At 71.2% G+C, this 57671-nt stretch carries 44 protein-coding genes and 1 pseudogene; 20 read left to right on the plus strand and 25 right to left on the minus strand.

The window, feature by feature from the left end; all coding sequences use genetic code 11:
- Nucleotides 1–195 precede the first annotated feature (195 nt).
- The 3 genes from ACZ3I3_RS13175 to ngcE are packed head-to-tail and all read right to left on the minus strand — an operon-like array spanning nucleotide 196 to nucleotide 3542.
- Nucleotides 196–1119 carry a carbohydrate ABC transporter permease gene (locus ACZ3I3_RS13175; RefSeq protein WP_467364560.1) on the minus strand — a complete coding sequence of 308 codons (924 nt, stop codon included), beginning with the start codon at nucleotides 1117–1119 and terminating at the stop codon, nucleotides 196–198.
- The gene (locus tag ACZ3I3_RS13180) at nucleotides 1119–2045 is read right to left on the minus strand and encodes a carbohydrate ABC transporter permease (protein WP_467364561.1); all 927 of its coding nucleotides are present in this window, start codon (nucleotides 2043–2045) and stop codon (nucleotides 1119–1121) included. The genes ACZ3I3_RS13175 and ACZ3I3_RS13180 overlap by 1 nt, the downstream gene beginning before the upstream one ends.
- Nucleotides 2046–2087: 42 nt before the next feature.
- Nucleotides 2088–3542 (minus strand): N-acetylglucosamine/diacetylchitobiose ABC transporter substrate-binding protein, encoded by a 1455-nt coding sequence (gene ngcE, locus ACZ3I3_RS13185; protein ID WP_467364562.1) that lies wholly within the window; start codon nucleotides 3540–3542, stop codon nucleotides 2088–2090.
- A 367-nt stretch (nucleotides 3543–3909) separates the two neighbouring features.
- On the opposite strand from ngcE, the gene ACZ3I3_RS13190 reads away from it, so the two are divergent.
- Both ACZ3I3_RS13190 and ACZ3I3_RS13195 read left to right on the plus strand, forming a co-directional pair.
- Nucleotides 3910–7707, plus strand: coding sequence for a GH92 family glycosyl hydrolase (locus ACZ3I3_RS13190; protein WP_467364563.1), 3798 nt, complete (start codon nucleotides 3910–3912; stop codon nucleotides 7705–7707).
- Nucleotides 7708–7727: 20 nt separating this feature from the next.
- The gene (locus ACZ3I3_RS13195) at nucleotides 7728–9728 is read left to right on the plus strand and encodes an alpha-glucuronidase (protein WP_467364564.1); all 2001 of its coding nucleotides are present in this window, start codon (nucleotides 7728–7730) and stop codon (nucleotides 9726–9728) included.
- Nucleotides 9729–9747: 19 nt separating this feature from the next.
- Here ACZ3I3_RS13195 and ACZ3I3_RS13200 read toward each other — a convergent pair whose 3' ends face one another.
- The 6 genes from ACZ3I3_RS13200 to ACZ3I3_RS13225 are packed head-to-tail and all read right to left on the minus strand — an operon-like array spanning nucleotide 9748 to nucleotide 16107.
- Nucleotides 9748–11754, minus strand: a complete 2007-nt coding sequence (locus ACZ3I3_RS13200) for a beta-galactosidase (protein WP_467364565.1) — start codon at nucleotides 11752–11754, stop codon at nucleotides 9748–9750.
- Nucleotides 11751–12434, minus strand: a complete 684-nt coding sequence (locus ACZ3I3_RS13205) for a hypothetical protein (RefSeq protein ID WP_467364566.1) — start codon at nucleotides 12432–12434, stop codon at nucleotides 11751–11753. Before ACZ3I3_RS13205 ends, ACZ3I3_RS13200 begins: the two co-directional genes overlap by 4 nt.
- Complete coding sequence (locus ACZ3I3_RS13210) at nucleotides 12431–12574, minus strand: hypothetical protein (protein WP_467364567.1); 144 nt, start codon at nucleotides 12572–12574, stop codon at nucleotides 12431–12433. The genes ACZ3I3_RS13205 and ACZ3I3_RS13210 overlap by 4 nt, the downstream gene beginning before the upstream one ends.
- Nucleotides 12571–14226 (minus strand): ABC transporter substrate-binding protein, encoded by a 1656-nt coding sequence (locus ACZ3I3_RS13215; RefSeq protein ID WP_467364568.1) that lies wholly within the window; start codon nucleotides 14224–14226, stop codon nucleotides 12571–12573. Before ACZ3I3_RS13215 ends, ACZ3I3_RS13210 begins: the two co-directional genes overlap by 4 nt.
- A 22-nt stretch (nucleotides 14227–14248) precedes the next feature.
- On the minus strand, nucleotides 14249–15121 hold the full coding sequence (locus tag ACZ3I3_RS13220) for a carbohydrate ABC transporter permease (protein WP_467364569.1): 873 nt from the start codon (nucleotides 15119–15121) through the stop codon (nucleotides 14249–14251).
- Nucleotides 15115–16107: an ABC transporter permease gene (locus ACZ3I3_RS13225; protein ID WP_467364570.1), complete on the minus strand. Its 993-nt coding sequence runs from the start codon at nucleotides 16105–16107 to the stop codon at nucleotides 15115–15117. Before ACZ3I3_RS13225 ends, ACZ3I3_RS13220 begins: the two co-directional genes overlap by 7 nt.
- Nucleotides 16108–16339: 232 nt before the next feature.
- On the opposite strand from ACZ3I3_RS13225, the gene ACZ3I3_RS13230 reads away from it, so the two are divergent.
- The gene (locus ACZ3I3_RS13230) at nucleotides 16340–17341 is read left to right on the plus strand and encodes an acetylxylan esterase (protein ID WP_467364571.1); all 1002 of its coding nucleotides are present in this window, start codon (nucleotides 16340–16342) and stop codon (nucleotides 17339–17341) included.
- Nucleotides 17342–17593: 252 nt separating this feature from the next.
- Here the strand turns inward: ACZ3I3_RS13230 and ACZ3I3_RS13235 are convergent, their stop codons facing one another.
- Complete coding sequence (locus tag ACZ3I3_RS13235) at nucleotides 17594–18040, minus strand: MmpS family transport accessory protein (protein ID WP_467364572.1); 447 nt, start codon at nucleotides 18038–18040, stop codon at nucleotides 17594–17596.
- A 298-nt stretch (nucleotides 18041–18338) separates the two neighbouring features.
- Between ACZ3I3_RS13235 and ACZ3I3_RS13240 the strand changes: the two genes are divergently transcribed.
- Nucleotides 18339–19430 carry a lytic polysaccharide monooxygenase auxiliary activity family 9 protein gene (locus tag ACZ3I3_RS13240; RefSeq protein ID WP_467364573.1) on the plus strand — a complete coding sequence of 364 codons (1092 nt, stop codon included), beginning with the start codon at nucleotides 18339–18341 and terminating at the stop codon, nucleotides 19428–19430.
- 63 nt (nucleotides 19431–19493) lie between these two features.
- On the opposite strand, the gene ACZ3I3_RS13245 is transcribed toward ACZ3I3_RS13240, so the two are convergent.
- Nucleotides 19494–19637 carry a hypothetical protein gene (locus tag ACZ3I3_RS13245; RefSeq protein WP_467364574.1) on the minus strand — a complete coding sequence of 48 codons (144 nt, stop codon included), beginning with the start codon at nucleotides 19635–19637 and terminating at the stop codon, nucleotides 19494–19496.
- Nucleotides 19638–19885: 248 nt separating this feature from the next.
- Between ACZ3I3_RS13245 and ACZ3I3_RS13250 the strand changes: the two are divergent.
- The 5 genes and pseudogenes from ACZ3I3_RS13250 to ACZ3I3_RS13270 form a co-directional block, all read left to right on the plus strand.
- Nucleotides 19886–22411, plus strand: a pseudogene (locus ACZ3I3_RS13250) (SpoIIE family protein phosphatase); the annotation flags it as partial.
- A 580-nt stretch (nucleotides 22412–22991) separates the two neighbouring features.
- Nucleotides 22992–24074 (plus strand): substrate-binding domain-containing protein, encoded by a 1083-nt coding sequence (locus ACZ3I3_RS13255; protein WP_467364575.1) that lies wholly within the window; start codon nucleotides 22992–22994, stop codon nucleotides 24072–24074.
- Nucleotides 24075–24088: 14 nt separating this feature from the next.
- Nucleotides 24089–24868 (plus strand): ATP-binding cassette domain-containing protein, encoded by a 780-nt coding sequence (locus ACZ3I3_RS13260; protein WP_467364576.1) that lies wholly within the window; start codon nucleotides 24089–24091, stop codon nucleotides 24866–24868.
- Nucleotides 24859–26166, plus strand: a complete 1308-nt coding sequence (locus ACZ3I3_RS13265) for a sugar ABC transporter permease (protein ID WP_467364577.1) — start codon at nucleotides 24859–24861, stop codon at nucleotides 26164–26166. Before ACZ3I3_RS13260 ends, ACZ3I3_RS13265 begins: the two co-directional genes overlap by 10 nt.
- Nucleotides 26167–26226: 60 nt before the next feature.
- Nucleotides 26227–27585 carry an ABC transporter substrate-binding protein gene (locus tag ACZ3I3_RS13270; RefSeq protein WP_467364578.1) on the plus strand — a complete coding sequence of 453 codons (1359 nt, stop codon included), beginning with the start codon at nucleotides 26227–26229 and terminating at the stop codon, nucleotides 27583–27585.
- Nucleotides 27586–27681: 96 nt separating this feature from the next.
- Here the strand turns inward: ACZ3I3_RS13270 and ACZ3I3_RS13275 are convergent, their stop codons facing one another.
- The gene (locus ACZ3I3_RS13275; protein ID WP_467364579.1) at nucleotides 27682–30480 is read right to left on the minus strand and encodes an aconitate hydratase; all 2799 of its coding nucleotides are present in this window, start codon (nucleotides 30478–30480) and stop codon (nucleotides 27682–27684) included.
- Nucleotides 30481–30743: 263 nt separating this feature from the next.
- Between ACZ3I3_RS13275 and ACZ3I3_RS13280 the strand changes: the two genes are divergently transcribed.
- Nucleotides 30744–30944, plus strand: coding sequence for a DUF4236 domain-containing protein (locus tag ACZ3I3_RS13280; protein WP_086559773.1), 201 nt, complete (start codon nucleotides 30744–30746; stop codon nucleotides 30942–30944).
- A gap of 84 nt (nucleotides 30945–31028) precedes the next feature.
- Nucleotides 31029–32558, plus strand: a complete 1530-nt coding sequence (locus tag ACZ3I3_RS13285) for a helix-turn-helix domain-containing protein (protein WP_467364580.1) — start codon at nucleotides 31029–31031, stop codon at nucleotides 32556–32558.
- Between the two features lie 37 nt (nucleotides 32559–32595).
- Here the strand turns inward: ACZ3I3_RS13285 and ACZ3I3_RS13290 are convergent, their stop codons facing one another.
- Entirely contained in the window at nucleotides 32596–33021 is a 426-nt protein-coding gene (locus tag ACZ3I3_RS13290) for a hypothetical protein (protein WP_467364581.1), read from the minus strand.
- 41 nt (nucleotides 33022–33062) lie between these two features.
- The gene (locus ACZ3I3_RS13295) at nucleotides 33063–33845 is read right to left on the minus strand and encodes a hypothetical protein (protein WP_467364582.1); all 783 of its coding nucleotides are present in this window, start codon (nucleotides 33843–33845) and stop codon (nucleotides 33063–33065) included.
- A 1007-nt stretch (nucleotides 33846–34852) separates the two neighbouring features.
- On the opposite strand from ACZ3I3_RS13295, the gene ACZ3I3_RS13300 reads away from it, so the two are divergent.
- Nucleotides 34853–35383 (plus strand): DUF488 domain-containing protein, encoded by a 531-nt coding sequence (locus ACZ3I3_RS13300; protein ID WP_467364583.1) that lies wholly within the window; start codon nucleotides 34853–34855, stop codon nucleotides 35381–35383.
- 32 nt (nucleotides 35384–35415) lie between these two features.
- On the opposite strand, the gene ACZ3I3_RS13305 is transcribed toward ACZ3I3_RS13300, so the two are convergent.
- On the minus strand, nucleotides 35416–36036 hold the full coding sequence (locus ACZ3I3_RS13305) for a hypothetical protein (protein ID WP_467364584.1): 621 nt from the start codon (nucleotides 36034–36036) through the stop codon (nucleotides 35416–35418).
- 280 nt (nucleotides 36037–36316) lie between these two features.
- Between ACZ3I3_RS13305 and ACZ3I3_RS13310 the strand changes: the two genes are divergently transcribed.
- Complete coding sequence (locus ACZ3I3_RS13310; protein WP_467364585.1) at nucleotides 36317–38320, plus strand: serine/threonine-protein kinase; 2004 nt, start codon at nucleotides 36317–36319, stop codon at nucleotides 38318–38320.
- Between the two features lie 97 nt (nucleotides 38321–38417).
- Nucleotides 38418–39230: an FHA domain-containing protein gene (locus ACZ3I3_RS13315; protein WP_467364586.1), complete on the plus strand. Its 813-nt coding sequence runs from the start codon at nucleotides 38418–38420 to the stop codon at nucleotides 39228–39230.
- A 20-nt stretch (nucleotides 39231–39250) separates the two neighbouring features.
- Here ACZ3I3_RS13315 and ACZ3I3_RS13320 read toward each other — a convergent pair whose 3' ends face one another.
- Genes ACZ3I3_RS13320 through ACZ3I3_RS13340 form a run of 5 tightly spaced genes read right to left on the minus strand, consistent with a single transcriptional unit; the run spans nucleotide 39251 to nucleotide 45610 of the window.
- Nucleotides 39251–40174 (minus strand): tetratricopeptide repeat protein, encoded by a 924-nt coding sequence (locus ACZ3I3_RS13320; RefSeq protein WP_467364980.1) that lies wholly within the window; start codon nucleotides 40172–40174, stop codon nucleotides 39251–39253.
- Nucleotides 40175–40179: 5 nt separating this feature from the next.
- Nucleotides 40180–42684, minus strand: coding sequence for an Hsp70 family protein (locus ACZ3I3_RS13325; RefSeq protein WP_467364587.1), 2505 nt, complete (start codon nucleotides 42682–42684; stop codon nucleotides 40180–40182).
- Nucleotides 42685–42705: 21 nt separating this feature from the next.
- Nucleotides 42706–43245, minus strand: a complete 540-nt coding sequence (locus ACZ3I3_RS13330) for a hypothetical protein (RefSeq protein ID WP_467364588.1) — start codon at nucleotides 43243–43245, stop codon at nucleotides 42706–42708.
- Nucleotides 43242–44513, minus strand: coding sequence for a hypothetical protein (locus tag ACZ3I3_RS13335; RefSeq protein WP_467364589.1), 1272 nt, complete (start codon nucleotides 44511–44513; stop codon nucleotides 43242–43244). Before ACZ3I3_RS13335 ends, ACZ3I3_RS13330 begins: the two co-directional genes overlap by 4 nt.
- Nucleotides 44510–45610 carry a serine/threonine-protein kinase gene (locus ACZ3I3_RS13340; RefSeq protein WP_467364590.1) on the minus strand — a complete coding sequence of 367 codons (1101 nt, stop codon included), beginning with the start codon at nucleotides 45608–45610 and terminating at the stop codon, nucleotides 44510–44512. Before ACZ3I3_RS13340 ends, ACZ3I3_RS13335 begins: the two co-directional genes overlap by 4 nt.
- A gap of 498 nt (nucleotides 45611–46108) precedes the next feature.
- Between ACZ3I3_RS13340 and ACZ3I3_RS13345 the strand changes: the two genes are divergently transcribed.
- From ACZ3I3_RS13345 to ACZ3I3_RS13370, 6 genes are all read left to right on the plus strand, one after another.
- Complete coding sequence (locus ACZ3I3_RS13345; RefSeq protein ID WP_467364592.1) at nucleotides 46109–47575, plus strand: Y4yA family PLP-dependent enzyme; 1467 nt, start codon at nucleotides 46109–46111, stop codon at nucleotides 47573–47575.
- Nucleotides 47572–48891: a pyridoxal-phosphate dependent enzyme gene (locus tag ACZ3I3_RS13350; protein ID WP_467364594.1), complete on the plus strand. Its 1320-nt coding sequence runs from the start codon at nucleotides 47572–47574 to the stop codon at nucleotides 48889–48891. Before ACZ3I3_RS13345 ends, ACZ3I3_RS13350 begins: the two co-directional genes overlap by 4 nt.
- Nucleotides 48892–48896: 5 nt before the next feature.
- Nucleotides 48897–50093 (plus strand): aminotransferase class V-fold PLP-dependent enzyme, encoded by a 1197-nt coding sequence (locus ACZ3I3_RS13355; protein WP_467364596.1) that lies wholly within the window; start codon nucleotides 48897–48899, stop codon nucleotides 50091–50093.
- Nucleotides 50094–50227: 134 nt separating this feature from the next.
- Complete coding sequence (locus ACZ3I3_RS13360; protein WP_467364598.1) at nucleotides 50228–50992, plus strand: class I SAM-dependent methyltransferase; 765 nt, start codon at nucleotides 50228–50230, stop codon at nucleotides 50990–50992.
- Nucleotides 50993–51140: 148 nt separating this feature from the next.
- Nucleotides 51141–51440 carry a hypothetical protein gene (locus ACZ3I3_RS13365; protein ID WP_467364599.1) on the plus strand — a complete coding sequence of 100 codons (300 nt, stop codon included), beginning with the start codon at nucleotides 51141–51143 and terminating at the stop codon, nucleotides 51438–51440.
- 72 nt (nucleotides 51441–51512) lie between these two features.
- Nucleotides 51513–51824, plus strand: coding sequence for an ArsR/SmtB family transcription factor (locus tag ACZ3I3_RS13370; protein ID WP_467364601.1), 312 nt, complete (start codon nucleotides 51513–51515; stop codon nucleotides 51822–51824).
- 6 nt (nucleotides 51825–51830) lie between these two features.
- Here the strand turns inward: ACZ3I3_RS13370 and ACZ3I3_RS13375 are convergent, their stop codons facing one another.
- From ACZ3I3_RS13375 to ACZ3I3_RS13395, 5 genes are all read right to left on the minus strand, one after another.
- Nucleotides 51831–52484, minus strand: coding sequence for an ABC transporter ATP-binding protein (locus ACZ3I3_RS13375; protein WP_467364603.1), 654 nt, complete (start codon nucleotides 52482–52484; stop codon nucleotides 51831–51833).
- Complete coding sequence (locus tag ACZ3I3_RS13380; RefSeq protein ID WP_467364605.1) at nucleotides 52477–53481, minus strand: ABC transporter ATP-binding protein; 1005 nt, start codon at nucleotides 53479–53481, stop codon at nucleotides 52477–52479. Before ACZ3I3_RS13380 ends, ACZ3I3_RS13375 begins: the two co-directional genes overlap by 8 nt.
- Before the next feature lie 635 nt (nucleotides 53482–54116).
- The gene (locus tag ACZ3I3_RS13385) at nucleotides 54117–55016 is read right to left on the minus strand and encodes an ABC transporter permease (protein ID WP_467364607.1); all 900 of its coding nucleotides are present in this window, start codon (nucleotides 55014–55016) and stop codon (nucleotides 54117–54119) included.
- Nucleotides 55006–55974 carry an ABC transporter permease gene (locus ACZ3I3_RS13390; RefSeq protein WP_467364982.1) on the minus strand — a complete coding sequence of 323 codons (969 nt, stop codon included), beginning with the start codon at nucleotides 55972–55974 and terminating at the stop codon, nucleotides 55006–55008. The genes ACZ3I3_RS13385 and ACZ3I3_RS13390 overlap by 11 nt, the downstream gene beginning before the upstream one ends.
- Before the next feature lie 20 nt (nucleotides 55975–55994).
- On the minus strand, nucleotides 55995–57587 hold the full coding sequence (locus tag ACZ3I3_RS13395) for an ABC transporter substrate-binding protein (protein ID WP_467364609.1): 1593 nt from the start codon (nucleotides 57585–57587) through the stop codon (nucleotides 55995–55997).
- Nucleotides 57588–57671: the final 84 nt, after the last annotated feature.

Below are 57671 nucleotides of genomic sequence, written 5' to 3' on the forward strand. Positions count from 1 at the left end.
CGCGCCAACCGCTGCGGGCGGACACCCCCCGACACGTCCCCTTCCGTGCGTCGGCGGCTGCGGGCGCGTGGTGGCTCAGCTGCCGCAGGCCGCCGCTGCGGGCAGTCGTGCCGCTGGGGCGGCACGGGTGGGCGCAGCGGCACCTCGTCGCGCCGAGCTGCGCAACGCCCTGCCCCGGGCAGCCGCCGGCGGTGGTTACTTCAGTGCCCCCGCCGTCAGGCCCTGTACCACCTGGCGCTGGAAGATGATGTACGCCGCGAGGACCGGGAGCATGGCCATCACAAGGCCCGCGAAGAGGCCCGACCAGTCGCCCTTGTAGCCCTGGCTGACCGCCAGCTGGACCAGGCCCTGGGTGAGCACGCGCTTGTCGGGGTCGGTGTTCAGGACCGTGGGCAGCATGTACTGGTTCCACTGGCCCAGGAAGTTGAAGATGCCGACGCTGACCAGGCCGGGCTTGGCCATCGGCAGCATGATCTGGAAGAACGTACGGCTGTGCGAGGCGCCGTCGACGAAGGCCGCCTCGGCGATCGAGGTCGGCAGGGTGCGGAAGAACGCCGTCAGGAAGAAGACCGTGAACGGGAGCGAGTAGGCGATGTAGACGAGGATCAGGCCGTGGATGGTGTTCAGCAGGCCCATGTTGTTCACGACGTAGAACAGCGGGACCAGCGCCAGCATGATCGGGAAGCTCATGCCGCCGATGAACAGGTAGTAGATGAAGCGGTTGCCCGGGAAGTCGAACCGGGCCAGGACGTAGGCCGCCATCGAGCCGAGGACGAGCGTGCCGATGAGCGAACCGCCGACCACGAGGACCGTGTTGAGGAAGTAGTCGCTCATGTTGGCCTCGGTCCACGCCCGCGACCAGTTGTCGAAGTGCAGCGTGTCCGGCAGCGACCAGGGCGAGGAGAAGATCGAGCGGTCGTCCTTGAAGGACGTCATGACCGCCCAGAGCAGGGGCATCACCACCATGAACGCCCAGAGGACGAGGATGCCGTGGGAGAAGGCGTTGAGGACCGTGCCTTCTTTCTTCTCCTTCGGCGGTGGGCCCGGCGGGAGATCGGCCTTGGTGACGGGCACGCCGGACTCGGCCGGCACGGGCGCGGGGGACTCCGTCGTCTTCATCAGTACTCCAGCCGCTCGCGACGGCCCAGCCGCATCACCACGGCGGCGAAGGCCAGCGTGACGACGAGCAGGGCGACACCGATGGTCGTGGCGTAGGCGGCCTGCCCGTCACGGAACGCCTTCTGGTACACGTACAGGACCATGACGGTGGTCGAGTAGTCGGGACCGCCCGGCCCGGTCGTCATGATCTGCACGACCGCGAACGACTCGGCGCCCAGGGCGAGGATGCCCATGTAGACCCAGCCCGACTGCACGGTGTCCCAGAGCAGGGGCAGGGTGATGCGGAAGAACGTGGTGAACCGGTTCGCGCCGTCCAGGAGCGCCGCCTCGTACATGTCTGCCGGGATGGATGCCATGCCGGCGGAGAAGAGGACCACGAAGAAGCCGACCGTGGACCAGACGAGGACCGCCATCACGGCCCACAGGGCCAGGTCGGGGTCGCCGAGCCACAGGGGCTGGACGTCGTCGAGGCCGATGCCGCGCAGGATCGAGTTGATCGCGCCGCTGTCCGGGTTGTACGCGAACGCGAACAGCAGCGCGACGATGGCGATCGAGAGGACCTGGGGGAAGAAGTAGACGATTTTGTAGAAGGAGGAGCCGCGGACGCCGGAGATGACCGGGCCGTTCTTTCTCTTTCTGCCGCCCACGTTGATCATGAAGGCGAAGAACAGCGCGAGGCTGATCGTCACCAACGGCACCAGGAGGGCGAACAGCAGGCTGTGCTGCAACGACTTCCAGAAGATCTCGTCGTCGAGCATGCGGCTGTAGTTGTCGAAACCGACCATCTTGAATTCGGGACTCAGGCCGGTCCAGTCCGTGAACGAGTAGTAGATGGACTGGATGAACGGCCAGATCACGAAGAGCGCGTACAGTCCCAGGGGCAGCGCGAGGAAGCCCACGATGAACCGGTACTTGCCGTGCTGCATCGCCACTCCGGTGCCGTTGCGGAAATTGGGTTTCCGGTGCCGTTACTGGTGCTTGTAGTGCTTGACCGAGTCGTCCTTGGCGGTCTCGTCGGCGAAGTTCTGGATCTTTTTGATGGCCTCGGCCGGGGTGAGGCGGCCGGCCATCATCTCGCCGAGACCGGAGACACCGATCTTCTCCTTCTGCAACTGCACGTACCAGTCCTGAAGGCGGGGGTTCACCACGTTCTCGCCGGCCTTCTCCAGCGCCGCGACACCCGACTTGAGGCCGGGGGTGAGGGCGATGCCGTCGGTGCCGCCGTTGTACGCGGTCAGCGACTTCACCTTGCTGGTGAAGTTCTTCGAGGAGGCCTCGCTGAGCATGATGCGCAGCTGCTCCATGCCGCCCTCGGCGTTCTTCGCCTTCGCCGGGACGATGAAGGGCTCGCCGCCCGAGGCCCAGATGGTGCCGAAGGGCATCTTGTCGGAGGAGTCGATGCCGGTGGGCGCGGAGACGGCCAGGTCGAAGTCCTTCGGGATGACCTTCGCCGACTCGTTCTCCACCCAGGAGCCGTTCGGGATGAACAGCGCCTTGCCCTGGGCCCAGGCGGTCTGCGACTGGATGTGGTCCAGGCCCGGGGTGCCCTTGAGGACGTAGCCCTTCTTGTAGAGCTCGTAGTACGCGTCGAAGCAGGCCTTGACGGCCGGGTGCTTCCAGGCGTTCGGCTCCAGGTTGTCGATGGCGTCGAGGACTTCGCGGCCGCCGACCTTGCCGATCATCGGGTAGAGCGAGAAGGGGAGGTAGTACGGGTATTTGCCCGCGTACGTCCAGCCCGCCATGCCCTTCTTCTTGGCCTTTTCGCAGACCGCGAGCATCTGGTCCCAGGTCTCGGGGTACTGCTCGTCGAGCGAGTCCAGGGCCTTCTGCGAGTACCAGACGCCGTAGACCGTGTAGGCGTAGTAGAGGATCCAGACCTTCTCGCCGTCGAACTGACCCATCTCGACGATGCCGGGGCGCAGCGTGTCGCGGACCTTCTTGTTCGGGTCGTCGTAGGAGGGCGCGTCCAGCAGCGGGGTGAGGTCGGTGAGCTGGTTCTTGCCGACCAGGACGCCCATGTCCATCTGCTCGGCGCCGGAGTTGTCGATGAGGTCCGGCGGGGTGCCCTGGTTGAAGCGGGGCTGGAGGGTGGACTGGATCTTCTGGGTGGCGGAGAACTTCACCTTCGCCTTGGGGAAGTTCTTCTCGTAGATCTTCACGGCGTCCTCGGCGTACTCCTTGCCGAAACCGCCGTCGAACAGGACGAATTCCATGCCCGCGGTGTCGTTGACGCCGAGCGGGTTCTTCGCGGTCTTCTTGCCGGCCTTGGCCTTGTCCCCGCTGTCATCGCCGCCGCTGCTGGCGCAGGCGGACAGGAAGCTCATCGTGGGGACGGAGATCAGCCCGAGCGCGGCGGACCTTTTGATCAGATCACGGCGGCCGACACCCTCGGTGCCGCGGCTCTCGGCGGAAGTGGATCCCATGCTCAAGTCCTCGCCTTCTCCAGGACTCAGGCGGTGAACCGGATCCTTCCGGCACCGCGTTCGGGTCAAGCTGGGTCGTGCAGGAAAGTGCGGGTGATGACGTGCGGATCGTGTGAAGCGTGCGACAGGTATAGTCCACTTCCCGTCAGCGGATCAAGATCGAACACAGGGTTGGCCATGGGTCTTATCCGAGTTGAGACCTGGCGGAAAGTCAGGCGCTCCGTCTGTTTCTCGGCGGAAATATCCCGGTCATCACCCCCGAATGCCACAAGCAACACCCTTGACACTCTCCGGCACTTGGGCAACTACTGGTCCTTGCGCATCGAAGTTGACAACGTTGTCCACTGCGCAGGGAGGGTACCCGTTGATGCAACGGAAAGCTCGGCACAGATGGGGTACGGCGGTCGTGTCGGCGACCGCCTTCGCTGTGATCCTGGGATCCCAGGGCGTTGCGGTCGCACTGCCCGAAGCCCCCGAGGAGACCGACCGGAGTTTCGCCTCCTCGTTCGAGGCGGACGACCCGGTTCCGGACTGGTTGAACACCGTCGACACGGGCCCCGACGGCGGCAAACGCGCCTCGGGTGTCGACGGCGGCTACAGCAGCGGCATACCGGGCAATGTGACCGACCACGTCACCGACGTCCGGGCCGGCGCCGAGAACACGGGCGGGGGTGAGGTGAAGGAGAACCTCGCCGACGGGGAGCCGAGCACCAAGTGGCTCACCTTCGAGCCCACCGGCTGGGTGGAGTTCGACCTGGACAAGCCGGTCAAACTGGTGCGATACGCACTGACATCGGCCAACGACCACGATGAGCGCGACCCGAAGGACTGGACCCTGAAGGGCTCCGCCGACGGCAAGGAGTGGAAGACGCTCGACTCCCGCTCCGGGGAGTCCTTCTCCGAACGGTTCCAGACGAAGACGTACGACGTCGCGGAGCCGGCGGAGTACCGGCACTTCCGGCTCGACGTCACCGGCAACAACGGCGGCGACATCCTCCAGCTCGCCGACGTCCAGTTCTCCACGGGCGGCGGTGACGGTCCCGTCCCGCAGGACATGCTCTCCCTCGTCGACCGCGGCCCGAGCGGCTCCCCCACCGCCAAGGCGGGCGCCGGGTTCACCGGAAAGCGCGCCCTGCGGTACGCCGGTCGGCACACCGCCGACGGGCGGGCCTACTCGTACAACAAGGTCTTCGACGTGAACGTGGCCGTCGACCGGAACACGCGGCTGGCCTATCGCGTCTTCCCGTCGATGGCGGACGGCGACCTCGACTACGACGCGACGAACGTCTCCGTCGACCTCGCCTTCACCGACGGCACCCACCTGAGCGACCTGAGGGCGACGGACCAGCACGGCTTCCCGCTCACCCCGCGCGGGCAGGGCGCGGCGAAGATCCTCTACGTCAACCAGTGGAACAACGTGGCCGCGCGGATCGGGTCGGTGGCGGCCGGGAAGACCGTGGACCGGATCCTGGTGGCGTACGACTCCCCCAAGGGCCCGGCGAAGTTCCGGGGCTGGCTGGACGACGTGACCATCGAGTCCGTCGCCCCCGAGCGGCCGAAGGCGCATCTGTCCGACTACGCGGTGACGACGCGCGGTACCAACTCCAGCGGCGGCTTCTCGCGGGGCAACAACTTCCCGGCGACGGCGGTGCCGCACGGCTTCAACTTCTGGACGCCGGTGACCAACGCGGGCTCGCTCAGCTGGCTGTACGACTACGCACGCGCGAACAACGCGGACAACCTGCCGACGATCCAGGCGTTCAGCGCGAGCCACGAGCCGAGCCCCTGGATGGGTGACCGGCAGACCTTCCAGGTGATGCCGTCGGCCGCCTCCGGCACCCCGGACACCGGCCGCGAGGCCCGGGAGCTGGCCTTCCGCCACGAGAACGAGACCGCGCGGCCGTACTACTACGGGGTGCGGTTCGAGAACGGGCTGAAGGCCGAGATGGCGCCGACCGACCACGCGGCGGCCCTGCGCTTCACCTACCCGGGCGATGACGCGAGTGTCCTCTTCGACAACGTGACGGATCAGGCGGGGCTGACTCTCGACAAGGAGAACGGGATCGTCACCGGCTACTCGGACGTGAAGTCCGGCCTGTCGACGGGCGCGACCCGGCTGTTCGTCTACGGCGCGTTCGACAAGCCGGTGACCGAGGGCTCGTCGTCCGGCGTCAAGGGCCACCTCCGCTTCGAGGCCGACGACCGGACCGTCACCCTGCGCCTGGCGACCTCGCTCATCAGCGTCGACCAGGCGAAGGACAACCTCCGCCAGGAGATCCCGGACGGCACCTCCTTCGAGGCGGTGAAGCGGAGCGCCCAGCGGCAGTGGGACCGGCTGCTCGGCAAGGTGGAGGTCGAGGGCGCCACCCCCGACCAGCTGACGACGCTGTACTCCAGCCTGTACCGCCTGTATCTGTACCCGAACTCCGGTTTTGAGAGGGTCGGCGGTAAGTACAAGTACGCCTCGCCCTTCTCCCCCATGCCGAACCCGGACACGCCGACGCACACCGGCGCGAAGATCGTCGACGGCAAGGTGTACGTCAACAACGGCTTCTGGGACACCTACCGGACGACCTGGCCGGCGTACTCGTTCCTCACGCCGAGCAGGGCGGGCGAGCTGGTCGACGGGTTCGTGCAGCAGTACAAGGACGGCGGCTGGACCTCACGCTGGTCCTCCCCCGGCTACGCCGACCTCATGACCGGCACCTCCTCGGACGTGGCGTTCGCGGACGCCTACGTCAAGGGCGTCGGCTTCGACGCGAAGGCGGCGTACGACGCGGCCGTGAAGAACGCGACGGTCGTGCCCCCGAACTCGGGCGTCGGCCGCAAGGGCATGGCCACCTCACCCTTCCTCGGCTACACGAGCACCGAGACCCACGAGGGCCTGTCCTGGGCGCTGGAGGGCTACCTCAACGACTACGGCATCTCCCGCATGGGACGGAAGCTCTACGAGGAGACCGGCGAGCGGCGCTACAAGGAGGAGTCGGAGTACTTCCTGGACCGGGCCCGCGACTATGTGAACCTCTTCGATCCGAAGGCCGGTTTCTTCCAGGGCCGCGACGCCAAGGGCGACTGGCGGGTCGAGTCCTCGAAGTACGACCCGAGGGTGTGGGGTCACGACTACACCGAGACCAACGGGTGGGGATACGCGTTCACCGCCCCGCAGGACGGTCGCGGCCTGGCCAATCTGTACGGCGGCCGGAAGGGTCTCGCCGACAAGCTCGACGCGTACTTCTCCACGCCGGAGACCGCCTCCCCCGAGTTCGTCGGCTCGTACGGCGGCGTCATCCACGAGATGACCGAGGCGCGGGACGTGCGGATGGGCATGTACGGGCACTCCAACCAGGTCGCCCACCACGCCATCTACATGTACGACGCGGCCGGGCAGCCCTGGAAGGCGCAGGAGAAGGTCCGCGAGGTGCTGTCCCGGCTCTACACCGGCAGCGAGATCGGGCAGGGGTACCACGGCGACGAGGACAACGGCGAGCAGTCGGCCTGGTACCTGTTCTCCGCGCTCGGCTTCTACCCGCTGGTGATGGGCAGCGGCGAGTACGCGATCGGCTCCCCGCTGTTCAGGAAGGCGACCGTCCATCTGGAGAACGGGCGCGAGCTGGTGGTGAAGGCGCCGGAGAACAGCGCGCGGAACGTGTACGTGCAGGGGCTGAAGGTCAACGGCCGGACGTGGACGAAGACCTCGCTGCCCCACTCGCTGGTCGCCAAGGGCGGTGTCCTGGAGTTCGACATGGGTCCGCGGCCGTCGTCCTGGGGCACGGGCAAGCACGCGGCGCCGGTGTCGATCACCCAGGACGACGAGGTGCCGACGCCCCGCGCGGATGTGCTCGACGGTGAGGGCGCCCTGTTCGACGACACCTCGGCGACGGACACGGCGGTGACGTCCGTGGACCTGCCGGTCCCCGAGCGCGCCGAGGCCGTCCAGTACACGCTGACGTCGTCGGCGGACCGGGCGAAGGCACCGAGTGGCTGGACGCTCCAGGGGTCCTCCGACGGCACGACCTGGCGGACGCTGGACCGGCGCTCCGGAGAGTCCTTCGCCTGGGACAGACAGACACGCGCGTTCAGCGTGAGGTCGCCGGGTACGTACGAGAAGTACCGCCTGGTCCTCGACGGCGAGGGCACGCTGGCGGAGGTCGAACTGCTCGCCTGAGCAGCCGAGTTGGGGGTCCCATGCCGCTTCCCGTGCCCGTCCTGCCCGAGGGTGTCGACCCGGCCTGGCTGCCGCCCGCCGCCTTCCGTGCGGTCGGCAGCCGGCGGACGCTGATCCGTGGATCGGGGCCGCTGGCGGAGACGGTGCACGGGGAGGTGGCGGAGGCCTGCCGGCGGTTCGGGGGCCGGGTCGTACGTGACGCCCAGCCGGGCGAGGCCGCGTACGACCTGGTCTTCGACCTCGGCGACGAGAGCCTCGGTGAAGAGAGCCTCGGTGAAGAGGGCTTCGCCTGCGCGCGTGACGGCGGCACGACGGCCGTCACCGCCTCCGGCGGGCGGGGGCTGCTGTACGGGCTGTTCCACGTCGTACGGCTCGGGGAGGCGGCGTTCGCCGGTGCGTGGGCGCGGGAGACGCATCGCCCCGCGCTCGCCCTGCGCATGCTCGACCACTGGGACAACGTCGCCGTGCACCCGGTCATGGGCCAGGTGGAGCGCGGGTACGCGGGCGGCTCGCTGTTCTGGGAGGACGGGCGGGCGCGCGGCGAGCTGGAACGGGTGCGGGCGTACGGCAGGCTGCTCGCGGCGTGCGGGATCAACGCGGTCGCCGTCAACAACGTCAACGTGCACGAGACCGAGGCGCACCTGCTGACCGACCGGATCGGCGAAGTGGCCGCGATCGCTGACGCGTTGCGACCCTACGGGGTCCGCACCCACCTGTCCGTGTCCTTCGCCGCGCCGGTGGTGCTCGGCGGGCTGCCCACGGCCGATCCGCTGGACGAGGCGGTGCGGAGTTGGTGGGCCACGGCGACACGAGGGGTGTACGGGGCGATCCCGGACTTCGGCGGGTACGTGGTGAAGGCCGACTCGGAGGGTCAGCCGGGCCCGTTCGCGTACGGCCGCACGCACGCGGACGGAGCGAACATGCTGGCCGCCGCCGTGGAGCAGTACGGCGGCACCGTCCACTGGCGGGCCTTCGTCTACGACCACCGTCAGGACTGGCGGGACCGTACGACGGACCGGGCCCGGGCCGCCTACGACCACTTCGTGCCGCTGGACGGCGAGTTCGCGTCGAACGCCGTGCTCCAGGTGAAGCACGGGCCGATGGACTTCCAGGTGCGCGAGCCGGTCTCGCCGCTGATCGGCGCGATGCCGCGCACCCGGCTGGCGGTGGAGTTGCAGGTCACCCAGGAGTACACCGGGCAGCAGCGGCACGTCTGCTGGCTGGGACCGATGTGGAGCGAGGTGCTGCGGTTCCGGCACGAGCCGGAGTCGTCCGTGGGGGAACGGGCGCGGGGCGGGCTGGTCGCGGTGTCCAACGCCGGTGACGATCCGTTCTGGACGGGGCACCCCCTCGCCCAGGCAAACCTGTACACCTTCGGACGGCTGGCCTGGCGGCCGGACGCCGAGCCGCGTGAGGTGCTCGACGAGTGGATCGGGCTGACCTTCCCCGAGGCCCCGGAGCGCCTGTCGGACGGGCTGCACGCGGTGCTCGACGGCTCGTGGCGGACGTACGAGAAGTACACCGCTCCGCTCGGCGTGGGATGGATGGTGCAGCCGGGCCACCACTACGGGCCGAGCGTCGACGGGTACGAGTACAGCCCCTGGGGCACCTACCACTTCGCCGACCGGGACGGCATCGGCGTCGACCGCAGCGTGGCGAGCGGGACCGGGTACGCCGGGCAGTACGCCGAGCCGTGGGCCGGGCTGTACGAGTCGCCGGACACCTGCCCCGACGAGCTGCTGCTGTTCTTCCACCACGTGCCGTACGGGCATCCGCTGAAGAGCGGGAAGACCGTGATCCAGCACATCTACGACACGCACTTCGAGGGGGTGGAGGAGGCCGAGGAGGCCCGTCGCGTGTGGGCGGGCCTGGCGGACCTGGTCGAGCCGGCGCGGCACGCGCGGGTGGCGGAGCGGTACGAGGAGCAGCTCCGCAGTGCCCGTGAGTGGCGCGACCAGATCAACAGCTACTTCTTCCGCAAGTCGGGGGTGCGGGACGAGCGGGGGCGGCAGATCCACTGAAGGACTTCATTGAGGGACTTCATTGAAGGATCGCGACGCCCAAGGGGTCGAGGACCAGGGGGTCGCCCTGGTCCACCCGTTTGCCGGTGAGCAGGTCGGTGGCCGTGGTGTGGGCCGTCAGACGGGCCGGTTCGAGGGCGTGGTTGAGGAGGAAGAGGAGCGGGGTGCCGTCGGGGGTGACACGGGTGGCGGTCTCCACCGCGGGGTGGCCGGCGTAGGGGCCGAGCAGGTCGTGGCGGGCCAGGATGCGGCGGACGATCCGGTCGACACCCGGTTGGTCGAGGGCGGTGGCGACGTACCAGGCCTCGCCGTCGCCGAAGCGGTGGCGGGTGACGGCGGGGGTGCCCGCGTAGAAGTCGGTGCCGTAGGTGGCGACCGTTTCGGCGCCGCGGGGCAGCACGAGCTCGAAGACGAGGCGTGCCTCGGCCTGCAGTTCGGGGATGGGCTGGGTGAAATCCGGTGGGCGGGCGTCCCATTCGTCCACGCGGACGCCCATCAGTGGCGCGAGCGGGCCGGGGACGTCGGTGAGGAAGGCGCGGTCGTGCTCGTCGACGCGACCGGAGAGGAAGGTGGTCAGGACCGTGCCGCCGCGTGCGGCGACGTCTTCCAGTCGGGTGGCGAGGTCGCCCTTGATCATGTGGAGGGCGGGGGCGAGCACCACGTCGTACGGCGTGAGGTCGGCGGTCTGCGGGATCACGTCCACGTCGGCTCCGGCCTCGCGGGCGGCGCGGTAGTAGGCGTGGACCACGTCCGGGTACTTGACCAGCCGGGACGGGCCGTCGGAGATCTCCAGGGCCCACCAGCTGTCCCAGTCGAAGAGGAGGGCGGTGCGGGCCGGGGTGCGGGCGCCGAGGGTCCGGTCGCCCAGGGACTCCAACTCGCGTCCCAGCTCGGCGACTTCGCGGAAGACGCGGGTGTCGTCGCGGCCCGCGTGGCCGATGACGGCTCCGTGGTACTTCTCGCAGGCGCCCCGTGAGGCGCGCATCTGGAAGTAGAGGGCGGCGTCCGCGCCGTGGGCGATGGCCTGGAAGGTGGCGAGGCGGAGTTCGCCGGGCCGCCGGAGCGGGTTGACGTCCCGGCAGGCGGTGGTGGACGGCGTCTGCTCCATCAGCCAGAAGGGGGCACCGTCCTTCAGGCCGCGCATCAGGTCGTGGGCGAGGGCGGGCCGGGTCGGCGGGGCGTCCAGGGGCGGGTAGTTGTCCCAGGAGGCGAAGTCGAGGTGGGGCGCCCAGCGGTGGTAGTCGAGGGGGCGAAAGGTGCCCATGAAGTTGGTGGTGACCGGGGTGTCCTGGTCATGGGCGCGGATCACCTCCTTCTCGGCCAGGAAGCAGCCGAGGAGGGCGTCGGTGGTGAAGCGGAACCAGTCGAGGGTGATGCCCTGGAAGGCGGTGTGGTCGGGGCCGCGCCAGTGTTCGGTGAGGGCGCTGGGCGGCTCGATCTGGTCCCAGTCGGTGTAGCGATGCGACCAGAAAGTGGTCCACCAGGCGTCGTTGAGGGCGTCGAGGGTGCCGTGCCGGTCGCGGAGCCACTCCCGGAACGCCTCGGCGCACAGCTCGCAGTAACAGGATCCGCCGTACTCGTTGTTGATGTGCCAGGCGAGCAGGGCGGGGTGGTCGGCGTACCGCTGGGCGAGGCGGGAGGCCAGCGCGGTGGCGTGCTCGCGGTACGCCGGTGAGCTGGGGCAGAAGTTGTGGCGCTGGCCGTAGCGGTGGCGGCGGCCCTCGAAGTCGGTGCGGTTGACCTCGGGGTGCCGCTTGGCGAGCCAGGGCGGGAGGGCGGCGGTGCCGGTGGCCAGGCAGACCTGGCGTCCCTCGGCGGCTGCCCGGTCCAGGGTGCGGTCCAGGACCGTGAAGTCGTAGGTGTCCGGAGCCGGTTGGGTGAGGGACCAGGTGAACACGCCGACGGTGAGGGTGTCGATGCCGGCCCGGGTGAACAGGCGGTGGTCGTCGTCCCGGACGGTCTCCGGCCACTGCTCGGGGTTGTAGTCACCGCCGTAGGGGATCTTCGGCGTGCGCGGCGCGGTCATGCAGTGAACTCCTCCTGGGTCTCGGTGATCACCGTGCGGCTGCCGTGCAGCAGGGACAGCAGCAGCGGGGCTGCCAGCAGGGCGGGCAGGGCCTCGGTCAGCAGGGCGGTCATCGCCGCCGCCAGGACCAGCAGGGAGGCGGCGGCGAGGGTGGCGCGGCCGTGCCGGAACAGGAAGTACCCGGCGAGGCGGGCGGTGTCCCGGGCGCGGAAGGCGAACAGCGAGGTGAGGACGAGGGCGTGCGCGCCCCACAGGAGGGAGCAGGCGCCGATCGCCGCGAGCAGCAGCGCCCACCAGGCGGGCAGGCCGGTGGCGGAGAAGTGGGTCAGGGTGAAGGCGATGACCGTCAGCCAGGCCAGCAGCGGTGCCCACAGCTTCAGCGCCGGTACGGCGTTGAGCCGCCAGCCGCGCAGGAAGGCGCGGGCCGGACGCAGCTCGGTGAGGTCGCGGCTGCGGTGGTGGAGGGCGTAGAGCGCGGCGGACAGGGCCGGGCCGAGGGGCAGCAGGCACAGGGCCGCGAGGGGGAGGTTGGCCGGGTCGGGGCCGAGCAGGAGCAGTCCGGCCAGGCCCGGGGAGGCGGCGAGGAGCAGCAGCGCCTCGACGGTGAGGAGAGTGTGGATCAGGGCGGAGGCGCGGGAGAGGGTTCCGGTGCCGAAGTCTGAGGAGCGTACGGTGCTCATGCCGCCTTCCGGCCGGGCAGGCGCCGCTCGTCCCACCAGGGCGGGATCTCGTCGGCGAGCGGGGTGACCTCTGGTCGGCCCGGGGCCAGGGGCAGGTGGACGTGGTCGGTGTCGGCGGCCGGCCACCGACAGGTGCTCACCCGTTCTCCTTCTTGAACCGCTCGTAGGCCTTGTTGTGCAGGTCGACGAACTGCTGCATGTTCTTCGCCTTCAGCTCGCTGACGTACGCGTCCCAGTCGGACAGCGGGCGCTCACCGAGCGCGAACTTGAGGGTGTTCTGGGTGACGTGGTCCCTCAGGGGCGTCTCCCACAGGGAGGCCTGCTCCTGCTCGAAGGACTGCAACGGGTGGGCCGGGGCGATGGGCGTCTGCTTGCGCTGTGCCATGACGTCCTGGAACTTCTTCTCGTCCGGGCCGAACATGGAGGAGACGAGCTCCCAGCTGCCGCCGTAGGCGAAGACGCCGTTGTAGAAGCCGTAGTCCTTCTGCAGGTCCTTCGGGGCGTCCGGGTCGGAACCCATGAGGCTGATGCCGTCCTTGGTCCTGTACTGGCCACCGGAGCGGGTGTAGGTGACGCCCTCGACGCCCCACCGGGCGAACCGCTGGCCCTCGTCCGAGTACCAGAGCCAGTCCACGAACTGCATCATCGCGACGAAGCTGTCGCTCTTCAGCGCCTTGCTCGAGATCATGACGCCGTTCTCCAGCCGGGCGCCGCCCATCACGACCGGGCCGGCGGGTCCCAGCGGCACCGGGATCATCTCGATCTTCGCGCCCTTGACCTGCTTCTGCAGGTTGTACCGGTATTCCTGCACCAGTACCTGCGGGTTGGCGCTGATCGCGAACGACTTCTCGGCCAGCAGCTTCTGTGCGGCCTCGTCGTCGGTCTGGGTGAAGCTCTCCGGGTCCACCAGCTTCTCGGCGACCAGCTTCCGCACGTACTCGATCATCTGCCGGAAGGCGTCCGTCGCTCCGGTGAAAGCGAACGTCTGCGCCTTCGCGTCCCAGCTGATGTTGTCGTACGTCCATCCGGCCCGGACGCCGTACGCCTGGCCGAGGTAGCTGAAGAGGGCGGCGGCCGGGTAGGGCGTGTTCTTGCTCCAGCGGTCCGAGAAGGGGTAGCGGTCCGGGTACTCCTCCTTGATGGCCTTGAAGACCTCGTGCACCTCCTCCCAGGTGCCGGGCCGGCTCAGCCCGAGCCGGTCGAGAACATCCGTGCGCAGCGCCAGCGAGTAGCCGGACCTGACCCGTTCGTGCAGGCCGGGCAGCAGGTAGAACTTGCCGTCGGACTGGCGGATGGAGTCGAGCTCGGGCTCCAGCTTCCACTTCTTGACCTTGTCCCGGAAGTTGGGCATCAGGTGCACGTAGTCGCTGACCGGGAGGACCGCGCCCGACGACACGAACGCGACCTCCGAGGGGTGGTACGTCTTGGGGATCAGGAACGGGGCGTCGCCCGAGCCGATCAGGACGCTTCTCTTCTTCTCGTAGTCGACCAGGGGGACGGCCACGGGCTCCAGGGTGATGCCGGTGCGCTTGGTCAGCTCCTTCCAGAACAGCCAGCCGTTCTTCATCGGATAGACCGGGTTGTTGTTGTGCAGCACGGAGAAGGACAACGGCTTCGCCGCCTTGAACTGCTGGCCGGCCCGATACTCCTTCATCGCGCCGTCTCTCTTCTTCGACAGGTCCTTGGAGTCCCCGCCGTCGTCACCGCTGCCACAGCCGGTGACGGTAGCGAGGCCGATGAAACCGGCGGCGGCGAGGATCTGGCGCCGCGACAGCTGTCCTGCGTTCTTCACGGATGACACGGAAACTCCCTTGTTAACCCTTGACCGCGCCGAGCATCACGCCCGAGACGAAGTAGCGCTGGACGAACGGGTACACGCAGAGAATGGGCAGCGAGGTCAGCACGATGGTGACCGCCTGGATGTTGGCCCCGACCTGGCTGAGCTGTGCGTCGGCGGCACCGGCGTTGCCGCCCGTGGTGGCGCCGGAGATGAGGTTGCGCAGGTAGACGGTGACCGGCATCAGGTCGGAACTGTCCAGGTAGAGGAAGGCGCTGAACCACGAGTTCCAGAAGGACACCGAATAGAACAGCACCATCGTGGCGACGACCGCCTTCGACAGCGGCAGCACGATCCGCCGCAGGATTCCGTAGGTGCTCAGCCCGTCGATCTGCGCGGCCTCCTCCAGTTCGCCCGGCAGGCTCTCGAAGAAGGCCTTCATCACCAGCAGGTTGAAGACGCTTATGGCGTTCGGGAGGGCGATGGCCCAGATGGTGTTCTTCAGTCCGAGGTTGCTGACCAGGACGTAGTTCGGGATCAGACCGCCGGTGAAGAACATGGTGAACACGGCGATGCCGACGAGCAGGCCGCGGCCCTTGAGCTGCTTCTTCGACAGCACGTAGGCGTAACAGGTCGTCAGCACCATGGCCACGGCCGTCGCCACGACCGTGTACAGCACGGTGTTGCCGTAGTTCCGCCAGAACATCGAGTCCTTGAACACGATCTCGTACGTGGTGAGGTTGAACCCCTTGGGCAGCAGGGTCACCTCACCGGCCCGGATCTGCCGCTCCCCGCTGAAGGACCGCGCGAGGATGTTGACGAAGGGGTACAGGGTCACCAGCACGACGAGGGTGAGCACCACCCCGTTGACGCCCTGGAAGACCCGGTAGGAACGACTCGGCTTCACCACAGGCTCGTCCCCACTGTGCGGCGCGAGAGCTGGTTGGCGGACGTGATGAGGACCAGGCCGATGATCGCCTCGAACAGTCCGATGGCGGCGGCGTAGCTGAAGCTGTTGGACTCCACACCGGCCCGGTAGACGTACGTCGAGATCACGTCGGCGGTCGGGTACGTCAGCGGGTTGTACAGCAGCAGGACCTTCTCGAAGCCGACCGCCATGAACGTGCCGATGTTGAGGATCAGCAGCGTGACCATGGTGGGCCGGATGCCGGGCAGGGTGACGTGCCAGATCTGCTGCCAGCGGTTGGCGCCGTCGATGCGCGCGGCCTCGTACAGGTCCTCGTCGATCGTGGTGAGCGCGGCGAGGTAGAGGATCGTGCCCCAGCCGGCGGTCTGCCAGATCTCCGAGCCGACGTAGATCGTGCGGAACCACTCGGGTTCCTGGATGAAGCGGATCGGTTCGTGCCCGAACCAGCCGAGGGCGTGGTTGACGGGGCCGTCACTGGCCAGCATCTGCATCGTGATGCCCGCGACGATCACGATCGACAGGAAGTGCGGGAGGTACGACACCGACTGCACGAACCGCTTCAGGGAGCGCCGGCGCACCTCGTTGAGCAGCAGCGCCAGCACGATGGGGACCGGGAAGCAGAACAGCAGCGTGAGCCCGCCGATCCACAGCGTGTTGCGGAACACCTGCCAGAAGGTGGGGTCGTTGAGGAACATCTGCACATAGCGCAGCCCCACCCACTCCTCGCCGAAGATCGACCCGCCCGGCTCGAAACGCCGGAAGGCGATGACGTTGCCGATCATCGGCAGGTAGCGGAAGACCAGGAAGAACAGCAGGGGCAGGACCGCCAGCGAGTACAACTGCCAGTCGCGGCGCAGCGCCCGCCGCCAGCCGGTCCGGGCGGGATCCCGCTTGCCGCGTCGGGGTGCGGCTCTGGCCGGAGGCGGATCCTCGGTGCCCGGCGGGGCCGACGTGGTGGACGTGCTCATTGCTCGGGCCTCCCGTGGGCATGGGACGCGGAACCGAAACTTTCGAGCTCTTACCGGTAACTTCGCGGCAACTTAAGGGCAGCAGAAAGCGCTGTCAATGGGGGCGACGGCAGTCGGCTGGGGCGTCTGTGCCGCGTTGGAATCGCGTCGAACCTGGGTAGACCCCAGGGACCTGCCGCCCGTCGTCCTTCGCAAGTTTCTGGATGACCACCGACTCCTGCGTGGTGCCGCTGTGCCCGCGTTCGACCTGCCGCTGACGGAACTGGAGCGCCATCGCCCGGACATCGGGGAGCCCGCCGACTTCGACGCGTTCTGGCTGCGCACCCTGAAGGAGGCCGGCCAGGGGGACCCGCTGGTGTCGGTGCGGCCGGTGGAGACGGGGCTTCGGCTGATCCGGACGTGGGACGTGACGTTCCGGGGTTTCGCGGGCGACCCGGTGCGCGCCTGGTTCAGCAGACCCGCCGGGGTGGACGGACCCCTGCCCGCCGTCGTGGAGTTCGCCGGGTACGGGCGCGGCCGGGGCCTCCCCCACGAACGCCTCACCTGGGTCAACGCCGGGTACGCGCACCTGCTCATGGACAACCGCGGCCAGGGCGACGAGTACGGGTGCGGCGGTGACACGCCAGATCCGCACGCCACCGCGCCCGGCGGGCCCGGTCCGGCGGTGCGCGGCCTGCTCTCACCCGAGGACTACCACTACCGCCGTCTGATCACGGACGCGGTCCGCGCGGTCACGGCGGTACGGGAACTGCCCGGCGTCGACCCCGCGCGGACCGTCGCCGTCGGCAACAGCCAGGGCGGCGGACTGGCCCTGGCGGTCGCGGGGCTCGTCCCCGACCTGGCGGCGCTGCTCGTCACCGCCCCGCTGCTGTGCGGCATCCGCCGCGCGCTCGACCTCACGGACGCGGGGCCGTACGGCGAGATCGCGTCCTACCTCGCCGTCCACCGGGGCGCCGAGCACGACGCCTACCGCACGCTGTCCTACGTCGAGGGCGTCTCCTTCGCCCGTCGCGCGCAGGCCCCGGCTCACTTCGGCGTGGGGCTGCGGGACACGGTGTGTCCGCCGAGCGGGGCGTACGCGGCGTTCAACCGCTATGCCGAACTGACGGGCACGGCTGCTCCTCGCAAGGAGATCCACGCGTATGCGTTCAACGGGCACGAGGGGGGTGACGCGGTGCAGGTGAGGCGTCAACTGGGGTGGGCTCGGGAGGTGTTGGGCCGTCCGGAGTGGTGACCGCCGGTGCTCGCGGTCACCGGTTCGGTCATCGTTCGGTCACCGGTCGGGGTGCGTCGACCTGAGGTCCGGCCGGGGGTCGGTTCGTCGACCTGAGTCCGGCCGGGACTTCGGGTGTGGGACACCGGGCGCGGGGCTCCAGGCGCGGGGCTCCGGGCGCGGGGCTCCGGGCGCGGGACTCCGGGCGCGGGACTCCGGGCGCGGGACTCCGGGTGTGGGACACCGGGTCGCCCAGGGCCCTCGCGACTCGGGCTACTTCCCGATCGGGGACTCCGCGGTGCAGCCGCCGGCGGTCACCAGACCATCGGCACTCTGCTCCTCGAGCACCTTGCCCTTGTGGATGATCTTGCAGGTGACCTGGGCGCCTTCGGGGTCGGCGGCGACCGGCATGACCGCCGCCGGCATGATGCCGCGCAGCGTGACCGTCTTCTTCCAGGGCAGTTCGGGCTTCGACACCGACTCGATCTTCGGCTCCATGGCCTTGCCGCCACCGCCGTGGAACTCGATCGAGTCGACGTTCTTGCCGGTGACCTCGTAGGTGACTTCGTACGTCTCGTCCACCGCCTTGTCGACCTGGTCGACCGCCTCGGAGCAGGAGCTGAGACCGAGTGCGAGACCGGCGGCGGCGACGGCGCAGACGGCGGCGCGGATGGTGCGGTTCGCACGGATGGTGCGGTTCAAAGGATCCCCCCGGATCATGAAAGGTCGGATCGGCAGCCAATCGTGAAGGGGAAGCAAAGTCAACTTCACAAAACCCGACGCCGGTTGGTCCGGCGACGGTGAGGCCGCACGAACAGACCTGCACACCCGTCCATCCCGACCGGTGCTCTTGCGCCGCAGCCGTAGACAAGCGCGCCGTCCGGCGCTAACTTCCGCAACAGCGGGGTGGGAGCGCTCCCATAACGGTGGACCGGAACCCGCCCTCGAGTGCCCCCACCCCGCGCATCCGCGTACACGCATCCACAGGCCCGTACCTCGAGGAACGGACGATGCTGTCATGATCCTGACAAGAAACGCGGGGGGATCCCCCACGCCCCGATCAGCCCTCTCCACCCGGACCAGGGCCCTCTTCCTGGTCCTGCTCTCCCTCCTCGTCACCGTTCCGGCCCTCGGCCTGGTCATGTCGGCCGGTGGCGAGGCCGAGGCGCACGGCACGCCCATGAAGCCGGGCAGCCGTACCTTCCTGTGCTGGCAGGACGGTCTGACCGACACCGGCGAGATCAAGCCGGTCAACCCGGCGTGCCGGGCCGCACAGCAGGTCAGCGGTACCACGCCGTTCTACAACTGGTTCTCGGTGCTGCGCTCGGACGGCGCCGGCCGCACCCGGGGCTTCGTACCGGACGGCGAGCTGTGCAGCGGCGGCAACACCAACTTCACCGGGTTCAACACGCCCAGCAAGGACTGGCCGCTCACCCACCTCACCTCGGGCGCGACGGTCGACTTCTCGTACAACGCCTGGGCGGCGCACCCGGGCTGGTTCTACGTCTACATCACGAAGGACGGCTTCGACCCGACGAAGCCGCTCACCTGGAACGACATGGAGGAGCGGCCGTTCCTGAGCGTCGACCACCCGCCGCTGAACGGCTCCCCGGGCACGGTCGAGGCCAACTACGCCTGGACCGGCAAGCTCCCCGAGGGCAAGTCGGGCCGCCACATCATCTACATGGTCTGGCAGCGCTCCGACAGCCAGGAGACCTTCTACTCCTGCTCGGACGTCGTCTTCGACGGCGGCAACGGCGAGGTGACCGGCATCAAGCAGCCGGGCACCCCCTCCGAGCCGGTGCCCGGCACCTGCACGGCCACCCGCAAGACGACCGGCAGCTGGAACGGCGGCTACCAGTCCGAGGTGACCGTCACCAACACCGGCACCGTCCCGATGCTCGGCTGGATGGTCGACTGGACGCTGCCGTCCGGCCAGAAGATCGAGAGCTTGTGGAGCGGCAGCGCCACCTACAACGGCCAGTCGGTGATGGTCCACAACGCCGGCTGGAACGGCTCCCTCGATCCGGGCAAGAGCGCGACGTTCGGATACACCGTCTCGGGCTCGGGCGGTGACAGTACGACGAGCCTGCCCTGCCGGGTCGGCTGAGCCATCGCCGCGGGCGGGCCCGGTGCGCGTCGGCCACCGGGCCCGTTCGCTCCGGCAGACCGCTCACGCCTCCCGAGCCTCATCAGCCGAGTGGGGGGCGATCCGCCCGGGCAGCCGGTCGTAGCTCGCCAGGAAGACGCCGACGTAGGCAACGGCGGCGATACCGAACGGAGCGGCGGTCAGGGCGCCCCTTCGGATGACGGACATCTGGCTCTCCCCTCGCGTCGTCGTTCTCATTGGACCGGCACCGGGCGCATCGGCTGAGGGCGGGACGACGCGGCTCCCTGGCCGATCCTCTGCTCCATCCCATATGTCGCTGTTATCCAGGTATGCGATTCTGTTGTGAGGGTGTCCTGCCGCTCACGTGGGCGTGGATCCGCCGCGTCGTCGTCGCCTGAGTTCCGGGGACTCCCACCTGCCGGTGGCTGCGGCATGGACGGGAGGTGGATGCGGACATGCCCCATTACGGCGATGCCCGGGCCGCGGTTTCCGGGCCTCGGGCGCCGGGGAACGGGGGCGCCGGTTCGCCTCGTCCCACGCCGGAGTCCGCCGCGCGGGAGCGGGTCCTGGCGTTCGCCGGAGTGGCGATGGCGGCGGTGTACGTACGGAGCGAGGACGGCTCTGAGCTCCAGCTGGTGGAGTCCGCCGGTGCCGAGCCGGAGCGGTACGGGCTGCCGGGTCGGGTACGGCACGGCGGGGGCACTTCGCCCACCCCGGCGCCTGGCTATGCCGCGGTGTCCGGGGACAGCGGGTCCGCCGTCGTCGAGGCCTTCCGGAGCGGGCGGCCGCTGTGGCTCGCGGGCCGGCAGGAGGGCGGGGCCACGGGCGCGCCGCTCGGGGCGGTGCCGCTGGGCGCCGCCGGCGGGTGGCTGGGATGTCTGGCCGTGGTGGGAGAGTCCGGGGAGGGGTTCGGCGCCGAGCAGCGGGAGTTCCTGGAGCGGTACGCCGATGCGGTCTCCGGACGGCTCCGTGGAGAGGCCGACCGGTCCGCCCCCTCGCCCCTGCTGGATTCCGCGCTGCGTGCCCTGGGGGTGGGCTCCTTCGCCCTGAGACCCGGCACCGGGCTGGTCGAGACCGACCCGGCCCTGCTCGAACTGGTCGGCATCCCCGAGGGCGGCTTCGACGGCAAGACCGACACCCTGCTCTCGTACAGCCTCCCGGAGGACGTTCCGGCGCTGCTGTCGGTCATCGAACCGTCCCCGCAGACCCCCGGGCGCCGGGAACTGGAGTTCCGGACCCGCCGGGCCACCGGTGAACTGTGCTGGCTGCGCCTGAGCTGCCGGGTGCTGAAGGGGCCCGACGGCGCCCCGGAGCGGGTGCTGGGCGTGGTGACCGCGGCCCCGGTGCTGCGGCGCAGCGCCAGCGACGTCGCCCGGATCCAGTGGCTGACGGCCGCGCTCGACGACGCCACGACCGTCCGGGACGTCAGCCGCGTGGTGGTCGCCGCGTTGCGCGAGCCGCTGGGTGCCGACCGGGTGGCGCTCGCCGAGCTGCTGGAGGACCGGCTGGCGGTCACCGTGCTCGATCCGCCGGGTGCCGGTGCCTGGCCGGAGCTGTGGCGTTCCGAGTGGCGCTCTGAGTGGCCCGACGCGCCGGTCACGGCCCTGCCCACGCTCCATGCCGCGGTGCGGGACGGGCGGATGAGCCTGTGGCCGGCGGGTACCGCGCTGGAACCCGGCCTCGCGGAGATCGGCCCCGGCGGACTCGCGGTTTTGCCGCTGCCGGCCAAGAGCCGGGTGGCCGGGGTGTGCCTGGTCGGCTGGGACACGCCGCACGAGTTCGCGCCCGAGGAGCGGGCCCTGCTGACGGCGACCGCGGGGCTCGTGGGGCAGGCCCTGATCCGCGCGCACGCCTACGACGCCGAGCAGGAACTCGCGACGATGCTCCAGCGCAGCCTGCTGCCGCGCCGTCTCCCCCAGCTGCCCGGGGGCATCGCCGTGGCCCGCTATCTGCCCGCCCGGCGCGGACTCCAGGTGGGCGGCGACTGGTACGACGTGATCGCCCTGTCGGAGGGGAAGGTCGCCCTGGTCATCGGGGATGTGCAGGGGCACAGTGCCGGGGCCGCGACGATCATGGGCCAGATGCGCACGGCGGTCCGGGCCTACGCGGTGGAGGGTCATCCACCGGACGTGGTCGTCGCGCACGCCAACCGGCTGCTCGTCGGCATGGAGACCGACCTGTTCGCCACGTGCTGCTACGTCGAGCTGGACATGGAGGAGGGCAACGCGCTGTTCGTGCGGGCCGGGCATCTGTCCCCGCTGGTGCGTCATCCCGACGGCGGCACGGAGGAGATCGCGGTCGAGGGCGGGCTTCCGCTGGGCGTGCTGGAGGACGCGGAGTTCCCGCTGACGGCGCTGGCGCTGGCGCCCGGCTCGGTGCTCGCGCTGGTGACGGACGGCCTGGTCGAGTCGGCCGAACTGGACCTGGACGAGGGCATGCGGATCGTGCGTGAGCTGCTCGCCGCGGCGGACCCCGCCGACCCGGGGCGGATGGCCGACGACCTGCTGGGCGAGGCCGGGCGCCGTGAGGACGACGTGGCGTTGCTGCTGCTGCGCTACGACGGGATGCGGGTGCGGCCGGTGCGGGCGGGCTGGGTGGTGTGGCGGCTGCCGGACGCGGTCATGCACGCCCGCCGGTTCAGCGCGCGCACGCTGCGCTCCTGGGACGTCGTGGAGGAGGCCGACACCGTGCTGCTGGTGGTGTCGGAACTGGTCACGAACGCGCTGGTGCACACGCAGGGCGCGCTCCGGCTGGACCTGACCCTGGCCGCGGACCGGCTGCGGGTGACCGTGAGCGACTCCTCGCCGCGGGCGCCGGCCAAGCCGGTGGTCGTCGACTGGGAGTCGACCGGCGGCCGCGGGCTCTTCCTGGTCGAGGCGCTGTCGGCGGCGTGGGGCTCGGTGCCGGTCGGCGGCGGCAAGCAGGTGTGGAGCGAGATCGTCGTGTCCCGCCCGGAGGCGGACGGCGAACCGGAAGCGGAACCGGCGCCGGAGGCAGAGCCGGCGATCGTGCCGACGGAGGAACCGCAGCCGCCCCGGGACCGGGGCTGGAGCATCGGCCGCAGCCGTGACTGGGTCATGGGCCGAAGCCGCGACCGGAGCGGAGGCACCGGAGGCACCAGGGGCTCAGGCCGAAGCCGGAACCGGAACCGGGACCGGGTCCGAGTCCGCGACCGCGATCACGACCCGGGCGAGAGCAGCGTCCGGGACAGTCACGACGACCGGTCCCAGGACCAGAACCGGAACCCGAACCCGGGCGAAGGCCAAACCCCCGGATCGAGCCGGAACCCGGACCGTGTCCGCGACCGCGAGCAGGACCTGGACGAGAACCGGACCCCGGACACCAAAGACGACCGCGCCCAGGACCAAACCCGGAACCCGAACCCGAACCCGAACCCGAACCCGAACGGAGCCCACACCCCGGATCGCGGTCAGGCCCCGGGCCAGGACGGGCGTCCTGCCCCGGGCCAGGACGGGCGTCCGGACACCACCGCGAGCCAGGGCCGGGCCCCCGGCCGGGGCGCCGCCGGGGGCGACGCCGGAGCCAGGAGGGAGGGACGGGATGAGGGGCCGTAGGTGGCGGGTGGGGGCCGGGCTCGTCGCGGCTGTCATGGCGGTGGCGCTGGCCGGCTGCAGCGAGGACGGCGGCGCGGGCGAGGACGGGTTCACCGTCGGGCTGCTGCTGCCGAGCCGCGCGGTGCCCCGCTGGGAGCAGTCCGACAAGCCCATGATCGAGAAGCGGGTGAAGGAGCTGTGCGCCGACTGCCGGGTCCTGTACGCCAACGCGGAGAACGACGCGGCGAGCCAGCGGCAGCAGATGAACTCCATGATCACCAGGGGCGTGTCCGTCCTGATCCTGGACGTCGTCGATCCCAAGGCGCTGCGCTCCTCCGTCCGCGCGGCGGACCGCGCGGGCATCCCGGTCGTCGCCTACGACCGGCTCGCCGAGGGCCCGATCTCGGGTTTCGTCAGTTTCGACGGCGGCCGGGTCGGCAGACTCCAGGGCGAGGCGCTGCTGAAGGGCATGGGAGCCCGGGCCGACGACGGCGGCGTCGTCATGGTGAACGGCGACCCGTCCAGTCCCAACGCCGCCTGGTACGAGGGCGGCGCCCGGTCCGTCCTCCGGGACAAGGTGCGGATCCTCAAGTCGTACAACACCCTCGGCTGGCGCACGGAGAACGCGCACGACCACATGTCCGCCGCGATCAGCGCCCTCGGCCCGAACCAGATCGACGGGGTGCTCGCGGCCAACGACTCGATCGCCGCCGGCGTCATCGCGTCGCTCAAGAGCGCCCGTGTCTCGCCGCTGCCCCCGGTCACCGGCCAGGACGCCGACCTCGACGCCGTGCGGCGCATCGTCAAGGGCGAGCAGTACATGACCGTCTACAAGCCCTTCCGGCAGGAGACCGAGGCGGCCTCCGCCATGGCCGTCGCCCTGGCACGCGGCAACGACCTGGGCGTGCTCGTCACGTCGACCGTGGACAGCCCCACCACGCGGGACGTCCCGGCGGTGCTGCTCGACCCGGTCGCCGTGACGGCCGAGACCATCGGGCGGACGCTCGTCCGCGACGGCGTCTACACGATCGACCAGATCTGCACTCCGAAGCTCCGGCCGGCCTGCGACCGGGTCGGGCTCACCCGGTGAGGGAGGTGATCTCCGTGGCCCATCCGCCCGTACTGGCGTTGCGCGGCATCTCCAAGCGGTTCGGTGGCGTGCAGGCACTCGTGGACGTCGATCTCCAGGTCCGGGCCGGTGAGGTCGTGGCCCTGGCGGGCGACAACGGCGCCGGCAAGTCCACGCTGATCAAGGTGATCTCGGGCGTCAGCCCCGCCGACCGGGGCGTCATCGAGTGGGAGGGGCACCTCGTGCAGATCAAACGCCCCCACGACGCCCACGCCCTGGGCATCGCGACCGTCTACCAGGACCTCGCCATGTGCGACAACCTCGACGTCGTGGGCAATCTCTTCCTCGGCCGGGAGATCGACCGGGTGGGCATCCTCGACGAGGTGGAGATGGAGCGCCGGGCCCGCGACCTGATGCGGACCCTGTCGATCCGTATCCCCGACGTGCGGATGCCGGTCGCGACGCTGTCCGCCGGGCAGCGGCAGGCCGTCGCGATCTCCCGCTCGCTCATGGGCGCGCCCAAGGTCCTGCTGCTCGACGAGCCCACCGCCGCCCTGGGCGTCGAGCAGACCAGCCATCTGCTCGACCTCATCGAGGAGGTGCGCGACCGCGGTATGGCGATCATCCTCATCAGCCACAACATGGGCGACATCAAGGCCGTCGCGGACCGGGTCGCCGTGCTGCGCCTCGGCCGCAACAACGGCCTGTTCGACGTGAGCACCGTGACGCAGGAGCAGATCATCTCCTCCGTCACCGGGGCGGCGGACAACGCCGTGGCACATCGCACGAAGGGCGACGAGGAGGCGTGGCCGTGACGGGGGGCGGGCCGCACCGCGGCGGCGGGCCGACCGCGCCGGGCGGTGGCGCCGGGACGCCGGTCGAGTCCGGCCGTCCGCCGCGCACCCGCGGCTGGTCCGGCACGCTGCGCCGCTACGCCCTGGAGATGCGCGGCAGCGTGCGGGACGGCGAGCGCGGGCCGCTCCTGGTGATCGCCGGGCTGATCGTGATCTGGTGCCTCTTCCAGGCGCTGGACGACAACTTCCTCTCGCCGCGGAACCTGTCCAACATCAGCGTGGACATCGTCGGGACCGGCCTGGTCGCCGTCGGCATCGTGTTCGTGCTGCTGATCCGGGAGATCGATCTGTCGGTCGGTTCGGTCAGCGGCCTGGCGGGTGCCGTGTTCGCCGTGCTGAACGTGAATCACGGGATGCCGGAGTGGCTCGCGGTGCTCGTCGCGATCGCCGGGGGCATGGCGGTGGGCGCCTTCCACGGGTTCTTCTTCGCCTGGCTCGGCGTGCCCGCGTTCGTCGTGACCCTCGCGGGGCTGCTGATCTGGAACGGCCTGACGCTCGACCTGCTGGGCGCGAGCGGCACGATCAACATCGACGAGGAGGGCCTGGTCGCCTCCCTGACCAGCCGGCACTTCGGGGACGACATCGCGGCCTACGCGGTGGCGGCGCTCGGTACGGCCGGGTACGTCCTGGCCGCCCACCACAAGCGTGCCCGGCACCGGGCCGCCGGGATGCCGTACCGGCCGCCGGTCGAGATCTGGGTGCGCACCGGTGTCCTCGCGGCGCTCGCCTTCGCCGCCGCCTACACGCTCAACCGCTTCCAGGGGCTGCCGCTGGCGCTGCTGATCTTCCTGGTGGTTCTCGTCGTCTCGGACTACGTGCTGCGCCGTACGCGGTACGGGCGGCGGGTGTTCGCGCTCGGCGGCGGGGTCGAGGCGGCGCGCCGGGCGGGCATCTCGGTGGAGCGGGTGCGGGTCGCGATGTTCATGGTGTCGGGGACGCTGGCCGCGATCGGCGGGCTGTTCGTGGCCTCGGGCCTGACCTCGGCGAGCCCCACGACGGCCCGGGCGGCCGGTTCCGGGATGCTGCTGATCAACGCGATCGCGGCGGCGGTCATCGGCGGTACGAGCCTGTTCGGCGGGCGTGGCTCGCCCTGGTCCGTGCTGCTCGGTGTGCTGGTCATCCAGTCGGTCGCCTCCGGCATGGGGCTGCTGGGGGTGGAGGACGCCGTGCAGTTCATGATCACGGGTGGGGTGCTGCTGGCCGCGGTCGCGGCCGACGCGCTCTCCAGACGCGCGGCGGCCCGGCGGGGCCGTTCCTGAGTCATGCATTTGTCCAGGAATGCCTACAAAACAGCAAAGATGGGTAGGGGCCGGAGTGCCATGAAACGCAGCCTTCTCGCCCGGGCGGCCGTCGCCGCCACGGCCGTCGCAGGCCTGGTCCTCGCCGGATGCGGAGACACGGACGCGCCCGCCGACGCCGACGAGCAGGCCGACGTCAGCGTGCTCGCGATGGACGCGTCCCAGATGCAGACCCTGAAGAAGCTCACCAAGAGGCACTTCACCGCGCAGACGGGCATCACGGTCGACTACACCCTGCTGCCGGAGAACGAGGTGCGGGAGCGGATGAACCGCGAGTTCGCGACCCAGGCCGGCACCTACGACGTGGCGAGCGTGAGCGCGTACGAGGTGCCGATCTACGCGGACAACGGCTGGCTCGCCCCGCTCGACTCCTATGTGAAGGCGGACGAGGACTTCGACCAGGACGACGTCTTCCCCAACCTGGTGTCCTCACTGACCGGCGAGGACGGCAAGCTGTACGCCGAGCCGTTCTACGGCGAGGGTTCCTTCCTCATGTACCGCAAGGACCTCTTCCGCAAGGACGGCCTGACCATGCCGCCGAACCCGACCTGGGAGCAGGTCGCCGGCCTCGCCGCCGAGGTCGACGGCACCGACGGCGCGAGCGGCATCTGCCTGCGCGGCCTGCCCGGCTGGGGCCAGAACCTCGCCCCCCTCAACACGGTCGTCAACACCTTCGGCGGCGCCTGGTACGACACGGACTGGAACGCGCGCCTGACCTCACCCGAGTTCAAGAGGGCCGTCGCGTTCTACGTCGACCTGCTCCGCTCCCACGGTCAGCCCGGCGCCCACCGGATGGGCGTCCTGGAGATCCTCGACAGGTTCGTCGCGGGCAAGTGCGCCATGATGTACGACGCCACGTCGCTGGCCTCGTCGGTCGAGGCCGACGGTTCCGCGGTCAAGGGCAAGGTCGGCTACGTCCCGGCCCCGCACGACCGGACCGAGAAGGCCGGCTGGCTGTGGACCTGGGCCTGGGGCATCCAGCAGGCGGCCGAGAACAAGGACGCCGCCTGGGAGTTCATCTCCTGGGCCTCCTCCAAGGAGTACCAGGAGCTGGTCGGACAGGAGGTGGGCTGGACCGCGGCGCCCGCCGGGAACCGCAAGTCGCTCTACTCCAACCCCCAGTACCAGCAGGCGGCCGACGCCTGGTACCGGCAGGAGTACACGGCGGCGACCGACTCCGCCGACCCGAAGAACCCCGGCGTCGGCCCCCGCCCCTACAGCGGTATCGGCTTCGTCGGCATCCCCGAGTTCGCCGTGCTCGGTACGGCGGTCTCCGAGCAGATCGCCGCGGCCATCGCCGGGCAGCAGTCGGTGGACAAGGCCCTGGAGAAGTCACAGGACCTCGCCCACGCGGCGGCGGCGAAGTACCGGGGCGAGTGACCCGGCGCCAGTGCCAGGACCTGCGCGGCGAGGGCCGCGCCCCCGGTCACCCGGGAACGCGGCCTCGAACTCCACTGAACTGCCTTACGGGTCCGCTTACTTGCGGATCAGGCTGCGCAGCACGTACTGCATGATGCCGCCGTTGCGGTAGTAGTCCGCCTCACCGGGGGTGTCGATGCGGACGACCGCGTCGAACTCGACGCCGGTGTCGGTGGTGACCTTCACCGTGCGGGGGGTGGTGCCCTCGTTGAGCTCGGTGACGCCGGAGAAGGAGAAGGCCTCCTCACCGGTCAGGCCGAGGGACTCGGCGGACTGGCCCTCCGGGAACTGCAGCGGAAGGACGCCCATGCCGATGAGGTTCGAGCGGTGGATGCGCTCGTACGACTCGGCGATGACGGCCTTGACGCCCAGGAGCGCGGTGCCCTTGGCCGCCCAGTCGCGGGACGAGCCGGAGCCGTACTCCTTGCCGGCCAGGACGACCAGCGGGATGCCGGCGGCCTGGTAGTTCTGCGAGGCGTCGTAGATGAAGGAGACCGGGCCGCCGTCCTGCGTGAAGTCACGCGTGTAGCCGCCCTCGGTGCCCGGCGCGATCTGGTTGCGCAGGCGGATGTTGGCGAACGTGCCGCGGATCATGACCTCGTGGTTGCCTCGGCGCGAGCCGTAGCTGTTGAAGTCGCGGCGCTCGACGCCGTGCTCCGTGAGGTACTTGCCGGCCGGGGTGTCGGCCTTGATGGCACCGGCCGGGGAGATGTGGTCGGTGGTGACCGAGTCGCCCAGCTTGGCCAGCACACGGGCGCCGGAGATGTCGGAGACCGGGGTGGTCTCCATCGTCATGCCCTCGAAGTACGGGGGCTTGCGCACGTAGGTGGACTGCGGGTCCCACTCGAAGGTGTTGCCGGTCGGGATCGGCAGCGCCTGCCACTGGGCGTCGCCCGCGAAGACGTCCGAGTAGGACTTGGAGAACATGTCCTCGCCGATGGCGTTGGCGACGACCTCGTTCACCTCGGCCTCGGAGGGCCAGATGTCCTTCAGGAAGACGGGGTTGCCGTCCTGGTCGGTGCCCAGGGCGTCACGGGTGATGTCCACCTTCATGGAACCGGCGAGCGCGTAGGCCACGACCAGCGGCGGGGACGCCAGGTAGTTCATCTTGACGTCGGGGTTGATCCGGCCCTCGAAGTTCCGGTTGCCGGAGAGGACCGAGGTGACCGCGAGGTCGTGGTCGTTGACGGCCTTGGAGACCTCCTCCGGCAGCGGGCCGGAGTTGCCGATGCAGGTGGTGCAGCCGTAGCCGACGAGGTTGAAGCCGACCTTGTCGAGGTACGGAGTCAGGCCCGCCTTCTCGAAGTAGTCGGTGACGACCTTGGAGCCCGGGGCGAGGGTGGTCTTGACCCACGGCTTGCGGGTCAGGCCCTTCTCCACCGCCTTCTTGGCCACCAGCGCGGCGGCGACCATGACGTACGGGTTGGAGGTGTTGGTGCAGGAGGTGATGGCCGCGACCGTCACCGCGCCGTGGTCCAGCTCGTACTTCGTACCGTCGGGGGCGGTCACGGTGACCGGGTTCGACGGGACGGCGGCACCGGTGCCGTCGGCGTGCTGCGGGGCGCCGGCGCCGTTCTCCTGGCTGCCGTAGGCCGGGGCGTCGGAGGCCGGGAAGGACTCGGCGCTCGCCTCGTCCACCGGGGAGGCCGAGGCGGCGACCTGCTGGGCGGCGGGGACGTCGACGTAGTTGAGGACGTCCTTCGCGAACTGCTGGGCGGCCTCGGCGAGGACGATGCGGTCCTGCGGGCGCTTCGGGCCGGCGATGGAGGGCACGACCGTCGACAGGTCGAGCTCCAGCTTCTCGGAGAAGTCGGGCTCGGCGGCCGGGTCCAGCCAGAGGCCCTGCTCCTTGGCGTACGCCTCGACGAGGGCGAGCTGCTGCTCGGAACGGCCGGTGAGCTTGAGGTACTTGATCGTCTCGTCGTCGATCGGGAAGATCGCGGCGGTCGAGCCGAACTCCGGCGACATGTTGCCGATGGTGGCGCGGTTGGCCAGGGAGGTGGCGGCGACGCCCTCGCCGTAGAACTCGACGAACTTGCCGACGACGCCGTGCTTGCGGAGCATCTCGGTGATGGTCAGCACGAGGTCGGTGGCGGTGGTGCCGGGCGTGAGCTCACCGGTGAGCTTGAAGCCGACGACGCGCGGGATGAGCATGGAGACCGGCTGGCCGAGCATGGCGGCCTCGGCCTCGATGCCGCCGACGCCCCAGCCGAGGACACCCAGGCCGTTGACCATGGTGGTGTGCGAGTCGGTGCCGACGAGGGTGTCGGGGTACGCCTGGCCGTTGCGCACCATGACCGTACGGGCCAGGTGCTCGATGTTCACCTGGTGGACGATGCCGGTGCCGGGCGGGACGACCTTGAAGTCGTCGAAGGCGGTCTGGCCCCAGCGCAGGAACTGGTAGCGCTCCTTGTTGCGGCCGTACTCCAGCTCGACGTTCTGCGCGAAGGCCTCGTTGGTGCCGAACTTGTCGGCGATGACGGAGTGGTCGATGACCAGCTCGGCCGGGGAGAGGGGGTTGACCTTCGCCGGGTCGCCGCCCAGCTCCTTCACGGCCTCACGCATGGTCGCGAGGTCCACGACACAGGGCACGCCGGTGAAGTCCTGCATGATCACGCGGGCCGGCGTGAACTGGATCTCCTGGCTGGGCTGGGCCTGCGAGTCCCATCCGCCGAGGGCACGGATGTGGTCGGCGGTGATGTTCGCGCCGTCCTCGGTGCGGAGCAGGTTCTCCAGCAGGACCTTGAGGCTGTACGGAAGGCGGGCCGAGCCCTCCACCTTGTCCAGCCGGAAGATCTCGTACGACTCGTCGCCCACCTGCAGCGTGCTGCGGGCGTCGAAGCTGTTCGCCGACACGACAGTCTCCTTCATTGATGTGCGCGTACCACCACGATCCTGCCGCCACGGCATCTCGGCCGATCCGCTAAGGTAAGGCTAAGTTAGGCACGCCTTACCGGGCTGGCGGCTGCGGTGCTCCCCGGCAGATATCTCGATGTCGAGATAACTCTAGTACACCGGGGCCGATAGGTCATGCCCCGGCGTCCGCCATGCGGTCATGCCCATCCCTCTCCGGGGTATCCGAATCAGGAGTCCACACCGCAAACGGAGAGGAGACAGGCATGCCGCTCACGTTCCGCAAGAGTTTCCGGATCCTTCCGGGGGTGCGCCTGAACATCAACAAGCGCTCCTGGTCCATCACGACCGGCGGCGGAAAGAACGGCCCGCGTCACACCCGCAGCAGTACGGGACGTCGTACGACATCCATGGATTTGCCCGGACCTTTCGGGTGGCGACGGACGCGCACGAGTCGCCGACCCTGAAGTCACCAGGGAGGATTGACTTCCCGTCACCCGAATGGACCCCCCGGCCGGGTGCCATCTCATATCTGAGATAATCTCAACCGCATGGCAGACGATTACCTCGTACGCATCGGCAAGCTCATCCGTGACGCCCGGCAGCACCGGGGCTGGACCCAGTCGCAGCTGGCGGAGGCGCTCGGAACCAGCCAGAGCGCCGTGAACCGGATCGAGCGCGGCAACCAGAACATCAGCCTTGAGATGATCGCGCGCATCGGGGAGGCCCTCGACAGCGAGATCGTGTCGCTCGGCTACGCCGGTCCGATGCACCTGCGGGTGGTCGGCGGCCGCCGGCTGTCCGGCGCCATCGACGTGAAGACGAGCAAGAACGCGTGCGTCGCGCTGCTGTGCGCCTCGCTGCTCAACCAGGGGCGCACGGTGCTGCGCCGCGTCGCCCGCATCGAGGAGGTGTACCGCCTCCTGGAGGTGCTGAGCTCGATCGGCGTCCGCACCCGGTGGATCAACGACGGTGTCGACCTGGAGATCGTGCCGTCGGCCGAGCTGGACCTGGCGGCCATCGACGCGGACGCGGCCCGCCGCACCCGCTCCATCATCATGTTCCTCGGTCCGCTGCTGCACCGCATGGACCACTTCAAGCTGCCCTACGCCGGCGGCTGCGACCTCGGTACGCGCACCGTCGAGCCGCACATGATCGCGCTGCGCCGGTTCGGTCTGGACATCGCCGCCACCGAGGGCCAGTACCACGCGGTGGTCGACCGCTCGGTGCGTCCCGACCGCCCCATCGTGCTGACCGAGCGCGGCGACACGGTCACCGAGAACGCGCTGCTCGCCGCCGCCCGGCACGACGGCATCACCGTCATCCGCAACGCGTCCTCCAACTACATGGTCCAGGACCTGTGCTTCTTCCTGGAGGCCCTCGGCGTCAAGGTCGACGGCATCGGCACCACCACGCTCACCGTGCACGGCGTGCCCACCATCGACGTCGACGTGGACTACTCCCCCTCCGAGGACCCGGTCGAGGCGATGAGCCTGGTCGCGGCGGCCGTGGTGACGGAGTCGGAGCTGACGGTCCGCCGCGTGCCCATCGAGTTCCTGGAGATCGAGCTCGCAGTCCTGGAGGAGATGGGCCTCGACCACGACCGCACGCCCGAGTACTTCGCCGACAACGGCCGCACGCGGCTGGTGGACCTCACCGTCCGGCCCTCCAAGCTGGAGGCGCCGATCGACAAGATCCACCCCATGCCGTTCCCCGGCCTGAACATCGACAACGTCCCGTTCTTCGCGGCCATCGCGGCGGTCGCCCAGGGCAAGACCCTCATCCACGACTGGGTCTACGACAACCGCGCGATCTACCTGACGGACCTCAACCGCCTCGGCGGCCGGCTGCAGTTGCTGGACCCCCACCGTGTCCTGGTGGAGGGCCCGACCCGCTGGCGCGCCGCCGAGATGATGTGCCCGCCGGCCCTGCGCCCCGCGGTGGTCGTCCTGCTGGCGATGATGGCGGCGGAAGGCACGTCGGTGCTGCGCAACGTGTATGTCATCAACCGGGGTTACGAGGACCTGGCGGAGCGGCTGAACTCGATCGGGGCGCAGATCGAGATCTTCCGGGACATCTGAACGGACTGGGCTTTCGCCGGCGACGAGAAATCGGTGTTCATGAGATCACTCCGGACGTTTCTCTGACTCGCTTGCGCAGGTACACGGAGGTGCCGCCCGAGACGAGGGCGGCACCCGCCAGCACACATACGAACACGGTGACCGACATCGAGACGTACTCCTCGGTTGACCCGTCGGAGTACACGCAGGCGTTCCGAAGGGGCCAGAACTGTTGCTTGATGGCCGCCAAGTCGGCGCCGGCGTCGTTCCGGCTCGCGCACAGTTCGGGGAACGGCCCTCCCGTGGTGACGGAGAACCAGCCGTAGCAGTAGACCGCCACCGCCGAGGAAGCCAGGATCAGGGCGGCAAGCCCGTAGCTTCTGGGCACGGGCAGCGGCGGGTGGCTCAACAGGATGAGGACCACCACGATGCCCACCGCCGCAGTGACCAGACTCGCAGCCAGCAACGCGCCCATCAGGAACATGTGAGGCCTGCCTCTTCTCTTCCGCCTGCCGCATGCTGCCTTCACCGGGCCCCCGGCGTGAGTTCGACGCGCAAGTCGTCTGTCTCTCGGATGACATACGTCGAGTCGGTGTCATGCTGCCAGCCCACGGCGACGGCCTGATAGCGCCCGCCGCGCTCGATGATGAGCCTCAGCCCCGTATACCGGTAGCGGTAGTGCACCTGCTCACCGAGATCCTTCACCTCCACTCCGCGGCCGGTCATGCTCAGCCGGTCGGTGCTGAAGACGACGAGCGCCGTCCTGCCGACCAGTTGATCTGCGCTGCGCTCAGCATCGCGCAGACCCGACTGATGGGCAGCCAGCGCGACGGCCCAGAGCAGGCACAGGCATGCTGTCGTGAGCGGTGCGCCCCGTGCACGGATGCCGCTGGGAGGGCGGCCGTCGTTCGCAGCGGGCGACTGTCCCAGCAGAATGCCGGTGGCCAGGAGAACGGGCACGAGCCACTGGTACGGCTGAATGCGGCCCCAACTGAACAACATGATGACGGCCACGCACAGCACGAGCAGGTGGAAACGGGCCGCCCGCCGCACGACTCGTCGGCACCGGCCGATCAAGGCGGGCGGCAGAAGCGGCAGAACCGACCGGCTGAGCAACTGCGGGTCACGCAGCACGACCACGGCCGCCACGGCGGTCAGGACCACGGGAGCCGTCACCAGGCGCAGGCTACGCATGACGAACTCCGGGAAGCTCAGGCCAAGAGCCAGCACGTCGATGCGGAAGTACTCGAAGAACGCCCGGGTGTGCACCGCACCGGCATAGAACAACAGCGCCGCGGCGAGCGACAAGAGCGTCGTCCAATCGGCGGTGTGTCCGGCCGCCGGACGCTGAGCATCGGGCGGCTCTGTGCTACGAGGGGCGGAATCGCGCGGCAAGATCCGCCTTCTCAGACGTCGCCGGGCACCGGCCCGCCGCAGACGTCGTTCGCCCTCCGGCGTGGACGCCCCGGCGCGGGGGGCGGGAAAGGAGCGAGCGTTGTTCATGATGTCGGCGCAGATGTCGACTCTGCCTCAGGTGATGCCGTGGGCGTGGGCTGACACGGACGCGGACGGCTGCTGGGGGAAGGGCTCTGAGACGCGGATGCGCCGGGCGTAGGCGCGGGGGACGCGGATGCGCCCTGACAATTGGGTTCGGGGCCCGGCGTCGGCGCTGTCGGCTCTGGGACCGGCACCAGCTCGGGAGTGGGTTGCGGGCTCGGAACCCGCGTCGGCTCCGGCACGGGTTCGACGGGGTCGCCGCCGAGAGGCGGTGGCGTGCCCGACTCACCTGTCCTCTGCGAGGGCGTCCTCGCCGGAGCGACGCTGTTCGGGGGCGTGCTCGACACGCCGTGCCTGCCATGCCCGGCGCGTCCGTCAGGCGGGGCAGGAGGACTGGTGGTGAGTGAGTCGGGCTGCGGTGCACCCAAGGGAGCACGCCGTGCGTCCGGACCGCTCTCATGAGCGGATGTGGCAGCACAGCCTGCAGAGGAGCCGACCGAGGCGGCGACCACCAGCACCAGGCCCCCGAGCCTCAGATGCCGAGAACGCATGCGGCCCATCTACCGTTGCACCGGCCCTTTCAGACGTTGATGTGCGGTGCGCCACTACAGAACGTGACCATGTCCAGGGCCCAGAAGTCTGTCGCAGGTACCGGTATCCGCACAGACAAAGATCATTAATGGCGATCTCTGGCCTTGCCTGTTCTTGCGTGAGCGATCCAGGTCGAGTCGCCCATGCGCTCATGCCGCCCGGTCTCGTGGCTCCGACGCTCCCGCCGGCGCACGTGTGGATCCGCCAGAACGGGAAAGTCCGGCGCTGTGGACGTGCCTCTGCTGACGTTCGGGCACAGCACGGCCGACCGGGACCGGATCGCCGAGCTGCTGGGCCACGCCGGTGTCACGGCCGTCGTGGACGTGCGGACCGCTCCCGGCAGCCGCCGCGACCCCGATCTGTCGCGGCGGCGGCTCGCCGAGTGGATGCCGGGCCGCGGCATCGCCTACCGGTGGGAACCCGCTCTCGGCGGGTTCCGCACCCCTCCCGTGGACAGTCCGGACACCGTCTGGCGCAACGCGTCCTTCCGCGGCTACGCCGCCCACACCCGCACCCCCGAGTTCGTCACCGCGATGGACCGGGTGCTGCGCGAGGTCGCGCACGTCCGCACCGCCGTGATGTGCAGCGAGGCGGTCTGGTGGCGCTGCCACCGCCGGCTGATCGCCGACTTCGCGGTACTCGCGCGCGGCGTACCGGCTCACCACCTCATGCACGACGGGCGTCTCAGCGTCCACGCGCCGACGCCCGGCGCGCGGCTGCGCGACGACGGGCTTCTCGTGTACGACGGGCGCGACTGAGCCCGTCGGCACTGCCGGTACTGCCCGTACTGTCAGTACAGCTTGTTGACCGCCGTGACGGTGGTGGCCTTGAAGTCGGACACCTGGGCGTGCTGGAAGTTGCCCATCTGGCCCCAGTGGACGACCGTCACGGTCCTGCCGTCGCGGCCGACCGAGAACAGGCCGATGTCGGAGGAACCCCACGCCGAAGCGGTGTGGACGCCGTAGACATGGGCGCCCTCCTCGACGTTCAGCCGCCCGTAGCTCTTCTGCGTCGCCGTGATGTCGGGGTCCTGCTCCATCAGCTTCTTCGCGCAGCCGGCGAGGTCCTTGCGCAGCAGCGCCGCGAAGTCCTTGGCCCGCTGTTCACTGCGCTCCACGACCGTGATCTGCTGGGCGTTGGTGTCGTACTCGGTCCAGTACGAGCGGTGGGAGGCGATGGACGGCAGGGCGTCGCCCACGCAGGGCGGCAGCGCGTCCGGCTGGCCGGCGGTGACGGGACCGGCGTACCAGGGCGAGGTCGGGTGCGGCGGCAGTTCGGCCGGCTCCAGGAACCGGGGTGTGCCGGAGGCCGGTGCGGTGGCGGCAGCGGCCGGGACGGCGAGTGCGGCGACACCGGCGGCGGCCGCCAGCGCGGCCACGGTGGTACGGATGCCTCGGGTGCGGACGTTCATGTTTTCCCCCATGGTCTTCGTGTGAATGCGCGGGCTTCAGCCCTTGCACCTCCTACGACCCGTCACCGCCCGCATACGTTGCCCCGTACACCCGCTACGGGTTCGTCCCGAATGTCACCGGCCCGTCACAGAGCGTCCGGGACATCACCGAGCAGTCGTGCGCGCGGCTGATGGAGGCTCTGGGGAGACTGTGAGTAACGTCCCCTGTACGCAGTAGGTTCGCTCTACGCGCGCGTGGGTGGCGGCGCGCGTTCTGGGCCGATGCGAGGGGGAGAACAACGTGCGTCCCGGAGACGAGTTCGCCGACCGCTATGTCCTCAAGGAGGTCATCGGCGCAGGGCGCGGCGGCGACGTGTGGCTGGCCCACGACACGGTGGTGGGGCAGGACGTCGCCCTGAAGCCGGAGCGGGTCGAGGGCGACCGCGAGACCGCGGTGCGGCGGCTGCTGGGCGAGCCGCGCGCCCTGGCCAAGTTCCGTGATCATCCCCATGTCGTGACGCTGTTCGACGTCGTCACGGTGCCCCCGGAGGGGGACGCGGACGGGGGCACCGACGTGGGCGCGGGTGGCACGTACTGGTTCGTCATGGAGTACGTGCCCGGCGGCGGCCTCGACCGGCAGTCGCCCATGAGCCCCGAGCGCGTGGCCCGGATCGGGGCCCAGCTCGCCGACGCGCTCGCCGCGTTGCACGAGGCGGGCATCGTCCACTGCGACGTCAAGCCCGCCAACGTCGGCCTCACCCGGCGCGGTGCCGCGAAGCTGCTGGACTTCGGTGCCGCCTACCGGGCCGGTGGCAGCGAGACCATCACGGCCAACGGGCCCTACAGCTTCACCCCGGACTACGCCGCCCCCGAGCTGGCCCGGGGAAACGTCCCCCTGCCCGCCTCCGACGTGTTCTGCCTGGCCGCCACCCTCCACGCCCTGGTCACCGGTGCCCCGCCGCGCGGCGGCGAGCCCGGAGCGGACGGTGCCGGGTCGGGGGCCGCCGGGGAGGACCAGGACCGTCTGACGTACTGGAAGGCCGAGCAGGGCGTCGTCGCGATGGACGCCGATGCGGTGGGCCCCCTCCGCCCCGTGCTCGACGCCATGCTGCGGCGCGATCCGCGGCAGCGCCCCGACGCGGCCGAGGCCGGGCGGCTGCTGGCGGCCGTGGCGGAACACCGGACGCCGGACCTGCACGGCCGTCCCGCCCCGCCCGACGGCGGGCGCCCGCGCAGGCGACGCCGTGCTGCCCTGATCACGACGGCCCTCGGCGTCGGCGCGGCGATCGTCCTGGGTCTCGTCGTCCTTCCCGGGAACGGCGACGAGCAGGGTGACGGCGGCAACCGCCCCCGCGGTTCCGTCGGGAGACAGTTGCCGAAGGACCCCTCGAACGGCGGGACGCGGGCCCTGATCGGTGATCCGCGCACCGCCGACGTGTGCGCCCTGGCCGACGCCGACGCGCTCGGCCGGTTCGGGGAGAGCGAAGTCGACCTCGACTACGGCAACTTCGACCGCTGCGACGTGCTCGTCCACCCGGACGACAGGTCCCGTATCGACGTGTCGGTCCAGTTGCGCCGGGGCTCGCCGCCCGAGGCGTCGGACCCGGTCAGGACCATCGGGGGCATCGCCGTACGGGAGGCGCCGCCGAAGAAGGGCGAGTGCGGGCTGCTGCTGTCGCGGGACGACGCGCCCGCCGCCGGCGACGAGACCGGCACCGGCAGGGGCGGCACCGGCGGCGACATGTTCGTAGGGGTCCGTGTCGACGTGGGGCACGGCACGGTGGCGGGCGGGTCCGCGGCGCTGTGCGCGGTCGCCGACACCGCCGCCCGCAGCGCGGCCGAGGTCCTCAACCGCGGCCCGCTCCCCCGCCGTTCCCCGCCCTATCCGGCCGCCTCGCTGGCCTGGACGAGCGCCTGCGCGCTGCTCGACGCCGAGGCGCTGTCCGTCGTCCCCGGCATCAAGGCCGACGTGCCGGAGGCCGGTGTCGCGGACTGGGACTGCGAGTGGTTCAGCGACGTCGACGACCTGGAGGCGCAGATCGCCTTCTTCCGCGACGAGCCCAAGTCCTCACGCGACGGCCGCGTCGTCCGGCTCAGCGGCTACGACGCCGTCGTCGAGCCGGAGGGCAACGGTGAGGACACCTGCACGGTCTTCGTCCCGTACCGCGAGTACGGCGGCCGGGACGCCGAGACCGCCGTCGAGATGCTGCGGCTGCACGTCGGCGGGCAGCGGTCCAGCGCCGAACTGTGCCATCTGGCCACGGAACTCGCCGCCTCCGCGGCCGCGAAGCTGCGGACGCGCTGAGGCCCGTAAGCCGCGGGGAGGGGTCCCGAGCCGGTCGGCCCATGCTGTCGGGTACGTCCGGGACGAGTTGCACGCCCACGCATCGAGGAGACCAGCGATGACCTTCTCCGCCAGCCTCGCGCGCGGTGTCGCGCCCACCGCGCCCGGCACCCTGCACGCGCGCACGGTCAGCGGCGACCTGTGTGCTCCGCCGCGTCCGGGCCTGACCGTCCGCTTCGGGCGGGGCGAGCGGCCGGACGTGGACCTGGAGGTCGGCGTGGACGACCTGCGGGTGAGCCGCCGGCACGGGGAACTGACGTATCTGCAGGGGCAGTGGTGGCTGCGCAACACCGGGAAGCAGCTGGTGCGGCTGCCGCGCGGCCGGATGATGCACACCACCACCGAGCCGGTCCCCCTCGCCGCCGGCTACACCCCGCTGTTCGTGAAGGGCTCCGGCTACCGCGAGCACCTGATCGAGCTGTACGTGGCCGACCACGACGACCAGGGGCCGGTGTCACGCCGCCGGGCCGAGACCCTGCGGCCGGAGACCTGGGCGCTCGACGACGACGAACGGCTGCTGCTGGTCGTCCTCGGCCAGCGGTACCTGCTGTACGAGGAGGACCCGCGGCCCCTGACGTACTCCATGGCGGCCCGGCAGCTCGTCCATCTGCGTCCGGACGGCAACTGGACGGAGCGCAGGATCGAGCACCGCATCGAGGTGGTGCGCCACCGTCTGCACGGCACCGGCTTCAAGTACCCGCTCGTGCACGACAGGACGGCGGAGCGGCGGCCCTACGACAACACGCTGCTGCACAACCTGCTCAAGGGCCTGGTCGAGTCGACGACACTCGTGCCGCCGGACCTCGACCTGATGGACGACACCCCGGACACTCCCGGACTCCTGGACGGGTCGACCGCGGGGCAGCCGTAGGCATTCTCCGGCCAGGGCCCTCACTCGGGTGTGATCACGAGGGTGACCGTGCGGTTGCGGGCCGGGTCCGGGTACGGGGCGTCGCGCTGGTCCGCGCTGTCCGTGGTGAACGCCGTGAGGGGTTCGCCGCTCGCGGCGGCGAGTTCCCGGGCGGCGACCAGGGCGCGCCACAGCGCGACGACGGAGCCGCCGCCGCGGGGGGCGCCGGGGACGGTGGCCGCGTGGCCGTGCACGGTGACAGGCAGGTGCCGTCCGGCCAGCCGTTCACCGAGCAGGGCCAGGTGCCGGGCTCCCGCCGGAGTGAGTTGAGCGCCTTCGGAGAACAGGCCCCGGGTGAAGGCGACTTCGACGGAATCGCCGTGCACCGTGACGCGCCGGCCGGGGGCGCGCAGGGCATCGGCGAGCGCGGCGGCCCGACGGGCCTCGGCCGCCGCGTCCTTCTCCTGCCCGCCTTCCGCGGTGGCACCGGCGCCGCCTCCTGGACCCTGCCCGCCTTCCGCCGTGGCGCTCGCGCGGGGGTTCCGGGGGCCGCCCGCCGCCCGGTCGGTGTCCGCCCGGGCCGGGCGTGGGCCGTCCAGGGTGGTGAGCACCCCGGCCACGACGGCGGTCACGCACGCCGCCGCGACCAGGGCCGTACGGGCCCGGTGACGGCCGAGCGCCGCCACCGGCCCGGTGCGGCCGAGCCGGGCGAGTCCCGCTTCGGCCGCCGGGTCCTGCGGGTGCCGTGCCAGGACCCGTCGCCAGCACTCCGCCGCCTCGGCGGTCTCGCCGCGCTGCGCGTGCACCCGTGCCCGCAGGTCGAGCACGTCCCGATGGCCGCCGGAGTCCGTGGCCTCGGCCTCCCGCAACAGCCGCAGGGCACCGTCCAGTTCCCCGGACCGGGCGAGCCCCCGGGCCCGTGACACCAGCAGTACGACGTCGAGGACGCCCGTCCGGTCGCTCATGTGGCTCACCGGCTCTCCTGCACCCCGCCGATCCGCCGCTCCTCCGAGACCCCCGGAGGCAGCAGGCGGCGCAGGCGCTGGTTGACGGCGGACAGGGCCGTGCGGTCGCCCGCGGCGACGGCTCGGCGGCCGTCGGCGATCGCGGCGTCGGCCTGGGCGCGGGAGGTCATCTCGTCGCGCAGTTCGACGAGGGAGTGGAAGACGAGGAAGTCCCACTGGTCGCTGCGGCGCAGGAGGTCGACCTGGAAGTCGCGCACCCGGTCGGCGAGCCGGCGCAGTCCGGCCGGGCTGCCGTCCTCGCCGGCGCTGGTCGCGCGGGTGCGCAGGTTCTCCAGTTCGCGGCGTTCGGCCGGTCCGCCGCCGGTCTGTTCGATGAGGTCCTCGCAGTTGTTGAGGAGGTCCCACAGCTCGTGCTGGAGGCCGGGGATGTCGATGGCCTCCTCGACGTCGTCGAGCTGGGCCTCCAGGTCGCGGATGCGCCGGTCGCTGGTACCGGCCGCCCCCGTGTCGACGGCCGCGGCGTCGACCTCCTTGCGCAGGTGGACGAAGGCCTTCTCGTCGGACAGGTCGTCGAGTTGGGTGAGGGCCTGCTCGGAGTGCACGTCCTCGGCGCGTTCCCGCAGGGCGTGCGTGCGCTGCTCCAGGTCGTGCAGCCGGTCGACGAGTTCGTCGTGCGTGGGCGCCACCAGCTGGGAGCGGTCGATGGTCGCCTCGAACTGGGCGTCGGCGACGGGGATGTCGGCGGTGACGGTGACTTCCCGGTTCGTGGCGTTGATCTCGAAGGTCACCTCGACGGGCGTCTGCGCGGGCAGGTCGAAGCGGACGTCCCGGGGCCGGATCTCCAGCAGCCCGACGCGGGTGTTGCGGTCGGCGCGCCGGCGTTCGCCCTCCAGCAGCGGGATGCGGATGACGGCGTCGGGCTGGGAGCGGCGCAGCGGGATGGACGTCTCGAACGTCTTGGTGATGGAGGTCGGCAGGGCGGTGCCCTTGCGCAGCATCGGCGCGAAGGAGCCGTCGGCCTTGCCGATGCCGAGGGTGCTGGTGAGGACGGCGTCGCCGGGCAGCACCTGGGCGTGCGTGATCGACAGGGTGTCCGGGGCGAGCCGCTGCCGGGTGCCGGTGCCGTCGGAGAGTTCCACGGTGAACCGGGAGCGGGTGCCGGAGTCGATGGTCACCTCGGTGTAGAAGGCGCCGTCGCGGGTGAGGGTGGTCTGCGGTCCCCGGAAGGGCGGGTGGCCGTCGGGGTTGGTGAGGGTGACGGTGTACCGGGTCCAGTCGGGCACGGCGGTGCCGCCGCTGATCCGCCCGGAGACGGGGATGCCGGTGGTCTCCAGCGACTGGGGTTCGTAGTGGAGTTCCACGGTGAACTCGCCCGGGGCCGCCGTGCGCGGCTTGCTGGGCGTCCGCACGGTACGGGCGAAGAGGGCGGCGCCGCGCGCCACCACGGTGGTCGGGTCCTGGGTGTGGTCGAGCTGGATGCCGAGGCCTTCCACGGGGTCGGCCAGCAGGTCGCGCAGCCCGGGGGCGAGGGTCGCCCCGCCGACGAGCAGCAGCCGGTCGATGTGGTCGGGCCTGAGCGAGCTCTCCGCGAGGGCGTCCCGGCAGAGCTTGATCGCGCGGGTGTAGAAGGGCTGGGCGAGGTCGTCGAGGGCGCCCCGGGTGAGGGTGTACTCGAAGGGGGTGGTGCCGCCTTCGCCGTCGGCGAGGTCGAGGACGATGTCGTAGGTGTCGCGCCGGGACAGCTCGATCTTGGCGTCCTCCGCGGCCAGTTTGAGCTTGGCGAAGCTCGCCCGCCAGCGGTTGTCGCGCCGGGCGAAGTCCGGCAGGCCGAGGTCGCGCCGGACGGCGGGCACGAGCAGGTCCTCCACGATGGCCCAGTCGATGAGTTTGCCGCCCAGGCGCGGGTCGCCGGCGTGCTGGAGCAGTTGCAGTTCACCGTCGCGCTTGCTCATCACGGCCGCGTCGAAGGTGCCGCCGCCCAGGTCGAACACCATCCAGTGGGTGGACTCCGAGGCGTCCTGCACGCCGTACGCGATGGCGGCGGCGGTCGGTTCCTGGACCAGGGGGCAGTGCTCGCCGAGCCCGGCGAGGGCCGCGGCGGCGGACGTGGCGCTGTTCTGGTGCAGCGCGAAGGAGGCGGGCACGGTGATCACGGCCGCCTCCGGCGGGCTGCCGGTGTCGTGGGCGGCGTCCTGGCGCAGGGACTTGAGGACTTCGGCGGAGAGCTGCTCGGGGGTGAGGGACACTTGGGCGCGGCCGAACCGCCGGTGGTATCCGGCCACGCCCATCTCCAGTTTGAACTCGGCGTGCGCGTCGTCGGGCTGGGTGTCGGTGCGCTCGCGGGCGCGGCGGCCCACGTGGATCACGTCCGGCTTGGGCATCCACACGGCGGACGGGGTGCAGTCCCAGCCGTCGTTGTTCTTGATGACGCGTACGCCGTCGTCGTCCGCCACCGCGATGGCGCTGTTGGTGGTGCCGAGGTCGATGCCGAAGTCGATGGTCTCGCGCATGGGGGTCGTCTCCTTGGTCGTTCACATGCCGTGGGTGGGGCCGGGTGCGGGCCGGCCGACGACGACCTGCCCCATCTGGATCCGCTCGCCGCGGTAGTAGACGCTGGGCCGGAGGGTCTCCAGCACCACCTCGTGGGTCAGGCCGGGTTCGTCCTGGAAGGCGAGGACTTCGAGGGACTGGCCCGGGTCGAAGGGGGCGCCGTCGTGCTCCTGGATCTCCAGTCCGCCGTCGGCGAGTGCCTGCCGGCCGGCCTGGACGTAGCGGCGCACCTGCCTGAGGTCGGCGGCCGACAGTTCGCCGGCGCGCTGGTTCAGCTTGCGCTGGGCGCGCCAGATGCCGGTGGCGGCGGCGAGCAGCGTGCGGGCGTCCGCGCCGGCCGCGGCGGGCTCGTCCGTGGCCGTCCCGACGTCGGCGAGTACGTCCGCGAGCCAGTCGGCCTGGCCGGTGTCGAGGAACGGCGGCGGGACGCGGAACTCGGGCGGGTGCCGCAGCTGGCCGAGGGCGGCGCGCACCCGGCTGCCACGGCCGGACCCGCCTCTCCGTCCTGAGGGGACGCTCATTTTCTCCTCCGTACGCTGCGCGCGGCGTCGGCGAAGGCCACCACCATCTGGACGAAGTAGCCGAGTACGCCGATGCCGCCGAGCCCGATGATGAGCACGGGGACGATGCCGTAGACCTGGATCAGGCCCGCGACCGAGCCGCCGATGACGACGAGCACCAGGAGGAACCAGAACCAGGGGAACGGCCGTCCGGCCCGCGCGGGGCTGCGGCCGGTGCCCGTGAGGTGGTCGTAGATGAACTCCCAGTTCTCCTTCAGCCCGGCCGAGTCGCGGTCCGGGCCGATCTCGTAGGCCTTCTCCGCGAGCCAGAGCATCTCCTCGCGCCGTGAGGCGCTCGGCGGGCGCTGCACGGAGACGCCGAGGAGGTCGACCGCGAGGTTGTTCAGCCCGACGGCGACGATGTGGGCGGTCTCGTCGTAGCGCCAGTCGGAGACGAACGGTTTTAGCGGCGCCATGTCCTCGAAGCCGGGCACCACCCGGTCGCGCAGCAGCAGGAACGCCTCGCGGTAGTGGGCGGCCTCCCGCTCCCGCTCCGCCGTCAGCAGGTCGCCGTGGATCTTCTCGTACGCCTCCTCCACGGCGTGTTCGAACAGCTCGGAGAACAGGCCGGCGAAAGGCGGGAAGCCGGCCCAGGACGAGCAGACCGACGTCAGCCGGGTGGCGGTGGCCTGCTCGGCGAAGAGCTGGGGGAAGGGGGAGACGAGCAGTCGCGGCAGCCGGGCCAGGAGGTCGTCGGCGGCGTTCTCGTCGAGCCGGGGGTCGCCGAGCGCCCTGATCCGGTGCCGGACGTGCTGCCGCAGCGCCCCGTCCGCCAGCAGGTGGCCCCAGGCGGACACGACGTTCTCCCACATGGAGGCCCGCTGCTCGACGGGCAGCCGTGACCGCCCGGTCTCCGCCTCCAGCACCCGGGCGTGCAGCAGCACGGCGGCGTCGTGCCATTCGTGCACGTCCGGGTCGCAGTCGCAGCCGGAGTCCGGGGTGCCCCACAGCCACAGCAGTTCGTCGACCATGCGCCGGCGCGGGTCCTGGAGTCCCTCGAAGGAGGCCCGCACCTCGTCCTTGCCGTAGCCGCCGGCCGGGGCCAGGTCCGGGGCTCCGGGCCAGCTGTCCTCGACGGCCAGCCGCGCCTCCACCTTCTGCCGGTGCCGCCGCACGGCCGGTCCGCTCGCGCGGGTGGGCAGGCCGGTCACGGCGAAGACGTTCCTGCGGTACAGCTGTGTGCCCGCCAGTTCCTCGAAACGGTCGAACTCCCTTACCGGCGTGGTCACATGATCACCCCCCGGCGCCAGGTCATGAGCCGTGTCAGATGCCGCTCCCGCAGCAGCGGGTAGCGGCTGATGGTCTCCTCCAGCAGGTCGGCGGCCTCGCCGAGCCTGCCGGGCACCCGGGAGAGCGCGGTGGCCTCCTTGACCAGCCCGTCGGCGGACTCCGCCGGCTCGGGCGGCTCGGCCGGCTCGGTGGCCGCCCCGGGGCCGGGTACCGGGCGCAGAACGGCCGCGCGGTCGGCGACGGCCCGGGCCGTGGCGGGCCGCTCGGCCGGGTCGGTCCGCAGCATGTCGGTGACGAGCCGGTCCAGTTCGGGACCCACGTCGTCGTTGAAGGCGCGGGGCGGCTGCAACGGCCGGGTGAACCGCTCCAGGGAGAAGGACTGCACCGGGTCGCCGCCGTCGTACGGGAAGTGCCCGGTGAGCAGGAAGTACACGATGGTGCCGAGCGCCCACACGTCTCCCGGGCACCCGTAGCCCTTGCCGCGCCGCAGCACCTCGGGCGGCATGTAGGCGACGGTGCCCTGGGCGCTGGCCGCCATGGTGCCCGGGTCGGTCTCCTTGGCCAGGCCGAAGTCGCTGACCTTCACGCGCAGTCCCGTCTCGTCGTAGGTGATGAGCACGTTGGCCAGGGACAGGTCGCGGTGGACGATGGGGTGCGGCCGCTCGTGGGCGACGGCGAGTCCCTCGGCGGCCTGCCGGAGCACGGCGGTCACCTCGCCGACGGGCACCACGCCCGCGTGGGATTCCACCAGCCGCTCCAGGCTGCCGCCCGCCACGTACTCCATGGTGATGTAGCCGCGCACGCCCTCGGAGGTCTGCACGGTGCCGGCGTCGAACACCCGGATGATGTTGGGGTGTCCGAGGGTGGACAGGATCCGGGCCTCGTCGAGCATCCGGGACGTCGCCTCCAGCGAGGCCACGTGCTTGAACAGCTTCAGGGCCTGCCAGCCGAGGATGTGGTGCCGCACCCGGTAGACCTCGGCGAAGGCGCCCTCGCCCAGCCTGCGGTCCACGACGAGCGCCGAGTTGATCCGCTGCCCCTGCCGGAGCAGGGCGCTGCCCACGCCCGTCGCCGTGTCCTGCGTGCGGTCGAGCACGGGCTCACGCACCTTCCCCACCGGTGAAACCACCCGCGACGTCGCCGGTCCACTGCGCCCCGTCCGCCGGTGCGGCGGCGCGGGACGCCAGGGTAGGAAGGCCCTGCCGGGACCCCTCCCGGACCACCGGGGCGGGCGCGGGCAGGGGGCGTACGCCCCGTTCCGGCACGCGAACTCGTCCGGCCCGGACCTGTGGTGCGGGGGCCGCGGGCCGCACCCCACTCCGCGTCGCGGCGGAGGGCCGCCCCCCTTGGCCGAACGGCCCCGACGCACCGGCCCGACCTGCGAAGTCCCGGCCGAACGGCGGATGCCTCGGCCCCGCGCCCGGCGCGCGCCGCCCGGCCGAACCGTGATCCGCTTCACACCGGCGCGGGGACAGCCCCGGGCCTTACAGGGCGTAAAGCGACCGAAGAATGGATATGGGCTATACGGCGAAACGCGGGGAGTGTCGGACGTGCCCGGATGCCGGGCACAGCCGCTACAGGGGAGGGAGCGCGCATGGACGGCCGGCCCTTGTATCTCGAACCCCGACTGGAACCACGGCTCGGGTCGCTCCTGGCGGCGACGGGGACACTGCACTCGCTCACCGACGCGCTCGGCTCACCCCTGCACGTCGTGGTGCCGGACCAGATCGCCGAGAACCTGGAGCGGTTCCGGTCCGTGTACCGGGCACACCACCTGTCCGGCCAGGTCTACTACGCCCACAAGGCGAACCGGTCCAGCGCGCTGCTGCGCCGGCTCGCCGCCACGGACGCGGGCGTGGACGTCGCGTCGCTGGGCGAGTTGCAGCACGCGCTGGGGGCCGGTTTCACGGCCGACCGGATCATGGCCACGGGGCCGAAGAACCCCGAGTTCCTGTGGCTCGCGGCCCGCACGGGCGTCACGGTCGGCGTCGACGGCGTCGACGAACTGGACCAGCTCGCCGCGCTGGTGCGGGGGCACGCGCTCGCCCCGGTGCGGGTGCTGCTGCGGCTGTCGGGCTTCGAGACGTCGGGGGTGAAGATGCTGAGCCGGCGCAGCCGGTTCGGCACGCCCGTACGGGAGTTGGATCTCCTGCTGAAGGCGGTCGAGCGGCACGGCGACGCGGTCGAGCCGACCGGTGTGGCCTACCACCTGGACACCACGAGCGTCGCGGAGAAGGCGACCGCCCTCGAAGGGTCCCTGGCGGCCCTGGAGGCGTGCCGGAGCCGGGGGTTGCGGCCCCGGGCCGTGGACATCGGGGGCGGGTTCGGTGTCAGTTACCTGGCCGAGCGGGAGCAGTGGGAGGCGTACACGAGCGCTCTCACGGCCGCCGTCCTGGGCCGCCGCCCGCCGCTGACCTGGGGCGGGCACGGCTACGGGCTGCGGGGCGAGTCCGGCACCCTGCGCGGCGCGCTCGGCCTCTACCCCGCCCACCGGTCCGTCGCCGGCGCGGCCTATCTCGACGAACTGCTGGCCCAGCCCGCCGCCTCGCTGGGCGGCCGCCCGCTGGCCTCCCTGCTGCTGGAGCACCTGTACGACCTGTACAGCGAGCCCGGCCGGGCGCTGCTGGACCAGTGCGGGCTGACGCTGGCGAGGGTGCTGGAGGTCCGCTCCCAGGAGGCGGACGGCGCACTGCTCGTACGGCTGGCCGCGAAGGCGGACGACATCGCCCTGGAGGACCACGGAGTGCTGATGGACCCGGTCGTCGTCCCCAGAAGCGGAGCCGGGCCGGGCGAGGGGCCCGTCGCCGTGCACCTCTTCGGCGGCCTGTGCCTGGAGACCGATCTGATCACGCGGCGCACGGTGTTCCTGCCGCGCCGCCCGGTCCCCGGCGACCTGCTGGCCTTCGCCAACACCGCCGGTTACGCCATGGACTTCCACGCCACCCGCGCCCAGCACCAGCCCGCCGCCCGCAAGGTCGCCGCCTGGCAGGACGGTGACGCCTGGCGCTGGTGCCTGGACGAGCAGTTCTGGCCGATCACGCCCTCGGGGGGAGCCCAGTGAGGTACGACAGCATCACCGATGCGATAGGCAACACCCCTCTGGTACGGATCGACCCGGCCGTGCACGGCCTGCGCAACATCGACCTGTTCGCGAAGCTGGAGATGCTCAACCCCTTCGGCTCGGTCAAGGACCGGGCGGCCTGGAACATGGCGCGTCCGCTGCTGGCCGAGGCGGCCGAACAGGGCAGCCAGGTCGTGGAGTTGTCCAGCGGCAACACGGCGAAGGCACTGGCGGTCCTGGCGGGCATGCACGGCCTCGGCTTCAAGAGCGTCACCAACCGGATGCGGGTGCCGGAGATCAAGGACCTCCTGCTGCTGCTCGGGGCGGAGATCGAGGAGCTGCCGGGGCAGAGCGAGTGCCTGGACCCGACGGCGACGGACGATCCGCTGACCCTCTTCCACCGCACGCTGTCCGCCTCCGGCAGCGCCTACCTCCACACCGACCAGTACTTCAACCCGCGCAACACCGAGGCGCATCTCACCGGCACCGGCCCGGAGATCGTCAAGGACCTGGACGGCCGGGTGCCGGACTGGTTCGTCGCCTGCGTGGGCACGGCCGGTTCCTCCACGGGTGTGGCCCGCGCCCTGCGGGAGGAGGACCCCTCGGTGCGGGTGGTCGGGCTGGTCGCGGCCAAGTCCGACTTCATTCCCGGGATCCGCACCATCGACGAGGTGCAGGAGGTCGGCCTGTTCGACCCGGAGACGTACGACACGATGGAGTCGGTCAGCTCCGACGAGGCGATCGAGGGGATGCTGACCCTGAACCGCCGCTGCGGCATCCTGGGCGGGCCCACCGGCGGTGCCGCCTACCACGGGGCCGTCCGTCATCTGCGCGCTGTCGACGAGGAGTTGACCGAGCGCCGGACGGCGGTGTTCATCGTCTGCGACCGCGTGGAGAGCTATCTGAGCTACGTCCGGCAGCGGCGGCCGGACCTGCTGGGCCGGCCGCCCCGGAAGAACTCGCCGGCCGATCTCACCGAGGCGGAGGTCGGCGGGGCGCCATCGGTCACGGTGGCCGAGGCCCGTCGGTGGATCGACTCCGAGGGGCCGCTCGTGGTCGACCTGCGCAGCCCCTACGCGTACGCGGCGCTGCACATCGACGGGTCGGTCAACATCGTCGACGAGATGTTCGCCGAACTCCTCCAGGGCGGACTGCCGTTCAGCCGGAGCCGTCCGGTGCTGCTGGCGTGCCCGGTGGGCGAGCAGTCCGCCCGGTACGCGGCGCTGCTGACCCGGATGGGCCATCCCGGCGTACGCAGCCTGGCCGGCGGCATCATCGCCTGGCGGGACGCGGGCGCGCCCCTGGTGCGGGACTGACCGCCATGACCGCACCCGCGATCCGCGAGGACCTGCTCGCGTGGCAGCAGGCGCTGCGCGCCCAGTTCCCCATCGTCACCGGGCACCCGGAGCTGGCGTACCTGGACAGCGCGGCGACGGCGCAGAAGCCGCAGGCCGTGCTGGACGCCGTGCAGACGTACCTCACCACCAGCAACGCCAACGCGGCACGCGGCACCTACACATGGGCCAACCGGACGACGGAGCTGGTCGAGCGCACCCGCGAGCGCGTCGCCCGGTTCCTCGGAGACCGGCGACCGGAGCGCTCCGCCGTCCACTTCACGAGCGGCACGACCGAGGGGCTGCGCACGATCGCCCGCGACTGGCTGCCGGGGTTCCTGCGCGACGGCGACGAGATCGTCGTACCGGACGCCGACCACCAGGCCAACCTCGCGCCGTGGCGGGAGGCCCAGCGGCTGCTCGCCCGCGAGGGCACGCACGTCCGGGTGGTGCCGATGCCGTACCAGAGCGGCTCCGGGGACTACGACCACCGCGCGCTGGCCGAACGGGCCGGGCCGCGCACGCGGTTCGTCGCCACCACCCATGTGCACCATGTCTACGGCGGCGACATGAACGTGCAGCGCATCCGCCGGGCGGTCGGCCCGGACGCGGTGATCTGCCTGGACGCGGCGCAGAGTGTCGGGCATCTGCCGGTGTCCGTGGCCGAGTTGGACGTCGACTTCGTCGTCTTCTCCGGGCACAAGGCGCTGGCCCTGCCCGGTTCCGGGGCGGTGTGGGCCCGGCAGGGGCGCGGCCCGGCGTTCACGCCCGGCGGGTGGAGCGGCACCCCGAACACGGTCGGGATCGCCTCGCTCGAAGCGGCCCTGGACTGGCTGGACGCTGCCGGCTTGGAGCGCGTCGAGGAGTGGACGGTCGCCCTGGCGGCCCGGCTCACCGAGGGACTGCGCCATCTGGACGCCTACGAGATCCTCGGCTGCCCGCTGAGCCTGGCCGCCGACTCGACCGTGCAGCGGCGCCAGGGCATCGTCACCCTGCGGCATCGCGCCATCGACTCGGGCGATCTGGGGTTCATCCTCTTCAGCCACGGTTTCATGGTCCGCTCGGACAACCACTGCCAGGGCGACGCGGGCGAGAAGACCGGTTCGGTCCGGGTGAGTCTGCATGTGTACAACACCGTTGAGGAGATCGACCGGCTGCTGTCCGTCCTGGCTTCTCTCCAGTGACTCCCCGACCAGACGTCAGCGACTCCCCCAACTAGACGTAAGCGACTCCCCAACTAGGCATAATGGGAACCGTTTCCACCTGTAGGCTCGGACCGGCAAGGATCAGGTGCGAGACGGCAAGGTGGCGCGACCGGATGGGGCTGAGTCTGGCGACGGCGGAGCGATGGGTGGAGCGCTGGGAGCTCCAGCAGCGGCGGTACGCGGTCGACCGCGAGGAGCGGTTCACGGTGATCGCCGATGTCGTCGAGCACGTGACGGCCGGGCAGGGTTCCCGCCCCCTCGTCGTCGACCTGGGCTGCGGGCCCGGTTCCCTGGCGGCCCGCCTGGTCCGGCGGCTGCCGGACGCGGAGATCGTCGCCGTGGACCGGGATCCCGTACTGCTGGAGCTGGGCCGGACCCACCACCCGGACGCGGCCCGCTACGTCGACGCCGAGATCGGCGCACCCGGCTGGACCTGGGCCCTGGACCTGGACCGGCCCTTGGACGCGGCCGTCTCCACGACGGCCCTGCACTACCTCGACCGCGACACCCTGCTGCGCGTCTACCGGCAGCTCGCCGCGCTGCTGCGGCCCGGCGGTGTCCTGGTCAACGGCGACCACCTCCCCCAGGACGACACGGGCCCGGCCGGGATCGCCGCCCATGTCGGGCGGTGCCGGGCGGACCGGCAGCGGGTGTTCGCGCACGAGGACTGGGGCTCCTGGTGGGCCGCCGTCGCCGACGACCCCGAGCTGACGGACCTGCTCGCCGAGCGCCGCCGCCGCGAGGCGCCCGCGGGCACCGGGCGCCCCGCCGAACTGCCCCTCTCCGCCCATCTGGAGCTGCTGCGGCAGGCGGGCTTCGCCACGGCGGGCCCGGTCTGGCAGTACGGCGACAGCTGCGTGGTCGTCGCGGTTCGCTGACCCGGGCGTCACCCCTGCGCCGCCCCCGGCTCGCGGGCGGCGCCGGCCGCCCGGACAATACATGCAGGAATCGCTATATGTTAATGTCGCCATGACAGCCCCGGCCGGAGCGCCGCGGGCAGCACGAGCACACGCAAGGAGCCACCCCATGACCACCGCCGAACACCTCACCCACGACAACCACGCGCACGCCCACGGCGACGACTGCGGCCACGTCGCCTTCCCGCACGGCGACCACACGGACTACGCCCACGACGGCCACATCCACCGGATGCACGAGGACCACGTCGACGAGTGCGCGAACGGCGGCCACACGGTGCACCAGAACCACGACCACCAGCACGGCGACAACTGCGGCCACATGGCCGTGCGGCACGACGACCACACCGACTACGTGCACGACGGCCACCGGCACGCCGCCCACGAGGGACACTGGGACGACCACTGAGGCACCCGCCCGGCATGACCGAGGCACCTGCCCGGCATACTGGAAATCGTTGTCATATGCTAATGTGTGCATATGACAACGACGCCCTTCCCTCCGACGGACGAGCCGGACCAGACCCTGCAGGTGGCGAGCGAGCTGCTGCGCGCGCTGGCCTCGCCCGTACGGCTGGGGATCGTGCGCGAACTGTCCGGCGGCGGCAAGTACGTCCATGAGCTGGTGACCGCGCTGGGCGTGAGCCAGCCGCTGGTCTCCCAGCATCTGCGGGTGCTGCGCACGTCCCGGATCGTCAGCGCCCGGCGTCAGGCCCGCGAGACGCGGTACACCCTCACCGACGACCATGTGGCGCACATCGTGCTGGACGCCATCCGGCACGCGCAGGAGTAGCGCGTCTCAGGCCAGGCTCTCCCAGTGGACCGTGCGGTCGCACCAGCGGCCGAGCAGCGTGCGGTCGTGGCCGACGGCCAGCAGGGCGGCGCCGGTCGCGGCACGGTAGTCCTCGACGGCCGCGACCAGGGCGGCGGCGGTGGAGGCGTCGAGCATGGCGGTCATCTCGTCGCACACCAGCAGGCGGGGGCGCAGCACCAGGGCGCGGGCGAGGCAGGCGCGCTGCAGCTGGCCGTCGCTGACCTCGTGCGGCCGCCGGGTCAGCAGGTCCGGGGTGAGGCCGACGGCGGGCGCCAACTCCGCGATCCTCTCGGGGATCTCCTTGCCGCGGCCGGTGGCGCGCAGGGGTTCGGCGATCAGATCGGTGAGCGGCAGCCGGGGATCGGCGGAGAGCCGCGCCTGCTGGAACACGACCCCGAAGGCCGTGCGCAGGGCGCGCGGGGCGCGGTGGCGCCAGTTCCGTACGGGTGCGCCGTCGAGGAGGAGGGTGCCCGAGTCGGGCCGGTGCAGCAGTGCCGCGACGCGCGCCAGGGTCGACTTGCCGCAGCCGCTCGGACCGAGCAGGCCGACGGCCTCGCCCGGTGACACGGTCAGGGAGACCCCCCGGACCACCGGCGCGTTCCTGGTGTATCCGGCGGTGATGGAGCGCAGTTCAAGCACGGACGTCCTCCCGAACGTACGGGTGGTGACAGGCGACCGTGCCGGCCGGCGGCGGCGCGGCGCAGGTGTCGGTGGCCCGGTCGCAGCGGGCGGCGAAGGCGCAGCCCTCGGGCAGGTCACCGAGTTCGGGCGGCATGCCGGGGATGGGCGTGAAGGCACGGTCGGGGAGGGCCTGGAGCAGGCCGCGGCTGTAGGGGTGGCGGGGGCCGGGCGAGCCGAAGAAGTCGGCGGCGTCGGCCAGTTCGACGATCCGGCCCGCGTACATCACGGCGACCCGGTCGGCGATGCGTTCGGCGGCGGCCAGGTCGTGGGTGATCATCAGCAGCGCCCGTCCGGCTCCGTTCGCCTGCCCCGGTTCGTCGACGTGCCGCCGCAGTTCGTCGACCGTACGGTCGACCAGGTCGCGGTCGAGTCCGGTGGTCGGTTCGTCGGCGAGCAGCAGGGGCGCGTCACCGACGAGGGCGAGGGCGGTGGCGGCTCGCTGGGCGAGGCCGCCGGACAGCTCGTGGGGGTGGCGGTCGAGGTGGTCGGCCGGGAACGCGGCCCGTTCGGCGGCGGCCTCGGCGGCGGCACGCAGGGCGGCGCGTCCGCGGGTCGCGGTCAGCGCGGCGACCGTCTCCTCCAGTTGGGAGCGGACCGTGCGCACGGGTGTGAGATGAGCGGCCGGGCTCTGCGGCACGAGTCCGACCAGCCGGCCGCGCACGGTACGGGCGAGGGTCCGCTCGTCGGCGCTGAGCAGGTCCAGGTCGCCGAGAAGGGCCGACCCGGCGGTCTGCGCGTTGCCGGGGAGCAGCCCCAGCAGGGCGGACGCGAGCACGGACTTGCCGCAGCCGCTCTCCCCGATCAGGGCCAGGCACTCCCCCGCCGCCACGTCGAACCGTGCTCCGGTGACGGCGGCGACACGTCGCCCGCCCGGCATCAGGAACCGCACGGACAGCCCGCGCACCGACAGCACGGGATCGCCTCCGGCGGTCACAGACCCACCCGCGGCGCTCATGCCGGAGCCCGGGGCGACCGTGCGCCCGACTCCAGCGGGCCTGGGGATGCCGCGGGCCGATGCGGGGGCACCTGCACCTTCGGTCGGCGCGGGCTCGTCCCCGGCCGACGCGGGGGCACCTCCGGCCGAGCCGGGGTGACCTCCGGCCGAGCAGGGGTCACCTCCGGCCGGCGCGGGCTCATCCCCGGCCAACCCGGGGGCACCTCCGGCCAAGCCGGGGTGACCTCCGGCCGGCGCGGGCTCATCCCCGGCCAACCCGGGGGCACCTCCGGCCGACCCGGGGGCATTTCTGGTCGGCGCAGGACCGGCTCCGGCCAGTACAGGATCATCCGCACCCGGCACGGGTGCCTCTCCGGTCGGCAGGTGAGCCCCTGCGGGCGGCGCAGCACCGCCACCGCCCGGCCCAGGGCCGCCTCGGTCCGACACTGAGCCACCTCGGCCCGACACACGGCCGCCTCGGCCCGGGACAGAACCGCCAACACCCGGGACAGGACCGCCACCGCCCGGCACACGGCCGCCACCGCCCGGCTCGGAAACCCCTCCGCCCGACGCACGATCACCGCCACTCGGCACAAGGCCGCCTCGACCCGGCAGGGGCACAGGAGCCCCAGCCGGCACAGGCCCAACTCCGCTGCTCACAGCATCAGCTCCGATCGGTGCCGGGGGTTGATCCGCTCCCGCCACGCGCCGGCGAGGCCGGCGATGGCGAGGGTCGGGATGATGAGGAAGAGGCCCGGGAAGAGGGTCGGCCACCACTGGCCGGCGAGGAGGGAACCGCGGGCGGTCTGGATCAGGGTGCCGAGGCTCGCCGTGTGCGTGGGCAGGCCGAGGCCGAGGAACGACAGCGCCGACTCGTGCCACATGGCGTGCGGCACCATCAGCACGGCGGCGAGGGCGGCTTGAGGAAGGACGGCGGGCAGCAGGTGCCGTACCGTCACCCGCCATCGCGACGCCCCTCCGGAGACCGCGGCGTCGACGTACGGCCGCGAGCGAAGGGACAGCACCTCGGCCCGGACGATGCGCGCGGTGGACAGCCAGTGGGTGAGCGCGACCGAGATCACGACCGGCCAGACGCCGGGGCGGAACATGGCGACGATGAAGATGCCGAGCAGCAGATGCGGCACGGACGAGAACGCGTCGACCACCCGCATCAGCGCACGGTCGGCCCAGCCGCCCAGGGCACCGGCCGTCGCTCCCACGGCCGTGCCGACCACGGTCGCCGTCAGCGCCGCCGCCACTCCGACGAGCAGCGAGACGCGCAGCCCGTAGACACAGCGCAGCAGCAGGTCGCGGCCGACGTCGTCGGTGCCGAAGGGGTGGGCCCAGGACGGCGGTTCCAGCTTGGCGGCCAGGTCGACGGCCTGCTGGTCGAGCTGGACCAGCGGCGGCACCAGCAGCACGGCGAGCACGGTCGCGGCCACCAGCACGGCCGAGGTGCGCACGCGCAGGGCACGGGTGGAGCGGCGCTTCGGGCCGTGCGACCGCCACTCGGTCTCGGCCGGGGAACCGGCGGGCGCCGGTGCGTCACATGTCACTGAGCTTCACCCTCGGGTCGAACAGTCCGTAGAGCAGGTCGGCGAGCAGGTTGCCGGCGAGCACGGCGGCGGTGGCCAGGGTCGTCAGGGCGGCGAGCAGCGGGAAGTCGACGGCGGTGGCCGCCTCGACGGTGGCGGACGCGATGCCCGGCCAGCTGAAGACGCTCTCCACCAGCAGGGCCCCGGTGATGAGTTCGGGCACGCGGGAGCCGATGAGCGTGAACACCGGCAGCAGTCCGGAGCGCAGGGCGTGCCCGAGCAGGACGGTGCGTTCGCTCAGGCCGCGGGCGCGGGCGCCGCGTACGGGGTCCTCCGCCAGGGCGTCGCCGACACCCTGGCGGACGTAGAGCGTGAACCACGGCAGTTGGGAGACCGCGAGGACACCGGCGGGCAGCACCAGGTGGCTCGCGACCTGTCCGGCCGTGACCTGTTCGCTGCCGGTGTCGGTCAGGCCGCCCGCCGGGAGGACGTCCCATTGCAGGGCGAACAGCCAGATGGCGAGCAGCGCGATCCAGAAGACGGGGGCCGCCTCCAGGGTGTAGGCGAGGGACGTGACGGTCCGGTCGACGGCCGAGCCGGGACGGCGGGCGGCGAGCACGCCGAGGAGCGTGCCGACCAGCACGGCGGCGGCGAAGGCGACCGCGCAGAGCAGCGCGGACCACACGAGGCGTTCGCCGATCACCTGGGCGACCGGCTGCCGCAGCACGCTGGAGTGGCCGAGGTCGCCGGTGAGCGCGGAGGTCAGCCAGTGCCACCAGCGGGCGGCGAAGGGCTCGTCGGCGCCGAGGTTCTCGCGCAGCCGGTCCAGCGTCTGCTGGTCGGCGCCGAGCGCGGCGGTGCCGGCGTAGCCCTTGACGGGGTCGAAGGGGGAGGCGGCGGCGATGGCGAACACACCGAAGGTGACGACGAGCAGGACGGGGACGGCGAACAGCGCCCGCCGCCCCGCCAGCCGGGCCATCGCTCCCCAGGGCGGGCGGGTCACTTCTTCGGCTGCCAGTCCTCGATGTTCCACCAGGGTCCGCTGGCGAATCCGTGCTCGTGCGGCTCCAGCTGGGTGCTCAGGCCGTCCCAGCGGTCGGCGAGGACGTAGAGGTGGTCGATGTGGGTGAGGAAGGTGTAGCCGGGGTCCTGCACGAGGGCGCGCTGGAGCTTGTCGTAGGCGGCCTTGCGCGCGGCCGGGTCCTGGCTGCGGCGGCCGTTGTCGAGGGCGCGGTCCACGGCCGGGTTGTCGTAGCGGGCCATGTTGTTGAAGCCGTCGCCGGCGAGGGAGGAGTGCAGCAGGGTGTAGAGGCCGAAGTCGGGGTCGCCGGTGCTGCCGAAACCCGCGAGGACCGCGTCGTCCTTCATCCGCGGCTCGATGACCTCCCAGGTGGCGCTCTCGACCCGCACGTCGATGCCGGCCTTCTTGGCGTCGGAGGCGTAGGCGAGGGCGTGGTCCTGGCGGACCTTGTCGCCGGAGGGGTAGAGCAGGGTGAAGGACGCGCGCCTGCCGTCCTTGACGCGGATGCCGTCCTCGCCGGGCTTCCAGCCGGCCTCGTCCAGGATCTTCGCGGCCTTGCCGAGGTCGTGAGGGCGTTCGATGTCCTTCGTGAAGGCGGGGTCGTCGGCGGGCAGCGGCCCGTACGCCGGGCGGCCGGCGCCGTCGAGGATCTTGCCGACCATGGCCTCGCGGTCCACGGCGGCGTCGAGGGCCCGGCGGATCGCGCGGTCGCCGGTGACCTTGTTCGCGGTGGGGAGGGTGACGGCCCGGAAGTCGTAGGAACGGGCCTGGTAGGTGCGCTTGCCGTCGTCACTCTTGAACGTGGCGGCGAGGTTCGGCGGGAGGACCGCGCCGTCGAGGTCGCCGGAGCGCAGCCGGGTGGCGCGTACGTTGTCGTCGCCGATGATCGCCATGGTGAAGGTCTTCACCTTCGGCTCGCCGCCCCAGTAGCGGGGGTTGGCCTTGAAGGTGAGCTTCTCGCCCTTGCTCCAGTTCGCCAGGACGTACGGGCCGGTGCCGACCGGCTTCGTGTTGAAGGAGCCGGTGTTGGGGTCCTGCTCGCCCGCGACGTGCTCGGGGACGATGGGCAGGACCGTGCGGGCGGCGAAGGGGGCGTAGGGGTACTTGAGTGTGAAGACGACCTTGTCGTCGCCGCTCGCCCGGACCTCCTTCACGGCGTCCAGCTCGCTCTTGAAGGTGTTGTTGGTCTTCGGGTCGAGGGCGGTGCGGTACGTGTAGACGACGTCGTCGGCCGTGAGCGGTTCGCCGTCGCTGAACTCGACCCCGTCGCGCAGGGTGTAGGTGTAGGTGCGGCCGCCGTCGGTGACCTCGGGCAGCGCGGCCGCCAGGGCGGGCTTCAGCTTCAGGCCGGCGTCGTGGGCGAGGAGCCCGTCGAAGATCTTGGAGTTGCCGTCCTTGCCGTAGCCGAGCAGCGGGCTGAGGGTGTCCGGCTCGGAGGCCACCCCGATGACGACGGAGCCGGCGGACGTGCCGTCGCCCTGGCCTCCGCCGCTGCTGGGGGCCGAGCAGGCGGTGACCGCCGTGGCCAGCGCCGCCATGACGGCGGCCCCTCGTATCCGACGGGTCGACATGTGACCTCACCCCGTTGTTGCTGTAGTCAGGTTCTTGCACAGACCTCGCAATTAAACAGTCAAGGAGGGCCGTCGCGCACCACC

This window comes from Streptomyces sp. NPDC016851 (genome assembly GCF_055562795.1).

What these genes read in the sequence shown, in the direction of transcription:
- ACZ3I3_RS13325 (WP_467364587.1), bottom strand. Translation starts at nt 42,684, where the DNA reads ATGCGCGAGACCATCGACTTCGGCATCGACCTCGGCACCACCAACAGC.
- ACZ3I3_RS13370 (WP_467364601.1), top strand. Translation starts at nt 51,513, where the DNA reads ATGACAACGACGCCCTTCCCTCCGACGGACGAGCCGGACCAGACCCTG.
- ACZ3I3_RS13355 (WP_467364596.1), top strand. Translation starts at nt 48,897, where the DNA reads ATGACCGCACCCGCGATCCGCGAGGACCTGCTCGCGTGGCAGCAGGCG.
- ACZ3I3_RS13315 (WP_467364586.1), top strand. Translation starts at nt 38,418, where the DNA reads ATGACCTTCTCCGCCAGCCTCGCGCGCGGTGTCGCGCCCACCGCGCCC.
- ACZ3I3_RS13225 (WP_467364570.1), bottom strand. Translation starts at nt 16,107, where the DNA reads ATGAGCACGTCCACCACGTCGGCCCCGCCGGGCACCGAGGATCCGCCT.
- ACZ3I3_RS13235 (WP_467364572.1), bottom strand. Translation starts at nt 18,040, where the DNA reads ATGATCCGGGGGGATCCTTTGAACCGCACCATCCGTGCGAACCGCACC.
- ACZ3I3_RS13205 (WP_467364566.1), bottom strand. Translation starts at nt 12,434, where the DNA reads ATGAGCACCGTACGCTCCTCAGACTTCGGCACCGGAACCCTCTCCCGC.
- ACZ3I3_RS13240 (WP_467364573.1), top strand. Translation starts at nt 18,339, where the DNA reads ATGATCCTGACAAGAAACGCGGGGGGATCCCCCACGCCCCGATCAGCC.
- ACZ3I3_RS13390 (WP_467364982.1), bottom strand. Translation starts at nt 55,974, where the DNA reads ATGGCCCGGCTGGCGGGGCGGCGGGCGCTGTTCGCCGTCCCCGTCCTG.
- ACZ3I3_RS13305 (WP_467364584.1), bottom strand. Translation starts at nt 36,036, where the DNA reads ATGAACGTCCGCACCCGAGGCATCCGTACCACCGTGGCCGCGCTGGCG.
- ACZ3I3_RS13360 (WP_467364598.1), top strand. Translation starts at nt 50,228, where the DNA reads ATGGGGCTGAGTCTGGCGACGGCGGAGCGATGGGTGGAGCGCTGGGAG.
- ACZ3I3_RS13365 (WP_467364599.1), top strand. Translation starts at nt 51,141, where the DNA reads ATGACCACCGCCGAACACCTCACCCACGACAACCACGCGCACGCCCAC.
- ACZ3I3_RS13345 (WP_467364592.1), top strand. Translation starts at nt 46,109, where the DNA reads ATGGACGGCCGGCCCTTGTATCTCGAACCCCGACTGGAACCACGGCTC.
- ACZ3I3_RS13320 (WP_467364980.1), bottom strand. Translation starts at nt 40,174, where the DNA reads ATGAGCGACCGGACGGGCGTCCTCGACGTCGTACTGCTGGTGTCACGG.
- ngcE (WP_467364562.1), bottom strand. Translation starts at nt 3,542, where the DNA reads ATGGGATCCACTTCCGCCGAGAGCCGCGGCACCGAGGGTGTCGGCCGC.
- ACZ3I3_RS13200 (WP_467364565.1), bottom strand. Translation starts at nt 11,754, where the DNA reads ATGACCGCGCCGCGCACGCCGAAGATCCCCTACGGCGGTGACTACAAC.
- ACZ3I3_RS13245 (WP_467364574.1), bottom strand. Translation starts at nt 19,637, where the DNA reads ATGTCCGTCATCCGAAGGGGCGCCCTGACCGCCGCTCCGTTCGGTATC.
- ACZ3I3_RS13180 (WP_467364561.1), bottom strand. Translation starts at nt 2,045, where the DNA reads ATGCAGCACGGCAAGTACCGGTTCATCGTGGGCTTCCTCGCGCTGCCC.
- ACZ3I3_RS13195 (WP_467364564.1), top strand. Translation starts at nt 7,728, where the DNA reads ATGCCGCTTCCCGTGCCCGTCCTGCCCGAGGGTGTCGACCCGGCCTGG.
- ACZ3I3_RS13280 (WP_086559773.1), top strand. Translation starts at nt 30,744, where the DNA reads ATGCCGCTCACGTTCCGCAAGAGTTTCCGGATCCTTCCGGGGGTGCGC.
- ACZ3I3_RS13285 (WP_467364580.1), top strand. Translation starts at nt 31,029, where the DNA reads ATGGCAGACGATTACCTCGTACGCATCGGCAAGCTCATCCGTGACGCC.
- ACZ3I3_RS13395 (WP_467364609.1), bottom strand. Translation starts at nt 57,587, where the DNA reads ATGTCGACCCGTCGGATACGAGGGGCCGCCGTCATGGCGGCGCTGGCC.
- ACZ3I3_RS13270 (WP_467364578.1), top strand. Translation starts at nt 26,227, where the DNA reads ATGAAACGCAGCCTTCTCGCCCGGGCGGCCGTCGCCGCCACGGCCGTC.
- ACZ3I3_RS13380 (WP_467364605.1), bottom strand. Translation starts at nt 53,481, where the DNA reads ATGAGCGCCGCGGGTGGGTCTGTGACCGCCGGAGGCGATCCCGTGCTG.
- ACZ3I3_RS13190 (WP_467364563.1), top strand. Translation starts at nt 3,910, where the DNA reads ATGCAACGGAAAGCTCGGCACAGATGGGGTACGGCGGTCGTGTCGGCG.
- ACZ3I3_RS13255 (WP_467364575.1), top strand. Translation starts at nt 22,992, where the DNA reads ATGAGGGGCCGTAGGTGGCGGGTGGGGGCCGGGCTCGTCGCGGCTGTC.
- ACZ3I3_RS13175 (WP_467364560.1), bottom strand. Translation starts at nt 1,119, where the DNA reads ATGAAGACGACGGAGTCCCCCGCGCCCGTGCCGGCCGAGTCCGGCGTG.
- ACZ3I3_RS13330 (WP_467364588.1), bottom strand. Translation starts at nt 43,245, where the DNA reads ATGAGCGTCCCCTCAGGACGGAGAGGCGGGTCCGGCCGTGGCAGCCGG.
- ACZ3I3_RS13290 (WP_467364581.1), bottom strand. Translation starts at nt 33,021, where the DNA reads ATGTTCCTGATGGGCGCGTTGCTGGCTGCGAGTCTGGTCACTGCGGCG.